53 protein-coding genes and 1 tRNA gene are annotated in these 57,328 nt (G+C 34.1%); 47 read left to right on the top strand and 7 right to left on the bottom strand.

Annotated elements, in window-relative coordinates:
• From VLC96_RS11865 to VLC96_RS11680, 38 genes are all read left to right on the top strand, one after another.
• Positions 1–432 (top strand): response regulator transcription factor (locus VLC96_RS11865; protein WP_325263167.1); only part of this gene is annotated, 432 nt, incomplete at its 5' end.
• A 2-nt stretch (positions 433–434) separates the two neighbouring features.
• On the top strand, positions 435–896 hold the full coding sequence (locus VLC96_RS11860) for a hypothetical protein (protein ID WP_325263165.1): 462 nt from the start codon (positions 435–437) through the stop codon (positions 894–896).
• 54 nt (positions 897–950) lie between these two features.
• On the top strand, positions 951–4,229 hold the full coding sequence (gene dnaG / locus VLC96_RS11855; RefSeq protein ID WP_325263163.1) for a DNA primase: 3,279 nt from the start codon (positions 951–953) through the stop codon (positions 4,227–4,229).
• 2 nt (positions 4,230–4,231) lie between these two features.
• Positions 4,232–4,570, top strand: a complete 339-nt coding sequence (locus VLC96_RS11850; RefSeq protein ID WP_325263161.1) for a hypothetical protein — start codon at positions 4,232–4,234, stop codon at positions 4,568–4,570.
• A gap of 62 nt (positions 4,571–4,632) precedes the next feature.
• Complete coding sequence (locus VLC96_RS11845) at positions 4,633–4,914, top strand: hypothetical protein (protein ID WP_325263159.1); 282 nt, start codon at positions 4,633–4,635, stop codon at positions 4,912–4,914.
• 66 nt (positions 4,915–4,980) lie between these two features.
• Positions 4,981–5,205, top strand: a complete 225-nt coding sequence (locus VLC96_RS11840) for a hypothetical protein (RefSeq protein WP_325263158.1) — start codon at positions 4,981–4,983, stop codon at positions 5,203–5,205.
• A 160-nt stretch (positions 5,206–5,365) separates the two neighbouring features.
• Positions 5,366–6,040, top strand: coding sequence for a hypothetical protein (locus VLC96_RS11835; RefSeq protein WP_325263156.1), 675 nt, complete (start codon positions 5,366–5,368; stop codon positions 6,038–6,040).
• Positions 6,040–6,879 (top strand): hypothetical protein, encoded by an 840-nt coding sequence (locus VLC96_RS11830; RefSeq protein ID WP_325263155.1) that lies wholly within the window; start codon positions 6,040–6,042, stop codon positions 6,877–6,879. The genes VLC96_RS11835 and VLC96_RS11830 overlap by 1 nt, the downstream gene beginning before the upstream one ends.
• Before the next feature lie 28 nt (positions 6,880–6,907).
• A complete protein-coding gene (locus tag VLC96_RS11825; RefSeq protein ID WP_325263153.1) occupies positions 6,908–7,087 on the top strand; it encodes a hypothetical protein in 180 nt (59 codons plus the stop codon).
• A 1,154-nt stretch (positions 7,088–8,241) separates the two neighbouring features.
• A complete protein-coding gene (locus tag VLC96_RS11820) occupies positions 8,242–8,703 on the top strand; it encodes a hypothetical protein (protein WP_325263152.1) in 462 nt (153 codons plus the stop codon).
• Positions 8,704–8,781: 78 nt separating this feature from the next.
• Complete coding sequence (locus VLC96_RS11815) at positions 8,782–9,246, top strand: hypothetical protein (RefSeq protein ID WP_325263151.1); 465 nt, start codon at positions 8,782–8,784, stop codon at positions 9,244–9,246.
• Positions 9,247–9,321: 75 nt separating this feature from the next.
• Positions 9,322–10,641 (top strand): S49 family peptidase, encoded by a 1,320-nt coding sequence (locus VLC96_RS11810; RefSeq protein ID WP_325263149.1) that lies wholly within the window; start codon positions 9,322–9,324, stop codon positions 10,639–10,641.
• A 17-nt stretch (positions 10,642–10,658) separates the two neighbouring features.
• The gene (locus tag VLC96_RS11805) at positions 10,659–11,615 is read left to right on the top strand and encodes a hypothetical protein (RefSeq protein WP_325263148.1); all 957 of its coding nucleotides are present in this window, start codon (positions 10,659–10,661) and stop codon (positions 11,613–11,615) included.
• A gap of 10 nt (positions 11,616–11,625) precedes the next feature.
• Positions 11,626–12,024 carry a hypothetical protein gene (locus tag VLC96_RS11800; RefSeq protein WP_325263147.1) on the top strand — a complete coding sequence of 133 codons (399 nt, stop codon included), beginning with the start codon at positions 11,626–11,628 and terminating at the stop codon, positions 12,022–12,024.
• A 1-nt stretch (position 12,025) separates the two neighbouring features.
• A complete protein-coding gene (locus tag VLC96_RS11795; protein ID WP_325263146.1) occupies positions 12,026–12,589 on the top strand; it encodes a hypothetical protein in 564 nt (187 codons plus the stop codon).
• Positions 12,590–12,667: 78 nt separating this feature from the next.
• The gene (locus VLC96_RS11790) at positions 12,668–12,991 is read left to right on the top strand and encodes a hypothetical protein (protein WP_325263144.1); all 324 of its coding nucleotides are present in this window, start codon (positions 12,668–12,670) and stop codon (positions 12,989–12,991) included.
• Positions 12,992–13,031: 40 nt separating this feature from the next.
• A complete protein-coding gene (locus VLC96_RS11785; protein WP_325263142.1) occupies positions 13,032–13,763 on the top strand; it encodes a hypothetical protein in 732 nt (243 codons plus the stop codon).
• 72 nt (positions 13,764–13,835) lie between these two features.
• Positions 13,836–14,567: a hypothetical protein gene (locus tag VLC96_RS11780; protein ID WP_325263140.1), complete on the top strand. Its 732-nt coding sequence runs from the start codon at positions 13,836–13,838 to the stop codon at positions 14,565–14,567.
• A gap of 10 nt (positions 14,568–14,577) precedes the next feature.
• On the top strand, positions 14,578–15,144 hold the full coding sequence (locus VLC96_RS11775) for a hypothetical protein (protein WP_325263138.1): 567 nt from the start codon (positions 14,578–14,580) through the stop codon (positions 15,142–15,144).
• Entirely contained in the window at positions 15,134–16,630 is a 1,497-nt protein-coding gene (locus tag VLC96_RS11770) for a hypothetical protein (protein WP_325263136.1), read from the top strand. Before VLC96_RS11775 ends, VLC96_RS11770 begins: the two co-directional genes overlap by 11 nt.
• A gap of 234 nt (positions 16,631–16,864) precedes the next feature.
• On the top strand, positions 16,865–17,209 hold the full coding sequence (locus tag VLC96_RS11765) for a hypothetical protein (protein ID WP_325263135.1): 345 nt from the start codon (positions 16,865–16,867) through the stop codon (positions 17,207–17,209).
• On the top strand, positions 17,209–18,576 hold the full coding sequence (locus VLC96_RS11760) for a hypothetical protein (protein ID WP_325263134.1): 1,368 nt from the start codon (positions 17,209–17,211) through the stop codon (positions 18,574–18,576). The genes VLC96_RS11765 and VLC96_RS11760 overlap by 1 nt, the downstream gene beginning before the upstream one ends.
• Entirely contained in the window at positions 18,573–19,538 is a 966-nt protein-coding gene (locus VLC96_RS11755; protein ID WP_325263132.1) for a DUF6712 family protein, read from the top strand. The genes VLC96_RS11760 and VLC96_RS11755 overlap by 4 nt, the downstream gene beginning before the upstream one ends.
• A gap of 43 nt (positions 19,539–19,581) precedes the next feature.
• Entirely contained in the window at positions 19,582–21,948 is a 2,367-nt protein-coding gene (locus VLC96_RS11750) for a hypothetical protein (RefSeq protein WP_325263131.1), read from the top strand.
• 2 nt (positions 21,949–21,950) lie between these two features.
• Positions 21,951–22,367: a hypothetical protein gene (locus VLC96_RS11745; RefSeq protein WP_325263130.1), complete on the top strand. Its 417-nt coding sequence runs from the start codon at positions 21,951–21,953 to the stop codon at positions 22,365–22,367.
• Positions 22,367–22,684 (top strand): hypothetical protein, encoded by a 318-nt coding sequence (locus VLC96_RS11740; protein WP_325263128.1) that lies wholly within the window; start codon positions 22,367–22,369, stop codon positions 22,682–22,684. Before VLC96_RS11745 ends, VLC96_RS11740 begins: the two co-directional genes overlap by 1 nt.
• 46 nt (positions 22,685–22,730) lie before the next feature.
• Entirely contained in the window at positions 22,731–23,276 is a 546-nt protein-coding gene (locus VLC96_RS11735; RefSeq protein WP_325263126.1) for a phage holin family protein, read from the top strand.
• A 1-nt stretch (position 23,277) separates the two neighbouring features.
• The gene (locus tag VLC96_RS11730) at positions 23,278–23,661 is read left to right on the top strand and encodes a DUF5675 family protein (RefSeq protein ID WP_325263124.1); all 384 of its coding nucleotides are present in this window, start codon (positions 23,278–23,280) and stop codon (positions 23,659–23,661) included.
• A 10-nt stretch (positions 23,662–23,671) separates the two neighbouring features.
• Positions 23,672–24,184 (top strand): hypothetical protein, encoded by a 513-nt coding sequence (locus VLC96_RS11725; RefSeq protein ID WP_325263122.1) that lies wholly within the window; start codon positions 23,672–23,674, stop codon positions 24,182–24,184.
• Positions 24,184–24,363 carry a hypothetical protein gene (locus VLC96_RS11720; protein WP_325263120.1) on the top strand — a complete coding sequence of 60 codons (180 nt, stop codon included), beginning with the start codon at positions 24,184–24,186 and terminating at the stop codon, positions 24,361–24,363. The genes VLC96_RS11725 and VLC96_RS11720 overlap by 1 nt, the downstream gene beginning before the upstream one ends.
• On the top strand, positions 24,360–25,097 hold the full coding sequence (locus VLC96_RS11715; RefSeq protein WP_325263118.1) for a hypothetical protein: 738 nt from the start codon (positions 24,360–24,362) through the stop codon (positions 25,095–25,097). The genes VLC96_RS11720 and VLC96_RS11715 overlap by 4 nt, the downstream gene beginning before the upstream one ends.
• Entirely contained in the window at positions 25,094–25,582 is a 489-nt protein-coding gene (locus VLC96_RS11710) for a hypothetical protein (protein WP_325263117.1), read from the top strand. Before VLC96_RS11715 ends, VLC96_RS11710 begins: the two co-directional genes overlap by 4 nt.
• 107 nt (positions 25,583–25,689) lie before the next feature.
• Entirely contained in the window at positions 25,690–26,067 is a 378-nt protein-coding gene (locus VLC96_RS11705) for a hypothetical protein (RefSeq protein ID WP_325263115.1), read from the top strand.
• Positions 26,067–29,105: a phage tail tape measure protein gene (locus VLC96_RS11700; RefSeq protein WP_325263113.1), complete on the top strand. Its 3,039-nt coding sequence runs from the start codon at positions 26,067–26,069 to the stop codon at positions 29,103–29,105. The genes VLC96_RS11705 and VLC96_RS11700 overlap by 1 nt, the downstream gene beginning before the upstream one ends.
• A gap of 46 nt (positions 29,106–29,151) precedes the next feature.
• The gene (locus tag VLC96_RS11695) at positions 29,152–29,601 is read left to right on the top strand and encodes a DUF4236 domain-containing protein (protein WP_325263112.1); all 450 of its coding nucleotides are present in this window, start codon (positions 29,152–29,154) and stop codon (positions 29,599–29,601) included.
• Positions 29,602–29,795: 194 nt separating this feature from the next.
• Positions 29,796–30,914 (top strand): hypothetical protein, encoded by a 1,119-nt coding sequence (locus tag VLC96_RS11690; RefSeq protein ID WP_325263110.1) that lies wholly within the window; start codon positions 29,796–29,798, stop codon positions 30,912–30,914.
• 10 nt (positions 30,915–30,924) lie between these two features.
• On the top strand, positions 30,925–31,473 hold the full coding sequence (locus VLC96_RS11685) for a hypothetical protein (protein ID WP_325263109.1): 549 nt from the start codon (positions 30,925–30,927) through the stop codon (positions 31,471–31,473).
• A gap of 2 nt (positions 31,474–31,475) precedes the next feature.
• Positions 31,476–33,377: a hypothetical protein gene (locus VLC96_RS11680; RefSeq protein ID WP_325263107.1), complete on the top strand. Its 1,902-nt coding sequence runs from the start codon at positions 31,476–31,478 to the stop codon at positions 33,375–33,377.
• Between the two features lie 11 nt (positions 33,378–33,388).
• Here the strand turns inward: VLC96_RS11680 and VLC96_RS11675 are convergent, their stop codons facing one another.
• Both VLC96_RS11675 and VLC96_RS11670 read right to left on the bottom strand, forming a co-directional pair.
• Positions 33,389–34,600, bottom strand: a complete 1,212-nt coding sequence (locus VLC96_RS11675; RefSeq protein ID WP_325263106.1) for a site-specific integrase — start codon at positions 34,598–34,600, stop codon at positions 33,389–33,391.
• Positions 34,601–34,695: 95 nt separating this feature from the next.
• Positions 34,696–34,769, bottom strand: a tRNA-Arg gene (locus tag VLC96_RS11670).
• Positions 34,770–34,882: 113 nt separating this feature from the next.
• Between VLC96_RS11670 and VLC96_RS11665 the strand changes: the two genes are divergently transcribed.
• Positions 34,883–35,395 (top strand): adenine phosphoribosyltransferase, encoded by a 513-nt coding sequence (locus VLC96_RS11665; RefSeq protein ID WP_325263104.1) that lies wholly within the window; start codon positions 34,883–34,885, stop codon positions 35,393–35,395.
• A 98-nt stretch (positions 35,396–35,493) separates the two neighbouring features.
• On the opposite strand, the gene VLC96_RS11660 is transcribed toward VLC96_RS11665, so the two are convergent.
• The 5 genes from VLC96_RS11660 to VLC96_RS11640 form a co-directional block, all read right to left on the bottom strand.
• Positions 35,494–35,631, bottom strand: coding sequence for an SsrA-binding protein (locus VLC96_RS11660; protein ID WP_325263102.1), 138 nt, complete (start codon positions 35,629–35,631; stop codon positions 35,494–35,496).
• Between the two features lie 69 nt (positions 35,632–35,700).
• The gene (locus VLC96_RS11655; protein WP_325263101.1) at positions 35,701–37,581 is read right to left on the bottom strand and encodes a M56 family metallopeptidase; all 1,881 of its coding nucleotides are present in this window, start codon (positions 37,579–37,581) and stop codon (positions 35,701–35,703) included.
• Positions 37,582–37,588: 7 nt separating this feature from the next.
• Entirely contained in the window at positions 37,589–37,945 is a 357-nt protein-coding gene (locus tag VLC96_RS11650; protein ID WP_325263100.1) for a BlaI/MecI/CopY family transcriptional regulator, read from the bottom strand.
• A 26-nt stretch (positions 37,946–37,971) separates the two neighbouring features.
• Complete coding sequence (locus VLC96_RS11645) at positions 37,972–39,600, bottom strand: M56 family metallopeptidase (RefSeq protein ID WP_325263099.1); 1,629 nt, start codon at positions 39,598–39,600, stop codon at positions 37,972–37,974.
• A 6-nt stretch (positions 39,601–39,606) separates the two neighbouring features.
• The gene (locus VLC96_RS11640; protein ID WP_325263098.1) at positions 39,607–39,975 is read right to left on the bottom strand and encodes a BlaI/MecI/CopY family transcriptional regulator; all 369 of its coding nucleotides are present in this window, start codon (positions 39,973–39,975) and stop codon (positions 39,607–39,609) included.
• Between the two features lie 512 nt (positions 39,976–40,487).
• Here VLC96_RS11640 and VLC96_RS11635 point away from each other — a divergent pair.
• From VLC96_RS11635 to VLC96_RS11600, 8 genes are all read left to right on the top strand, one after another.
• Positions 40,488–41,537, top strand: coding sequence for a sulfite exporter TauE/SafE family protein (locus tag VLC96_RS11635; RefSeq protein WP_325263097.1), 1,050 nt, complete (start codon positions 40,488–40,490; stop codon positions 41,535–41,537).
• A gap of 1,312 nt (positions 41,538–42,849) precedes the next feature.
• A complete protein-coding gene (locus VLC96_RS11630) occupies positions 42,850–46,074 on the top strand; it encodes a SusC/RagA family TonB-linked outer membrane protein (RefSeq protein ID WP_325263096.1) in 3,225 nt (1,074 codons plus the stop codon).
• 10 nt (positions 46,075–46,084) lie between these two features.
• Entirely contained in the window at positions 46,085–47,986 is a 1,902-nt protein-coding gene (locus VLC96_RS11625) for a RagB/SusD family nutrient uptake outer membrane protein (protein WP_325263095.1), read from the top strand.
• A 43-nt stretch (positions 47,987–48,029) separates the two neighbouring features.
• The gene (locus VLC96_RS11620) at positions 48,030–51,056 is read left to right on the top strand and encodes a SusC/RagA family TonB-linked outer membrane protein (protein ID WP_325263094.1); all 3,027 of its coding nucleotides are present in this window, start codon (positions 48,030–48,032) and stop codon (positions 51,054–51,056) included.
• Positions 51,057–51,083: 27 nt separating this feature from the next.
• Positions 51,084–52,820 (top strand): RagB/SusD family nutrient uptake outer membrane protein, encoded by a 1,737-nt coding sequence (locus VLC96_RS11615; protein ID WP_325263093.1) that lies wholly within the window; start codon positions 51,084–51,086, stop codon positions 52,818–52,820.
• A gap of 50 nt (positions 52,821–52,870) precedes the next feature.
• Entirely contained in the window at positions 52,871–53,902 is a 1,032-nt protein-coding gene (locus tag VLC96_RS11610; RefSeq protein WP_325263092.1) for a DUF5627 domain-containing protein, read from the top strand.
• A 36-nt stretch (positions 53,903–53,938) separates the two neighbouring features.
• Positions 53,939–55,612, top strand: a complete 1,674-nt coding sequence (locus tag VLC96_RS11605) for an endo-1,4-beta-xylanase (protein WP_325263091.1) — start codon at positions 53,939–53,941, stop codon at positions 55,610–55,612.
• Between the two features lie 463 nt (positions 55,613–56,075).
• On the top strand, positions 56,076–57,328 hold a 1,253-nt coding region (locus VLC96_RS11600), incomplete at its 3' end, for a glycoside hydrolase family 95 protein (protein ID WP_325263090.1).

Raw genomic sequence — 57,328 nt, 5'->3', positions numbered from 1 at the left:
CCGAATAAAAAAGCCCAAATTTTTGAGCAATTTATAAAAGACGAAGTGGCATTTGCAGACTTAAGGCACTTAAGCCCTGAGGAAGCAATCGAACAATATGCTTTTTGCATCTATGGCGCCGCCGACCATATTGCCGATTTTAACGAAAACGGAAAACTTAATAAATCAGATAATTTCATCTGTTCCAATAATTGCAAATGCCTAAAATGGAAGTCTAAAAGTATTTCTATCGATGGCTACCCCTTAACTACCAGAGAAATTCAAATCGTCAACCTCATGGCTTCTGATTTGGCAGATAAACAAATTGCCTACAAGCTCAAAATATCAGAAAGCACATTGAATTCTCATAAACAACATTTATTTGAAAAGGCTTCGGTAAAATCGAAATCAGGATTAATTACCAAAGCTATTAACCAAAAAATTATCCAGTAATCATGAATTTATCAACTTTTACCTATAGTGGACCCGAAGCGGTTGAAATGATCAAAACGACATTTCCAAAAACATGGCAATTCGAAATTGCACAAGGACAACTTTTTATTAAGTCACTAATGAAGGTGTATCAACTTTCGGCACTTGAATCCTTTAATAAATATCTAAAGACAAATGGATCACCAGCCAACGCAATATGCACACTAGCATCGCTGCATTTGATGTTGGAACAAACTAAAAATTCAGTTGAAATACAAAAATTAGAAAAAGAACAATTAATGTATGGGAACCAACGCATTTCACTTGAAGAATCAAAAAATATCTCCTTCGAAGATAAAAAGACACTACGCGCCTATTATTCTTCCAAGCAGAATGAATTACAAAAACGTATTGACAAGCTCATCCTTGAATTTCCCGTTATCGGTTCAGAGACAATTATCGTGCAAACAGGGTTTTTTGATTGACACTTCAAAAATGACAGTTTCACAATATTATAATCTCATTCTTAAATAAATCTAATGTATACCGAAAAATCAATAGACTCTGTTAGAAATGCCGATATCGTACAAATCATAGGTCATTTTTGTGAGCTAAAACGTGCCGGCTCCAAATGGACTTGTGAGTCTCCTTTTAATTCAAGTAAAGATTCCTTTTTTGTTACTCCAAGCCTTAATATGTACAAATGTTTTTCTACAGGAAAAGGTGGGGACGGTATCAGTTTTGTTCAAGCGTATAAAAATGTTTCGTTTGGTGAAGCGATCAAAATAATTGCCGACATCAGCGGTATTCTTTTGGAAGAGGAACAATTGTCTGAAGAAGCTGAAAGAAAAAGAAGCCGTAAACAGGAACTATATGATGTTACAGTTTCAACATGCTTGAAATATGAAATGCAGCTTAAAAACTGTGGAAATGATCATTGGGTAAAAAAAATGATTGTTGATCGAGGCATATCAAATGGCACAATAGAAAAGTTTCGTATTGGATACGCTCCAAAAGATTTCAAATATATCACCAATCCGCTTATTGAGAGAGGGAAGTTAGAACAGGCAGTCGCTGTTGGATTGTCAATTACCAAAGAAGGCAATAGTTTTGACTTTTTTAGAGAAAAACTGATTTTCCCTATTAGGGATGTTCGAGGTAATGTTTTGGGTTTTGGCGGTCGCCGTGCTAATGATGCAGAAGGTCCCAAATACATCAATACTAAGGAAACGGAAATTTATAGTAAAAGCCATGTTCTATATGGTTTGTTTGAAAATAAAGAAAGTATATCAAAATCCAGAGCAGCATTTTTGGTTGAGGGTTATACCGATGTTACCGGGCTTTCGCAACACGGTTGCGAATTGGCTGTAGCCACTGGAGGAACTTCATTAACGCCTGAACAAACAAAATTACTTCATCGTTTTGCTGATCATGTCATAATCATGCGAGACAATGACGGACTGGACGAAAAAGGCAACGAGCAAAAAGGAACTTTAGCAGCACTGAAAGACATTAATATTCTTTTGGCTGAAGGTTTCAAAGTTTCAGTTGTAATTCTTCCCGAAAAAGAAGACCCGGACAGCTACGCTCGAAAAACGGAGCATGTCGAAAAAATGCTTTTTGGCAATGCTGAAGATGCTGTGAATTGGAAAACCATGAAATTAAAAAACAAGGCTTCCAATGACCCAAACGAGCTTTCGAATGCTGTGGCTGAAATTGCTCTGATGTTGTCTCAAATCAAAGACGATATCAAAAGAAACGCTTATCAAAAGCAATGTGCCAAAATTATTAAACAGCCAGAAAAAGTAATAAAAGAAAAAATTGAAAGCTTATATAAAGTTGCCGAAGTCAAAGCAGCACAATCTGAAAGGCAAGAAACCCAGTCAATAGAAACTTTGGGCTTGCCCCCAGGTGCAGACTACAAACAATTTTTAGAAAAAAGCTATGTAACACACGAAAACAATGTGTATTTCCGAGGGAAAAACAGTTTTTACAAAGGTTCAAATTTCAGGATCACACCGCTTTTTCACGTTTATGGAAAGCAGGATAACAAGCGTTTGTGTGAAGTGGTTAATGAAAACGGTATCAAAAGACTGATAGATTTCGATTCTGCTGATTTTAACCAAATGACAAAATTTGAATGCAAGCTGCTGGACGAAGGGAATTTTGTTTTTACTGCTGAAGTTACGGCCAATCAATTTAAAATTTTGAAGAATGATATCCTGGGAAGTTTTATAACTGCTCATGAATTAAAAACATTGGGTTGGCAGCAACAGGAGGGCTTTTTTGCCTACGCAAATTGTGTTTATCATAATGGCATTTCTAAAACGCCAAATGAATATGGGATTATTCAACTGGACACTGGTGTAAAAGTAGACAGTGATTATGTTGAAGATGTGAAGCATTTTTATTCACCTTCTGCTTCAGTTATGTATAGCCATTCGCGAGAAGGTGATGATCCTTATGAGAATGACCGTTATTTGGTTTTCAAGCAGTCTCCAGTTGCGCTTCATGCGTGGATGAAGCAAATGCATAAAGTCTATGGCAAAAAAGCGGTGACTGGGATTGCCTGTACATTTTTTGCTCTTTTCAGGGATTTATTTGTAAAGACACATCAGATATCGCCTATACTGTTTTTAACTGGTGAGAAAGGCTCTGGTAAGTCCAAATTTGCTGAAAGTTTGGCTGCGGTGTTTTCATATAAACAACCTGCTTTTGATTTGAACAGCGGAACAATTTCGGGATTTTCAAGAAGGTTAGGCAGAACGACAAACACGATTACACTTTTGGAGGAATTCAACGATGTTTCTACCGATATCAAAATGAAACAATCGATCAAAGGATCGTATGACAATCGTGGCCGTGAAATTGGTCAAAATACTGGTGACAATAAAACCAAAATGACAAAGGTCAATTGCTTTTTGGTGATTCTTTCGCAGTATTTGTCCAGTTGGGATGACAATTCCATTACAACCCGAAGCGTGATTGAACATGTGATTAAGCCACAAGATAATTTCTCAACTGAAGAAGTGGCCGAATATACTTTGCTAAAATCGTGGGAAGAGGAAGGTTTAACCAGTTTGATTTTGGAAATCATAAAGTATCGTCCAGAAATTGAAGAAGCTTATCACCGTGTGTATGCTGAAATCACTAAAGAATTAAAAAGAGAATTGAAAAATACCGACTATCAGGAAAGGATGTTGCAGAATTACACCGTTTTGCTTACTCCAATGAAAATTTTGTTCGACAAATTCCAGTTTCCTTTTACGTATCAGCAAATGCAGGATCAATTTAAAGAAGCCATAATCGACAGTTCAGACTTGATCATTGAAAGCGAAGGTTTGGCAGAATTCTGGCGTACACTGGAATATTTACGCGATCGTTCACCGTTTCCTTTACTCAAAGAAAACACGCATTTCATCATTGATACGCCTCATACACTGAAATTGCAAACCAAGAAAGGTGAAGCTGATTTTGAATGGAAAAATGAAACTAGACACCAAGTGTTGTATTTGCGATTGAATGCAGTACATCAACTATATCACAAAGAAACATCGACACGTGAAGGCGTTGAAGTGATTGGCGAAAACACTTTGCGAAATTATTTCAAATCCAAAAAATATTTCATTGGTTCTGTGAAATCAGTACGATTTGATGACACTTCGACATCGGCATACATATTTGATTATACCATGATGCATGAAGGAGGGGTTTTGAATCTACTAAGAAGCGCTCCAAATAAAGATGAAGAAAAAGGGGAGGCTGTTTATAATAACGGAAGTTCAGAAGAAGATCCCGATTGGTTAAAAGCAAAATAGTTATGACATCAAAAGCAGTAATCTTGAATTTGAGAGTGGCCAAAGCCTCGGATTTCTCGAATGAACTAGGTGGTAAAAAATACGGCTGCATGTATTTTCAGCAGAACTTTGATGGATCATTCTGCAATCAGCCTTATTTCTTTCATGAAGGAACGAATATGGAAGTTTTTAGGAAATTGTATCAATCCAGACAAATCTGGGTATTAGCAGGCCATTTTGACGAAGTCTCATTTATTGAAAAAACAAAACCTTTAAGAAAATATGAAACAAAAAAATATCATCAAAGCGATAAACGCACTCGCCCGTGCACATGCCACAAACAAAGGATTTACAGGAAGTGAAACTGTAGAAAATCTTGCTAATGAAAAATTAATATTATTAATCCCTTTAATTAAAACAACAAATGAAAAATCTAAATGAAAAAACAGTAAAACCAAAAAGATTCACGGTTTTAGAAAATGGTAAAGAAGTATTAAATACTTCAAAAAGAGAAGAAGCGGATAAAAAAATCAGTCAACTTCAGAAAGAATTGAAATTGTCCATTGTGTTATTGGATAATCAAGAAAAGAGATCTACACGATATAAGAAAACCATTCACCAAAAAAACTATCGGGTAGAAGCTGGAGACTTTGAAATTGATTCAGTATTGCCTCCAGTTGCAGAACCATCCAGTACAGAAGAATAATTATTGACAGCAGAACCCCGAAGTAAAAAAAGTTCTACCGTTTAAACCACAATCAAACAATTAATTATGTCACAAGATACATTTACACTAAGCATTGATAAGGAAATCGTACTTAGTACATCAGATACAACTGAAGCAAGAAAAAAAATTTCAGATTTGAAAAAAGAGCTAACGCCTTATTTTACTTTCAGTAATAATACCGAGAACCTGAATTTTTTGTTTACTAAAAAAGATATTGGAACAGGCTACTGGGTAAATAGAGCTTTCATTCATACTCCTAAACAACTATGAGAAATAAACAATGTAACGTATGCGGGCTTCACAAAGAAGCCTGCTTACACAGCCTACAACTGAAAGAAAAAAGAAGTGACTTGATCATAACCAGAATATTGTGGTTTGCATTTGGTGCTATTTCTTCAGCTATTCCATTATTAATTTATTTCTGGTAATTATGAAAACAAAATACCACTCAATATTATTTTCTACTCCAATGGTTCAGGCTATTTTGGAGGATAGAAAAACACAGACCCGTAGAACCAAAGGATTGGAAGAAATCAATAAAAATTCTGATGATTGGAGACTATTAAATTCATTTGATAAACCAGAAGACGATCAAACTGCATTCTATATCAGAAATAATAATCTGTATGTACAATTTACGAATGGCCACAAAAATTTAGACATTAAATGTCCTTACAATGTAGATGATGTGTTTTGGGTAAGGGAAACATCTCACGATGTACTAGATTCAGAAACTTTAGAATTCTTACGCTATGGATATAAAGCTAATAATGATTATCCCGGAGCAAAATGGCGACCATCGATTTTCATGCCAAAAGAAGCCTGTAGAATATTCCTAAAAATAAAATCTATCAGGATTGAAAGATTGCAGGAAATAAGTGAAGAAGATGCAATTGCAGAGGGAGCTAAAAATCGTTTAAAACACAATGATCTAAAAGTTTTGGAAGGATTAAGAGGTTGGCCAATACCACGTCCTTTTCTAGAGCATCAATTTGGGTTTTTAGCGGTTTGGTGTACAATAAACGGCTGTGATAATTGGATTCAAAGCCCTTTTGTTTGGCTTTACGAGTTTGAACGAATTGAGAAACCTTTAGATTTTTGCTAATGTCAGGAAATCCAACTCTAAAAAATGGTTTTGTTTTAGGATGGTGGTCTGCGGGGATTACTTCTGCAGTTGCTTGTAAAATAGCTTTAGAATTATATCCAAATGTGGAACTGTATTACATTCACATAGATACAGCCAATCCAGATAACGAACGTTTTAAATCCGACTGTGAAAGATGGTATGGAAAAGAAATAAAACCTCTTAAAAGCAAAGTTTTTAAACATCAATTTGAAGTTATTGAAAAAACAGGAGCAGTTAATACACCACAAGGTGCGCCATGTACAGAGAAACTGAAAAAGCAAGTTCGCTTTGATTTTGAAAAAGCTAATGAATTGACGCTTTTTAATGACAGGATTATTTTAAATCAAGTCTGGGGTTTTGAATATGTAAAAAAAGAAATTAATAGAGCGATTCGCCACGGACAACAATACCCAAATACAAAACCTTTATTCCCTTTAATTGAAAAAGGACTTGACAAGAATGAATGCGCAGGTCTTTTAATCAATGCAGGGATTGAATTACCAGAAATGTATAAGCTTGGATATAGCAATAATAATTGTATTGGATGTGTTAAGGGAGGTAAAGGATATTGGAATCGAATTCGAAATGATTTTCCTTTTCATTTTTCCAGAATGGCAATTTTAGAGAGAAAAGTAGGGCACAGTTGTATTAATGGAACTTTTCTGGATGAATTAAATCCTAAAGCGGGACGAATGTCTAAAGAGATTATGCCAAGTTGCGGAATAATTTGCGATATAGATTTTGCTGATATTCCAGATAAGAATTTACAAGAAGTTATTGCTGGGAAAATGTCTATTTATGATGCAATTGCGTCTTGAATTTTATCTAATGAAAAAAACAAAGGTCATGAAAAAGCAAATGAAAGGAAGTCCGCCTCTAAGTGATGAAACCAAAAAAATGATAGTTGACCGTTGGCGGTATTATCCAATGAATACTATTTCGCAGTTAGCACAAGAATTTAATTGTTCAGAAGGGAAAATTCATACTTGTATCAATAACTATTTAGCAACAAAAAGCCTCCACTAAGCGGAGGTTTTTTATACCTATCCATTGCCTAATCCTGAAATGTCTATATATTTGAAACTATAACTTAAAAGCAATAACAAATGAAATTTATTAATGTAATCGATTTGAACGGCGTAACACATTGTATTAATGTAGCTCACATAATCAGGATAGAAGAGTTTCCTGAAGCTAGTGTTATTTACATGCAAGGAGGGTTTGGTCTAAAAACAAAAATGACAATTAAACAGTTAGATCCTTTTTTGCCGAAATAGGATTTTATTTTAACTAATAATTTATCATAACCGCTCCATTCGAGCGGTTTTTTTTAGTTTAGACCTTCCATCCAATCATCATAACATCCTCATGAGGTTTCGATATATGAATCGGATAAGTAATTTTTTTCGATAAACGCATAAGGAGCTTCATTCGGTAGGGCGATAATGGCTCAAAATTTTGGAAAACACATATTGGTTTATTCCATTTGTTATTGATCACGATTGTACATCCTGTTCGTCTATCATGGTCTTTTGTATAGAATTGTAGGCTTTCGATTGTATTTGGTTCCAATTGCTTAAATATGGCTCGCATGATATCGACTTCTTCAGTTGTAAAACACATCGGACGGTAATTTTAAACCCCAAAGGTATAAAATATCGTTCTGTATCTATTATTCTCTCTAATTGGACATATCGGGTTTCAAATTAATAATAGCACCGCAGAAGCGTTCTTAATAATACATACCTAATATCAAAACCGCACCAAAATTTCAGTTTCGACAATCCCCCCGAACCCCCCAATTTGAAAAATTTTGCAAATTTTTGATTTTCTGTAAAAAAGAGAGTAAAAAAGTTCCACAGTTCCACAAAACAAAATTATACTTTATATAATAGATATTATCTATATATAAATCAATGTATTAAGTCTAAATAAGTATTAAATTTTTTTGTGGAATTGTTGTGGAATTTGTGGAACTTTTTTTTTGAGTTCCTACAGATTTAACCATAGTTCCACAAGTTCCGACTATGTTTTTATGGTTAAAGTGTTGATTTACAGCGTTGTGGAACTGTGGAACTTTTTTACAGGTTTTGAGAGGGTTTTTAAAAAAAAAACGACTTTTTTTTCAATTTCTTTGGCTCAGTTTTTGTTTAAATTCGTTGTGCCTCAAATAACACATAATGATTCAAATACGCATACCTGTAAAAAAACATGTAAAAAAATACCTGATTAAAAAATATGGCAATATCCATACCATTTCAAAAAAAACTTTCATCGGTATTCTTCTTCTTGAATTAATAGATAAAGATGCAGACACATCTGATATCGATTTTAAAGGATTTGATACTTATAAAATGGATATCCCAGAAATGTATTTTAATACCAAAGGTTTTAATGTGAGTCGTAAAAAACTGAAATTCTTAGGTGTTTGTTTAGAACGCCTATTTTTTGAAGATTTTCACAGTTTTGTAGATGTAGAATTAGCAAAAGGAAAATCAAATGCCTGGCAAAGTGTAAAATTATTTCTGTTATTGTATGATATCAATGAAAATGAATTGAAACTTGAAAGTATGTACCGTAATTACCAAAGGCATTGTGATGAAAAAATAAAGTTAAAAAAAGCTAACACTGTAGTTTATTAATAGTTAAAAAACCGCGTAATCTTAACAATACTAAGGCGGAAAAATACGACAGTTTTATAAAAATAAATTTTAGGAATTATGAATTTTACTAATGACGAAAAATTACCAGGGTTTGCCGAATTTGAATTGTTCCTTTTAGAAGAAACTTCGAACTGGCCATTTGTAGTGACAGACACAACCTCTAAGGATGTAATTTTTACACCTTATGAAAATGATGTCGAAGCGATCATTGATCCAGATTCAATAATTGCCGATATAAATCCAAAACAATCCTCTGAAGGTGAAATTCAGCAGATAAACATTTCTTTCCGTTTAATTACCCGAAGCGAGGCATTGGAACAATTATTGGAACAATATGCAAATCAGCCATGCGTTGGACGCGGAAAATTGAATAATGATTTCCAAAAATTATATGGTACCAACAAAGAACCTTTGTACATGAATTATGAAATAAATGACGGCTCTAAGGTAGGTGGTGACTCCTACACCGAAGTACGTATAAAAGGCGAAACCCGCAAAAGACCAGTGTATTACACTCCTTAAAATCACTGTCCTATTTTAAAACATTGATATGATGAAAATTTGTATTGTCGATTAAACAATACAGATTTTTTGTCAATGAAAAAAAACACTTATTCCTTATTAAGTTCAAATTGGATGTTTGCTGAAGAAAGCAAATCAATCCTTTTGCCTTATTTGATAAATATCTTAAACGGAATTGAAAACACAATTCCACTTGCTTCAACTACACATTCTTTTATTTCTGATAAAGGCTTAGCTATTGGCACCAATGAGAATCTTTCTCCAAAGAATAAATCAGTTGCCGTATTAAATATCCATCATCCTATTTTTAAGTATGACCAAGTTTGTGGCCCATCTGGAACACAAACCATGATGGCCATGCTTGAGCAATGGAAAGCTGAAGAAAACATAATTGGAGTAGTATTCGATTATAATTCAGGTGGAGGGCAAGGTTCAGGAACTCCTGAAATTGCTGATTATATTTTTAATTATCCAAAACCGACTGTCAGTTATACCAATGACATTTGCGGTTCTGCCGCTTACTATATGTTTGCAGCTTCAAAATATACATTTATCAATAAATACGCTGATTTTATTGGCTGTATTGGTTCAATGTTTTTAAAGGTAAATACAGATGGTATTTTAGAACAACAAGGAGCTTCAATTATTGAGGTTTATTCTGATTTGTCGCCAGAAAAAAACAAACAATCTAGAGCGCTAAAAGAAGGCGATACCAAACCTCTGATTGATAAAATTCTTAATCCGTCGGCTTCTGTATTTCATGCAGACTTAAAAAGATTCAGACCAACAATATCGGAAAATGCATTAAAAGGAGATTTGTTTTCTCCAGAAGATTCCATTCAAGAAGGTTTAGTTGATAAGATTGGAACTTTACAAGATGCTATCAATAAAGTAATTGAATTAGCATCTTCTTCACAACAAAATAATTCAAAATCAAATACTAATAAAAATATGAGCGCAAAAACACTGCTAGTCTTGCAGGCTGTTTTGGGTTTAGATGCTCCATTGGCTTCCACGGAAGAAAATGGAAGCTATTTGAATGCCGAACAGCTGGATACTTTGGAAAATCGTTTGGTTGAATTGGATGCTTCCAATACTGACCTACAAACAAAATTAGATGCTGCTTTGGCTAATACCGAAGTGAATGACCAATTAACGGCTTCTCAAGGAACTGTAACTGCTCTTGAAGCATCGATTAATGAAATGTTGACATCCGCTGGTTTGGATGTTACAGGAACTCTAACCGAAAAAACGGCTGCGCTTTCTACGAAAGTTGCCGAAATGGGCGGTCAAGATGGTGCAAAACCAACGAACGTAAAAGTTGACGTGAATAATTCTGGAACCACATCTAATGTTGTTGACGGGATTGACATTTCTGCTGCAATGAATAATTAACTTAATTTTTTTTAAATATGTCAATAATCGCTACAGATATAGTAACAGCCTTTGGGGCTCGCTATGTAAATGAGGGGCAAAATATGGATAGCTTGAAGGAACAAATCCGTCAGCCTTCAGTTACGCCATCTCATGCGGTACCAATCATTACAGAAAATGATGTGTATCGTTCATCCAATACTGCATTGGGTGAGATTGTCCAAGGTTTCCAAAAAACGTTTACAGCCAAAGGTGATATTACTTTTACTCCAAACGAAATCGTTTTGCGTAACGCGAAAATCGATATTTCCTTATATCCAGACGATGTAAAAGGGAAATGGCTTGGTTTCTTGGCTTCGATAGACAAAGCTGAAAGAGCTGAATGGCCTATCGTTCGTTATTTGTTGGAAAAACATGTTGTTCCTCAAATTCCGCACGATATGGAAACGAAAGCTTATTGGGGAGGTTCTTATGTTGCTCCTACTCCTGGGGTAGCAGGAACTACAGCCGGAACATTGGACGGGTTGAAAAAAATCATTGATGCTGGCTTATTGGCAGGAACAATGAACACAATCGCTTTGACAGCTTTGCCAACTCCAACCACAATGTTTGAATGCATTGAGGAATTTAGCGATGATGTTTTTGCGCACAACCCAGCATTGGAAGGCGTAAAAATGAAATTGTTTATGGAACCAAAGTTTTTGAAAAACTATTTCAGAGACAAACGTAACACTCACGGAAATGACGTGAACTATGTTGCGGGTCAAAAAACAGTTGATTTTTCGGAAAATGTGGAATTGGTTGCTTTGCCATCAATGGCAGGTTCTGGCTACATCTGGGCTACTCCAGCAGACAACTTCGTTCATTTGCGTAAAGTAAACGGAATGAAAGACCCAAAAGTGGAAGAAGCAAAACGTGAGGTTGCTTTGATGCTAGACTGGTACGAAGGTATTGGATTTGATTATAACCAATTGGTTTATGCTTATAAACCGTAATCTTTAGGATATGTCAGAAAAGAAAAAAACAATACCAGTAGTCGAACAGACTGTTGGTGTTAATACAGAAAATACAACTCAAATAGCTTCTGAAACTGCTGTAGTAAATCCAGATGTTATTGCTCCATATGCTTCTGAAACTCCTGTAGTAAATCAGGAAGTTGTTGTGGCTCATACTCACCCTTTGTCCCAAACAGAAAAAAATGAAACAATTTCTCATGAATCGCTTGAAGCGGAATTGATTCCTTCAGGAAGATTTATTGCTGAGAATGGTACTGAATATGAATTTGCAGTGAGCCAATTCACATTCCAAGGCAAAGTGTACACGAAAGAAGAAGCTTTGAGCAATCATGCTGATGTTTTAGAACATTTGGCTTCTGTTAAATCATTCATCTTAAAAAAAGTATAATATGGCAGTAGCATTAGAAGATATCGGAGGCGAAAGCGCTGAACCAGTTTCTGGTTTAGTTGGCAAAGTGTATTATGCTTTGCATTCTGATTTTGAGACAATTAATGATCCTAAAAAACTGGGCGATCCCGTTCCCGCAAATGTGGCGACCACTTTTGCAGAATTGGTTGAGATAGCGACAGCACACGCTTTTAAAACAGGAAAGAAATTTTTCCAAATTGAAACCGTTACTGAAACTGGGTCAATCAAATCTACTCCGATTGGAGAGACTGGACGAATTTTGTATCAAAATGAATTAGCGGTTGAAGTTGCTGGTTCCGATGCGGAAATCCTTGGTTTTTGTCGTTGGATTAAAAACCAAAAATTGATCATTCTTTTTGAGGAATTTGGTAATGGGAATGTTCGCCAATTAGGTTCGTCAAGATTGCCAGCACTGGCAAAAGCCGAACATAATATCGAACCAACCGTTGAAGGGAAAAGTGGTGCGACAATTACTTTTACTGATAAAAATTTCAGCCCTGCCCCAATCTACAAAGAAGATATTCAATTGGTAGCTGAAGCTTAATCTATATTGTTTTTTAGTTTGTAATAAAAGCGTTCTATCAATTAGAACGCTTTTTTTGATGATTTAAATTTTAAAATTATGCTTGATTATTTCGAATCCATAAAAAATTTCATAGCTGAACAATTTACTCCAAGCAATCCGGAAAATGCAAATGTGAAAATGACAACAAATGATTTATTGGAGTTTCTTTTTAGAACATTCCCGGTAAATTGCATTTCAGATTATGAATTGAATGTTATTTTGATGTTGCTGGGTTATGTTAGACATACCTATGTTGTAGAATCTTATACCGAAGTTGGAAAAAAGAAAGATAAAAAAATCGAAGTACGGAAAAGCCTTGAAGTGGGTTGGTGCTTGAAAAGTGCATTTGATTTGCATACTGAGGTATTGGATAAAAAGTAGGAAATTTGATTTTTTTTGTACATTAGTATAAAAAGAACATATGGAAGAATTTTTAAAAATATTTTTATTGTGTGCAAATACTGCACTTGGTTTGTACTTAGCGTTATTCAAAAGTTACTTTCAAGAACGCGGAAAAAATCTTGCTACTAAAGAGGATATCGGAGAAATTACCAAAATTGTTGAGGATGTTAAACACTCATTTACCAAAGAGACAGAGCAATTAAGATCAAGTTTATCGTTATTTAATAATGTATTTGCAGGTTTAGTTGGGGAGGAAAGAAATGCAATAGTTGATTTAAACGAAAAGTATTTTTTGTGGTTACATTGTTTAATGGATTCCAATATGGGGGGAGCAGATATTAAAGTTAATAAAGATTTAGATGAGCATAAAAAAATAATAAACGATTGCTGGACAAATTATATAAATAGTAGAGCCAAATTTGATTTATTTGTGGATGATATAGAATTCAAACTTCAATTGAATGAAATGGAACAAAAAACGATGGAATTATTTACAATGTTAAAAATGAATTACATTCATAGCTTGATTCGAATTAATTTAGAATATACGGAATTGAGGAGAATATTTGATTCAGGCAATATAAGTGAAGCAGAAATTAAGAGAGATTTATTATATGAGAAAAGTTTAGCTTTATCAAATAAATTTGGAGATGATATTACAGAGGCTTATAAAATTATTTTAAAATTAAATTCAGCATTTCATAGAAGCTGCAGGCAACATCTCTACAAGCTTATAGAAAATAAAAAATAAACAAAGCCCGCTAATCCTAGCGGGTTTTTTTATGTCCTATTGTAAAAAATTCACACTTTCCATATTTGTAGTATGGAAATTCTACAAAACTGGTTTAACGATGGTTGTGATTATGCTTCGGGAGTTCTCATTTATAGTCAACTGCCAAAGCACAATCCAACTTTACTGAAAACATTTCAGCGAAAGAACAATTCATTCAATAGCGAAAAGCTAAAATATGAATTGAAGAAGTTTATTGAAAAACATGCCCAAAACGAATTTGTTACTGAGGTTAAAAATTCGATAGCAAAAGTTGTTGTTCCGGGACCAGAAAAAGTTTCTAATACGGAACAAAAAAACGCTGTTTTATTCCATCAGCTACCCGAAGCATTGCGCCCTGTTTTGCTCGAAGCCAATCAATTGTTTAAAGAGAATTGTTTGCTCAAAGTCAATTTGAATGAATTACCGCAACATGCAGAAAAAGCTGCATTAGAAATTCAACTTAAGATTGCCAGCAATTTTCGCAAAAATGAATTGTGTTGGCAAAAGATTGATTTGTTTTTGGAAAAACGAATAATTCCCGAAGCTCCAAAACACGGCTTTGAAGATTTGACACCTGCGGGATTATTGCGCCAACAACAATTGTTGTATGCTTCAATTTCTAAATTGAATGCCAGGCTAAAACAAAACCGTGAACAGTTACCAAAAATTACAGTTTTAGATATTAGAAATAAAATTGAACGTCAGATATCCAAACAGGAAGAAAATCTGTTACAACAAAACGAGAAATTAATCATCATTAGTAATTTGATTGATGGGAAATAAAAAAAGAAATATGCTTGTAAAGCGTGGGGACAGCACGTTTGACAAGATTTTGGCGCACTATATCAATCCTGAGCATTTTCCGCTTAGCGAAACCAACACGGCAATCCTTAATCGGTTGAACGAGGTTTTTGCTTTACGGTTGAATCATTTTTCATCACAGCAAATTGTAAATAAATGGGTTAATGAAAAAGGCATTTCACAAGCTCAGGCTTACATCGATATTCGAAACTCGGAGAAGCTTTTTGGTAATGTTCTAAAATCTGATGTGGACGGTGCGCGGGCGGTTTGGCTTGAACATACTCGTGATTTTCTGAAAAGATGCATTCAAAAAGGCGACCGAGCCAACGAAAGCAAAGCTTTAAAAATGCTTGCTGATTATGGCGGTTTTGCAAACGAAGACAATCCAGAATTCAATCCAGAGAAGTTTGAAAATATGGAAATTCACGTGAATGTGAACAAAGAGGTTCAGGCTAGACTTTTGGAAATGCTTTCGAGTGGTTCCGTAGACTTGAATAACTTAAACGTTACTGATATCGATTTTGAAGAATTAAAAACTGAAGAAGACGATGATCAGTAAAAAAAAGATTGTTGAACTTACCATTCCGCAGTTAACCTGTGTTTTATCGCCTCAGAAAAACAAATATATTGAGATGGGAAGGGGAGGCGGGAAAACGACTATTTTCGGTTACCATATGCGCGAACTGGTTAGGCAAATGCCTAAAGCTTCGTTTGCTCTTACTGGTTCAACTTATTCTCAGATATTGGCAAGAACGTTGCCTTCAGCCATTGAGGGGCTGTCAATGTTTAATTTGCATCAGGATGTTGATTTTGTTGTTGGTAGGTCTGGTAAAAAGCTTGGTTACGAAATGCCGTACCAACCGCCTAATCAATGGAACAATATCATTCACTTTCCGAATGGTTCTATCTTTCAAATGGTATCGTTGGACAATGCCAATTCTGGGCGTGGTCTAAACTCTTATGCCGAATTAGGTGATGAAGCCGCCTTGCTTGACCCTGAAAAGCTTTTTACCAATGTGAAAACCACCAACAGGGCTAAAAAGGAAATATTTAAGGATTGCAGTCTTTTGGGGTCTGAGTTCTATGTTTCTTCAACTCCCATAAATAAAAAAGGAAAGTGGTTTACTGATATGGAAGCAGTTGCCAAAAAGAACCCAACAGAGTATGCGTTTATAAAAGCTTCAGCGCTTTCCAATCCTTATCTGAATCCCGCTTGGTTTAAAAAGATGCGTGACCAGGCTGTCTCCGAAATCCTGTATAATGCCGAAATCCTAAACATTAGACCCAAAGAAATTGTTGATGGCTTTTATGGCAATCTTATCCCAGCCAAACATTACTACACGGATTACAATAATAGTTATCTGGAAACTATTGGAGTTGTGGCCAGATCAGAGCATTTCAATTCTAACCAGGACAATGATGTGCGCACCAATGAACCGCTTATCATGTCGGTTGATTTTGGGGTATTTAACTGTTGTGTAGTGTCTCAGGTACAGGACGATACCTATAGAGTGTTAAAGTCATTCTTTGTCAAGTCTCCTAAGCTATTGGATGATATGTTTATCGAACAAGTTATTCCTTACTACAGACCACACAATGAGAAATTCGTTTACTTATATGGTGGCCATGATGGTAATAATAAGTTACCTAACGATAACCGAACCTACTTCGAACAGATAACCGAGTTGCTTACCAAGCACGGATGGACTGTGTACCAAATGACCAAAGGTGCAGCACCAACACATACAGACAAGTATCTTCTTCTCAATGCTATGCTTAAGGAACATCAGATGCGATTGCCTAAGATACGCATCAATGAGCATAACAACCCAGATCTTATCATTGCACTCGAGCGCACTGAAGCTAAGGAAGCTTTGAAAGGTGGCATCGAGAAGGAAAAGAAAGACGAACGTAATAAGCTGTTCCCCCAACAGCATGCACCCCACCTTACCGATGCCTTCGACATTCCCATCATGACGATGTACAATGATATCTTCAAAGGAAGCAGTCTGCTTCTCTCGGAATCTCGCATTCAATCAATGTAAAACATCCATTTTCATATATCCATATTTTTTGGAAATGGAAAGTGTGAAAATTTATAGGGACAGGCGTGCCAAATCGTCAAAAAATATAAAAAATATTATTTTTTAAAGGTTCAAAATGCTTGTTTTCAAAAGAGTAATGTTTTAAATATTAGAAAAGAGGCATCAAATCAACATGAATATTGCACTAAAAATACTGTCCTATTTTAAAAATGGTCAAAGAATGAATTTTGGACTATGCAAAAGGAAAAAATATCATTAAAAGAAGGTTTGGCCATACTAAACCAAAAAGACGAAAAAGGAACGCTGATTCCTTTCGATTTGACTTATAGAACTTTTAATTCCACATCGAAACGAGGCGGTAAACTAAAAATCTATTCCGGGGCAAGACTTCTTTTAGAGAAAAATCCAAACCGCACCCATCGCGACAGCATTGAAAATATTTTAGTTCCCATCAAAACAACCAAAAACGCAAACCATTTTGAAAACAGAACCCGAAATATTGAATTGTCCGATCGCAGCGTAGTCAAAATTTGCATTGATTTTATCATAAGCATTAACAATAAAGAAATAATCTACTAATGTCAAATAGCCAATTCTTAGGAAATCACATTGCGGTTACAGAATATAATGGTTCGCCAGCAATGGTTTCGTTCAAAAACTCAATTGACCGAATGGATGGTGCGGTAACTGCCGTAAAAGTAGATGTAAAAGACAAACAAGGCGTAATTGCTTCATGGGGCAAAAACAACGACTACCCACAGCAAGTAATCAAAGAAGTAAAGAAAAACGGAACTGCAACTTCTGCATTACGTTTTTTAAGAAAAGCACATTACGGTAACGGATTGGTTTTAATGAGAAATGAGGTAACAGATTCGGGCAAAAAAGACCCAAAAGTTATCCCACTTTCAGAATTGGCAGACATCAACGCTTTCTTCCGAAAATCACAAATGAACCGTTTTTGGAAAGAAACCATTAATGATTTAGAATGGTTTTCGATTGGTTTTCCTGAATATATTCTTTCCAATAACTACGCTACCATTAACCGTGTGAAACGCCAAAAAACCGCATGGTGTCGTTTTGAATTGATGAACGAAGAAAGCGGTTTGATTGAGTACGTTTATATTTCTGAAAAGTTTGGAAAAGGCGGTTCAGTTGATGTTGAAAGCCAATTTGTCGAAAAAATACCTTTAATCGACAGTTATTGGTCTGCCGATGAAGTGCGCGAATATTGCAAAGTAAACAAAATCACAAAGTTCATTCGTCCTATTTTCTATCCTTTACTTGACGAAGCTTACTATCCTGAAAGTGAATGGCACGCCATTTTAAAATCGGGTTGGTTGGATGTGGCCAATTCCGTTCCCGCACTTAAAAAAGCTTTGTTTGCCAACCAAATGACAATTAAGTTTTTAATTGAAGTTGACGAACAATACTACAAAAACATTTATGCTGAAGAATGGGCAAAAATGAAAGTAGAGGAACGCAAAAAAATCCGTCAGGATTTAGTCGATTCAATCAATACCGGCTTAGTAGGAAACGACAAAGCAGGGAAGTCCATTCAGGCAATGATGTACACTGATTCGACAGGAAAGCAAGTCTCAGCTATCAAAATCACTGCAATCGATGACAAACTAAAAGATGGCATCTATTTGCCTGAAGCGGCGGCTGCCAACTCTGAAATACTTGTTGCTACTGGTGTAGATGCCACGCTAATTGGAGGTGCAGGAATACCAGGCGGAGCTTTGGGCGCTGGTTCTGGTTCAGACAAAAGAGAGGCTTTTTTAATTCTTCAGGCACTTTCAAAAACCAACCGCGAAACCACGTTAGAAATTTTCGAATTCATTCAGGATTACAACAAATGGGATAATACTATTATACCAGGATTCGAAAATACTATTCTAACCACTTTGGACAAAAACCCAACAGGAACACAAAAGACTACCGCATGATACTAGATACCACAGCAGATTTAAAAAAATATGTATCACTTGCTCAATCATTCCAGTTCGAAGACTTTGAGCCATACATAACAAAGGCAGTAAATGCTTTTACAAAAAAATACGTTGGGAATCTTCATGTTTTTTTGAAAGATGAATTCAATACTCCAGATATCCATTTTGAACTTAAAAATGAAGCACGCGAACACCTACGCAATGCCATAGCAAATTTTGGCTACTTTATTTATTTACCGTACGCTTCGGTTCAAATGGATAGTTCTGGAATATCTGTTGTCAATAATGACCAACGAAAAAATGCCGAATGGTGGCAAATAAAAGATATCCGTAGAGAGCTTTTGCGCTCCGGTCACGAAGCAATGGACTATTTATTGGAAATTTTGGAGAAAAACCCCGATGTTTTTCCCGATTGGACGGCTGAATTTGGCACAGAAAACAAAAAATTAATGGTTCACAACACGGCCACTTTCAACGAATACTATCATATTTTCAATTCCAGACAAACATTCTTAGCCTTACAGCCATCAATTAGACAGATTGAAGATCAGTATTTAAAAACCATGCTTTGCCCGGAACTAATAGAGCATTTAAAAACAGATGTTTCAGGTGTCACTTTGGAAGTAAAAACGGAAATACAAAAAGCAATTGTGGCTTTCACAGTGGCAAAAGTGGCAAACGTCGGTTTGTTTCTTTTAGATGAAAACGGTTTGCGGGTAAACTTCGAAACGCTTGTAGATGGCAAAAAAGAAAGCACGAGTTATGGCAAAACCGCTGATCAATTATCAAAACTAGTTGAAGAGCAAACAAATAACGGAATCCAATATTTAGGCGTAGCCAAAGAACTTATCGAGATTAATATATCAGAATTTAATCAATGTGAATCTCCGTTAAAAAAAACGGCATCATCCGGTACGGGATATACTCCATATGACACAGCGGGAATATTATCATTGTAGTCGTGTCCTATTTTAAAAATGTATAAAGCAAGAATTTAGCCGTATGAGTATTAAAGCATCAAATAACGTTTTTCCACATGATCCAGACTATAACTGGAAAGAAAAATTGGATCGTGGTGGGTACGATGGCACAGCAAAAGATTTATCCGACAGAATCAAAGAAATTAGTGAGCCTGATGGAATCTTAGTTCGTGGTGAAGTAGTAAAAGTTGGCGATACATTATCAATTGAAGCTAATGCGTTTAAATGCAGAATAAAACAACAAGTATTATTTAATGTAGACGATTTTAATACCACAATAGCACCTGCAACCGATGGATATCGAAGAATTGATATTGGTGTTTTTACCAAGTTTGGAACAATAGTAAAAATACAAGGTCCCGAAGGATTAGACACCGCCCAAAAACCAGATGTCCCAAACGATACAATTGAAATATTTTTTGTTTCTGTTTTTGGGGCAGATATTGCAGAGCCATCAACTCCTGTAGAGGTAAATGCTTTTGTCGAAAAACAAGAATCTTCCGAGTGGGTAACTCTAGGCGGTAATTCTTATATTACTTTTAATGTTCCTGGTTATTCTTCAATTAGATTTACTGGAACAAGAACTCAATTTTCAGGTGTCTATATATTCCCAGAATACAAAGCTTATTCTGGTAAAAAATTAACGATTAAAAATTTCCAAATCACGGATATTATTTTAAAGCACCTTGGAGCTGATGATCCAAACATAAATACAAAATTTTGGTTCCCAACTCAAACAGATTTAGTATTAAAACCAGGTCAAGTTATTGAATTCGCATATTCATTTATTTCGAATAGATTTGAGTTTGTGGGAACCTTTTTTGATAAAACATACTTTTTTTCAAACATACCTGCAAAAGCAACTACTTTAACAGATGCTGATCTAATTTTAGCTGGTGATTCAGAAGATGGATTTAAAACCAAGACAAGAACTTTTGCGCAGTTAATAGCTAATTTGAGATCATATTTTGTTGATTTAACAACTGCTCAAACTATTTCAGGTGGTTTAAAAACATTTTCAAACGGAACATTTGGACTCCGAAACGCTGCTAATACATTCACACTAACTTTTACAAATGCAATTACAGCAGCTAGGTCTGTTACATGGCCTGATAAAAATGGTACAGTTGCAATGACTTCTGATATAGTGGCTCAATTAAATGGAGTTGTGAATTATTTGGTAAAATTTGGTACAGCAACAACAGGAATAGCGAGTAGATTATTTGATAACGGTACATTTTTTGGTATCGGAACTGCAAAAACTCCAACAAAAGATATAACATTAGGAAATCAAGCTAATCGGGAATTTGGAATTGAAGAAAGTAACAATATTACAGATGGGCGTAATTTAAGAGTTGCTGCGGGTAGGACAATTAATTACGTTGAAAATGCAATTTTTAATCTTCAAGGCTCGATACCTGCGGCTTTTTACGGTATGTGTTCAACACCTAGCGGGAACGTTTATGGGGTTAACTTTACGAATAAATTGTTTAAGCAAACTGGTGGTTCAGGAGCATTTGTTGATACTGGAATTATATTGCCCATAAATGCTAAGAATATAACGTGTGACTCAGGTAATAATCTATATATATCAGGACCAAGCACAGATATATATAAACAAACGAACGAAACGGGTTCATTTATCGCGATGGGCCAAACTCCAAGACAATGGAATGGAATGTGTTCGTTAGGAACAAATGTTTATGCTTCTGTTCAAAATGGAGATATATACAAACTCACAGGTGGCACAGGGAATTTCAATGCTTTGGGGCAAACTACTAGGTCTTGGGGTCGCATGGCATCGTCATCAACAAGTGTATATGTTTGTGTTGAAGGTAGTGGAGGTATCTATAAATTAACAAACCAAACGGGTAATTTTAATTTACATACTGCATTGAGTTCAGCCGGTATAACTGTATCGTTAGCTAATGATGTTTTTATACAACAAGGAACAGACATTTATAAACAAACAAATGAAACGGGTTCGTTTGTGGCTACAGGTTCGGTTGTTCCTAGTAACGCTATATGGGGAATGGCTACTCACGCAAATGGTAATATATATGCTGGTGATTGGAATGGTAACTTCTATGTTTTACAAAATAATGGCGCTGGAACAGCGGATTTAAATGGAGGTAATTTAGATTTGGTTACAGGTACAGGAAAAGGTACAGGAAGTAATAAATTACGTTTTTGGATTGGAAAAAAAACAAGTTCAGGAACTAATATGCAAGTTGAAACTTTGGCAGGTTACTTCGATGAAAATGGCTTTTTTGTATATCTAACACCTCCTATTTATGCTAATGATGCCGCTGCTGATGCAGATGCTAACTTACCTTCAGGCGCATTTTATAAAGTAACTGGAAATCGAACTTGTTTTCAAAAACCTTAATTATGATACAAACAAACGCACCAATTCAATATTGGAGAAGAAGCAATGACACGGATGTTGTCAAAATAGAAGTTAGACCTGATGAAGTAACTCCCGAAGGTCAATGGTTTTTGGTTATCGATTGGCTAATGTCAAATACCAAAGATGCTTTTTTCTCAAAAAGAGTCTTTTTGACAAATGAGAAAATAGACCAAACAGAAACTTATATCGAAGCTAATTATGATCTATCAGGATTGACTAGAATTGAGCGAGAAAAGAGAAAACTGCAAATCGCTTTGATGCTCGACACTCAGACTAATTTGCTTTCAGATGGTAAAACTATTTATGAACGTGAGCCAAGTGATTGGGAATATACAGAAGATTATATAGCTCGTCAATTGCAATTAGAACAAGAGAATCAAGAAAATCTCAGTGAATAATGATAGGTTTCATTCTTTTCACAGTAGCCTTAATCCTTATTTTCTTATTGACAATAGTTAATTATTGGTTTGTAGAGAATAAATCAGGTTACTTTCTAAGTACTGCTAGGAACTTGGATGTTTTCGCTAACAGGGAATTTAGAGCATTTTGGAATAAAGTATTAAGAACTGAAAATGGTTACAAGTTCGGGTATGAAGGAGAAACGATTTCTAGTGCATTGGGTAAAAACCTGCAAGCCGGTACGCTAACAAAAACAGGGAAAGCTCTCGTTTGGATTTTAAGCAAAAAACATTGCTTGGATGCGATAAATGAATAAATAATAATAATGCCTCAATTCTATTAATAATTAAATAAATACCTACATGAAAGAAATTATGTCTATAGCGCTTCCCAAATTCACTCTTCTTACAGTTCTTGGTAAGAAACCAATTTTACTAATACCGGTTGTGCCTATAGCGACAGCAACAGCAGTCGTAGTTGATTTTGAAACTATGTTCCAGATTTTAGGATTGTTTTTTATTGCCGATCTAGGAACTGGATTATGGGCATCATACAATCGTTGGAAAAAAAGTGATAGAAAAGACAATTGGTTTTTTGGCAGAGGAAAGGATAAAGAGGGATTTTCAAGCGATAAAGCAAAGCAAATGGGTATTAAAGCTTTAATCTATCTTGTAGTTCCATTGGCATTCATCAAACTTCAAAATGTATTATACCTCAAAAACTGGAAATACGAAAGAATCTCTGATGCCGAATTCCAATTAGGCACACTTTCTATAATACTTTTTTGCTTAATCGAAGGTTTTTCAATTTTCCATGAAAACCTCCCAGAATGCGGTTTCAATTTATGGGAAAGAATAAGAAAAATGATAGGGTTTTATAAAGAAGTAAAAAACGAAATAAATATCTAGCATGAACCTACACTTAAAAAGAATCCAAAAAACAAATAAATCCACTATTGGCGAATTGTCAATCGATGGCAAATTTGAATGTTACACTCTAGAAGATGTTGAGCGACAAGTTAAAATTAAAGGCATTACTGCAATTCCAAAAGGAACTTACAAAGTGGGGATTTCCATGAGCAATCGTTTCAAAAAAGATTTACCAATTCTTTTCAATGTTCCAAATTTTGAGGGCGTTAGAATTCATTCAGGCAACGTGGCCGAAAATACAGAGGGTTGCATTTTGGTAGGAGAAACGAAAGCATTGGATTTCATAGGTAATTCAAGAAAAGCATTCGACAAACTATTTGCTAAAATGAAACTGGCAAAAGAAATCACTTTAACAATAGATTAAAAAACTTATTATGCATTTCAACCTTCAAACAGTTTTTAAAATTCTGATCACAGCTTTGTTATTCTCATTTATTCTTTTGAGTATGACATCATGCGATATTCAGAAAAACGCAATGAAATCAAAATCAGATTCTGAGTATTCTGAAAATATAGAAAATCGCTCATTCCGTAAAGGAGATACTGTTCATTATGTGATTCCAAGTGTGCATTATAAAGACACAACTATTTACAGAACCAACCGTCAGGGAACTACAATCAAAACGGTTTATGATCAAAACGGTAATATGGCTTCAATAGATTGCTTTGCTTCAGCTATTGATGAAATAAGAAAAGAAAACCGCCAGTTTCAGCAATCAATTTTAGATAAAAACAAAACTAAAACTGAAAACTTCAACTCCACATTTATTATATACATCGTGGGAGGGGTAGTATTGATTTTCTTCTTTGCATTGTTTTTACTGTTTTTATACGTCAAAAAAAACACCGCCACCATAACTGAAAGCATTAATAAATTCACATCATAATGAACGAAATAGAACAAAAAATCAGAGCATTAAAAGTTAGAAAAGCTATGTTGTTTTCGAACATCGAAATGCTTTCACAGGTAAACGACTCAGCTTATTTGCAATTCGGTAAACTCGAAGCCGATATCATGAAACTTGAAAAAGATTTGGTACGATTAACCGAAAACAATTTGCAATGAAAGCAATAAAATTACACATCCCCAATTCATGGGATGATATGAGCGAACGACAATTAGGGAAAATTGCCGTTTTGTTCAATAGTGGAAAAACTGATGTGAAATTTTATATCGAACTGTTTTTCATGCTCAATAATATTAAATGGTGGCAATTTTCCAAAAAAGCAAAGCTAAGAATCGGTTTAAGAAATTGTCCTTTGTCTGACTTGCACAAGGCGTACGAATACATTTTTAACGAAAACAACCGCACCGTTTTCCCTACATTCATCAAAACCAATAAAGGGAAGTATTACCCACCACAAAACAGGATTGCAAATCTTACTGCCGATGAATTTGCCGTGGTTGATGATCTGCATATCAAATGGCGCGAAACCAAAAATATCGAATATTTGCAATACATGCTTGCCGTTTTGTATACACCAAAGCAACGTCCCTTGTTTGACAAAAACGAATTGCACGACAAAGCGCTTTTATTTAAAAATGTTCCTCCCAAAACGCTTTTAACTGTAGAATTAGCTTATTTCGGTTGCAAAAACAATTTGGTGAAACGCTTTCCAAAAGCCTTTCCAAAAGCCAAAAAAGGAGATGCAAAACCAAAAAAGAAATACGGCTTTGCAAAAGTAATTTTAGGAATGGCCAAAGGCGATTTGTCAAAATTAGAATTGATTAAAAAAGTAAACATTTACACCTTCTTAGAGCAATTCGAAGAAGATTTAACACCGCCCAAACAATCATGAGACAAGTTACGCACAAACCAATAGTCGAATTTCACAAAGGAATACAGACAGCTCACAAGCAACTTAATGGCTTTTACCGTTTCAATTGGAATGAAATCAACGGAAAGTTCCGTTCAGGAGTTGGTACACCTTCGCTTTTGCTAGAAAGCCATTCTTCAGCATTAAATACTAACTCAAACAATACTACAACCTTCAACGGTAGAGATATTTCATTTCTATTACTGGATTTTACTGGTAAAGCCGATAATTATTCAAAACAGGAAGAAGTTTTGGATAAACTGGAAAATATTGGTTTGGATATAGCTTCCTATTTAAAAAAACTGAATGGAGACAGAAATTCATGGCTTTACGGCAAATTTGTAACTGATTCTTTCAAAATGGAAAAAGTGGGACCTATTTTCGATAATATGTATGGTTGGAATGTGCTTTATACATTGAAAAATCATGAAGATTTAACTTTCGACCCAGATAAGTGGGAGTTCTAAAAAAACTCAATAACATAAACTTAACCAAAATGCCTCTCACTTTGAGAGGTTTTTTTATGTCCTATTCTAAGGCATTCAGCACTTCTATTTTAGCTAAAAAATAAGTTATGGCAGGACAAATTGATTTTGCTCAGAAAGAGAAAGAAATAGCCTCCGTTGCAGTAAAAAAATTGCGTGGCACTGTTCGTCAGGAAATCGCAAACACTTCAAACAAGCGCACCGGGGAAGCCCTAAAAATTGGTAATGCAGGAAGCCGTTTCAAGTTTGGGCGTTTGCAACGAATTACTCTGAAAGCGCCTTACTATACTTTCATGCAGAATTACGGATTTGAAGGCAAAAAATCAAACGGTGTAAATCAACGCTTAAAGGCAACCGATGTCATTGCAAAAGCAATTGATTCATCAGGAATTTTGGATGATCTCGCTGACGAAATATCCGAATTACGATTAGACCAGGTCTCAGCATTAATTCAATTCAAAAAATAATGGCAAGAAAAGAAATCCCTAGAGAATTATCTATTTATATCAATGACAAGCAAGTTGTCAATTCCTTTCGTGGAATTACTTCAGAAATTTCAAAAACCAACAATGAGATAAATAATCTCAATAAAAATTCAGCAACCTACAATGAAGATTTAGCCCGGCTAAAAGGGGAGTTAGGCACTTTGAAATCAAAACAAGCTGAGTTTAAAAATGAGATACATGGGACTAGTGAGGCAATGGACGAAGGTTCTGGGAGCTTTGCCAAATTCCGTGATGGTTTACTTTCAGGTGACTTCAAAAGTGCAAAAGAAGGATTAATGGGCATCAAGGGAGAAATGTCCAATTTGATAAAAACTTCTTGGGAGTTTGCAGCTAATCCAATTGGTGCCACAATAATAGCCTTGGGTGGCATTGTCATGGGAACAAAAGCATTGTTCGATTTCAACAAAGAACTTGAAAAATCGAATGACACATTGCGAGCTTTTGGCGTTTCTGCTGAATCTATGTCGGATGTTCGTTCAGAAATTAAGGCAACTGCAGACACCTTCGATAAAGAATTTGATGAGATCGCTGAAAAAGCAAATTCATTATCAAAATCCTACGGAATATCGATGTCCGAAGCAAACGATATTATAGCAAAAGGACTGGCAAACGGTGGCGCACAAAATGAGGAATTCTTGGATAGCATTGGTGAATATGATGAGTTTTTTGTAAAAGCTGGTTATTCTGCACAGGGATTCATTGATATTCTGAACAAAGGCTATGACATTGGTATTTACTCAGACAAATTGCCTGATGCCTTAAAAGAGTCTGATTTATCACTAAAGGAACAAACAAAAGCCACAAGGGATGCCTTGGAGAATGCTTTTGGAGCTACATTTTCCGATAATCTTTTAGCCAAAGTTGCCAGCGGAACCATAACAACCAAACAAGCATTGGAAGAAATTGCGGTTCAGGCAAAAAAAACGGGTTTGACCCAACAACAACAGGCGCAACTTACAGCAGATGTTTTTAAAGGAGCGGGTGAAGATGCCGGTGGAGCATTAAAAATTTTAGAAGCCGTTGGGCAATCGGCACAAAAGGAAATGTCTGCCAGTACCAAAGCGCAGTTAGATTTATTAGATGCAAACGTGAAATTAAATAAAGCGCAGGCAGAACTTTTTGAAATAAAAGGCTTTGGCGGAATGTGGGATGCTGTAAAAGCTCAAGCTACAAGTGCACTGGCCGATATATTAACTTACGTAGCTGATCTAAAAAATGATATTCAGCCATTAATTGATTTTGTTGGAGTTGTACTGGTAAATGCATGGATTAATTTAAAGAACAGTGTAGTATTGGCTTTTCATTTAATTTCTGCACAGCTAAAAATTTTATCAAATACCATTTCGACAACCTTCAATTTTTTCAAAAAAATATTTACAGGGGATTTTTCAGGTGCGTTTGATGTTCTTATCAATGGCTTCAAAAAAGTTGGTGACATTGTAGGCAATACTTTTGCAAAGATAAAAAACACAATACTTGGAACATTGCAAGATGTTGTGTCCAATATGGCTCCGTTTCTCAAAGCTATTGGAATGAATGTCGATGCCATTCAAAAAAAGCTAGAATCTTGGAAATCCAAAGAAGTAGTGGTAAAAACCAAAACGGATAATCCAAACGCTCCAGATGATTCAGAACCGAAAAACACAAAAGCTTTAGCTGACGAACTTGCCAAACAAAAAGCCTTGCGTGATGCGGCGAGACAAAAAGAAGAAGAAGCAAGACAAAAAGCATTAGCCAAAAAACGAGCTGAAGAAGAAAAAGCAGCTAAAGAGGAACTTGATAGAATACTTGCGTTAGCAAATGCCAAAGCGAATTTAGCTAAAGCGGAACTTAATTTCTTTATTGCTAATAAACGAAGTGAGTTAGATGCTTCAAAGGCATTAACCCCTGAATTAATAGCTGCCGAAACTGCTCGCTTAGATGCAATAAAAGACAAACAATTAACAGCATTAGCAGAAGAAAGATTAAGTAAAGTAGAAAAAGCACAAGCTGATGCAAAATCTGCTGAAGAATTAGCAGCTTTAAAACTTACGATTGATTATGATTATGAAACCCAACGCCAAAACTTAGAAATTGGTTTCCAAACATCTACTGAAGCTTTAAAAAAACAATATGCTGAGGAACAAAAAGTTCTAAAAGCTGAGCAATTAGCTGCTGATAATGAACTTGCACTATCGGAAGCTAATAGTAAGTTTGAAGAAGATAAAATAAAACAAGATCAAGACTACCAAGCGCAATTAACGAGATATAAGAAACTGCTTGATGATAAAAAAATTACTGAAGAAGAATACAACCGTTTCAAAATTGTTGCTAAGAAACAGCAGGATGAAATAGATAGACAAAGAGAGATTGAACAAGTTCAAGGTACACTTGGTGGTCTTAATCAGTTGGCTGGTGCTGTTACCGAAATGTTTGGTCAGTCAAAAGAATTGGCTCTTGTTCAGGCGGGTATTAATGGCGCAATGGCAGTTACTTCTATCCTTGCTCAGTATCCTAAATTTGATGGAGGTTTTGCAATGGCTGCTGCAATAGTAGCGGCTGGAATTTCAACAGCTGCGCAAATTGCAAAAATCACAAAACAAAAAGCGCCTAAAAAACCAAAGTTCTTTTATGGAGGTTTCACAGGTAGTACTCCTCATTATGGCTATGACGAATATGGCCCCATGACAGGAATGGTACACGATGAAGAATATGTAATACCAAAAGCAATGACGCAAAGCCCACGATATGCCAATACTATTGCATGGTTAGAGCAAGAAAGAACAGGTAAAAAAACCAAAAAGTTTGCTGATGGCGGTCCTACTTCTTCAAATGTTGTTCCTGATGCTGTTATGGGTGAAAATGACCTAGAAATGAAATCATTATTGCGTGCTGTTTTATACAGGCTTGAAAATCCAGTATCTCCAAACCTACTTATTGGTTATGATGATGCCAAAGCTATTCAAGATCTTAATGATGAACGTGAAGCTTCGAACCAAAACAGTACGGTTTCAGAATAATTTTTTTGTAGGTTTGTTTTTGTAATCTTAAAACCTACTTACAATTATGAGATTTAGAAAAAGCATTAAAATTTTGCCAGGAATAAAAGTTAATTTATCAAAAACAGGATTAAGCACTACCGTAGGAGCTAAAGGATTAAGTGTTAATGCCGGAAAAAAAGGGACATATTTTAATACTGGAATTCCAGGGACAGGAATTTATAATAGACAGAAGATTTTAGGTAATTCAGGAAGTCAAAGCAATTCAAATAATCAAAGCTTTGCTGGTGATAGTTCGCCAGTTTTTTTCATAAATACTGATAAATCAAAAGTGACTACTGCATTATTGTGTTTTTTCTTCGGATTAATTGGAATTCATAGATTTTATACTGGACATTCTTTAATAGGCGTTTTACAAATATTTACATTTGGAGGATTTGGGTTATGGGTTATAATAGATTTTATTTTGATAATAACTGGAAATTTTAAAGATTCTAATGGTAATTTTTTAGTGTAATATGAGCAACTTTCATAAAAACAGATTACAAGACCCTTACTGGTGGGTAGTTGTTGCAATAGCTGCAGCAATAGTTGTTTTTTTAAATTTATTTGTTATTTAAAATCCCAAAACCTCTCAAAATCTGAGAGGTTTTTTTATGTCCTATTATTCGCGAATAAGCACCGCTAAATTCGTAGAATAATAAATCAATTATGATCACAATAATCAAAGCTCCTGCTTTAAATAGAGTCTTACTCGATGCAAACAATACTGAGGTTATTGTTCAATCGACAAATGGTAGCGGTTATTATTTCAGAGCGTTAATCTATGTCGATGATGTACTTTTTGATGAGCAAGGCTGGTCCCGAAAAGACAGCTACACGGCAAGTAAAGATTTGGTAAAATTATACAACGCCTATTTTGAAACCGTTTGGACAATTTATTCAACAAACGGAATTGTGGAGCAAACTCACCTAAAAAAGAAAATAAAAATTACTATTCAAGAGCGAACACTTGCCGCAGATGCAGTCGTTGCCACAGTAGATTTGCCAATTTTCTATTTTATGTACAACGCAAACCCTGTATATTTTGACGATAGCACAAAAATTCAAATACTGGGAGTAGTTCCTCCAGTACTTCTTATTCCGGATAACGGTAAAATAATAATTCCATTTTACGTAAAAGCAATTGACGAACTGGCTACTGTTGTTTTAAAAGACAATTTTGGTAACATCATTGATACTCAATCCACAGCATCATTCAACGGGAAAAAGGTATTTATCTATTCTTTTGATATGTCACCGGTAACATTGGAAAAAGACACGCTGTATTTCGAAATGAGCATTACGTGTGGTTTGAAACAAGTTGCAAAAATGTATAAACTTATACGTTTCCCTGATTTTAATGTCAAAGAGATTTATTTTAAAAACAATTTTGGCTACTACATTCCCGCTTATTTTGATGGAGAACTTGAGATAGTGGATTCATTGGATATTAGCGATTATCAGGAAGCCGATGGTTCAAAAGTGGTTTATGAAATCAATGAGGAAGCTACTTACACCATAAACACAGGTTCTTTACTACAAGAAGAAAGGGTAATTGTAAATCAGATTGCTAATTCTCTCGATGTTTTATTTAAGGTGAATTCCCAATGGCGAAAAATCCAAACAGCTACCAAAAAATTACTGGAGTACAGAGACAAAAAACACTTATACGCTCAAGATCTCTTTTTCACATTCGTAAAAAACGGAAAAGTAAGCAACTATTACGAAACCGAAATAGGCGCAGATTGGGATGACAACGACTTTTTACCAAATGATTGGTTAACTTAATAATATATTTATGAGTCACGCAGAATTAGAAATATTAATTAATGGTTTAGGTACAGGGGAAAAAAATACAGCTTTAGAAGTTCGCACAATTTTATTTGCATTACTTCAAGGCATACATCAGCCGGGTGATATAAAACCAGTGTATTGTACAGCAGAAGATATTGCCAATGATTATGATGCTACTGGTTTAGGAATTGGGAAAAGAGCTGGTTGGGCGATATGCAATGGATTGAATGACACTCCACCAATTGGAGGAAGGACAATTATTGGTGTTGGTGATGCATATTCAATAGGTGTAATGGGGGGAGAAAAAACACATGTATTGACCTTGGATGAAATGCCACAGCACGAACATTTGAATGGTATTTCAGATGATATTAAAAATGCTTTTGTTTATGGTGGCACAACTTTAGAAATGCCAGGTTCCGCAACAACAGACATAGATACAGGTGGAAGTTCTAAAACTTATCAAGGTAAAACTAGCAAGGCTGGAAACAATAAGGAGCACAATAATATGCAACCCTTTATTGCATTGCTTTACATTCAAAAAAAAGCATAAATATGGGATTAATTAAAATTATTGCTAATAATTATGAATTGGATTATGTGAAAGAATCTTTGTCTATTAAGACAGAAAACAATGCTTTGACCAGAGATTTTAAAGTTTCGGCTACTACTTATCCTTTTTTGATTATTGAAAACAAAAAGACAAAACTAGGTCTTGGCACTCGAGACATGGCCTCTATCAAAAAAAAGAAAATTATTGAGGTAGTTGTTTTTGAAGGTGGAAATAAATACTATGGTGAATTACAGGTATTGTCTTACTTAAATGGTTTCAGAAAATGTAATTTGAAATATTCATCTATCATTTTATCGATTATGAATAAGAAAATATCTGATTTCATGCCTGTTGTTTCTGTTATTCCTGATGAAGTTGACCCAGTGCCATATACGGAGAAAACAGAAACCAATCTTCCAGGTTCAGAATACTGGAAAACGTATCCGCTTCCCTTTTTGGACAAAAAATTTCCAGAAGCAAAATGGCAGTTCCCAACAATGAAATGGATGAATAAGTTTGGTGTGAACCTCGAAGCTGATGATCCTTGGTATTTGTACAATAATAGTATAAATGAATATGATGAGGAAGGTTTAATTGAAAATAAATTTACTATTATATCTGATGTATGTACAGTTGAAAATAGAAATGTAGTATCCCCTCAAATATTCTTACTTGCACCTGCTTTTTATGCTTTACAAAGTCTAGGATTTACTTTAGCTGGCAATTTTGTTAATTCAGAATTTATAAAAAGGTTACTTTTTTACAGCAGCAAAAATAATTTAACGGAAACTCAGCCTGTTAAATCATCAGAAAATATTGTTTTACCCGCATTGGCTCTAGACTCACAGTATAGTGTAGAAGGAGAATTAATGTATAATTTCTATTACACTCACAAATACATTGTAGCTACAGTTGCAGGTAGATATATTTTTGAATATGAATTTGAAGAGCCTGAATACACAAGTGTAGATGGAATGATTGATAGAAAATTTTTCACACTTTTTTTATATAATGAACCAATTCATGTGGTGTTTAATCATTTTCCCGGCGATCCAACAAATACATATAAAGGGAAAGTGATAATTGATGTTTCAGAAGAACAAGTCGGATATAATATTTTTTTAAATTATTATTCCCCAAAAAATGTTTTTCCTGCCTACACTATAAAAAAGACAATAGTATATCCAAAAACGTATTATCAAATGCATCCAACTATTCAACTTGGTAGGTATTTGCCAGATTGGACTTTTGGAACTTATTTGAATGAGATGCAAAATCTTTTTAATTTGGAAATAAACCCCGATGATTTTGCAAAAAAGCTATCTATTAACTTTAACGAGGAAACAATAATAAATACAGCCACCTATGTTGAAAAGAAATCTTTAATGATGACTTCTTATGATCCATCTCCATACAATGCCTTTTTATTAAAGTATGAAAATGACGAAGACGAAGCTCTTTGGATTACAACTGAAACAACAGAATTGTATATTGATCAAACTTCTGACTTTTCACAAAATTTAAGTTCAAAATTCAAATATGTTCCGGTTACATACACCGCGGAATTGTCTGACGACTTAGATTCAAAAAGCGGCACTGGGTTGATGATTTATGATCCAGCAAGTAAACCCTATATTTCAAAGGATTTTCTAGGTCAAACTTTAAAAATGAATGGAAATAAAGGTATTTGTCAAGTATATTGGAAAAAGTGGATAAAATTTCTTTTAAACAGTTCATCAGTTGAGCTTATGGGGCCATATACAGAAACTGAACTTCAAAAAATTTTAAAGCTGAAAAGAATTTTTATTGATCATCAGGAATATATAATTTCATCATTGGAATGTACTGAAGCCAAGCAGGACATTTTTAAAATTAAATTTAATCTTCAAAGTATAACGTTCTAATAAAAAAAGCCTCATAATTGAGGCTTTTTTTCTAGAATGTCGTCCATGTTGTGGATTTGTATATCTGTTATGTTTTCAACTATGTGAACGTAAATCATAGTATCAGTAATTTTGGAGTGGCCTAGTATTTTTTGGAGATGTTCAACTCTTCCTCCACATATTAAAAAATTCGTTGCAAAAGTGTGTCTGGCCACATGAAAAGAAATCTTCTTTCTTATTCCTAAAAGTTTGGCGATATCCTTCAACTCTCTGTTTATGAACTCACCTGTAAAATCATTTTTAAAAATAATCTTTGGATGAAGGTACTTCTTGGCAGATGCATTCATCGGAATACGTTGAAATTTGTTTGTTTTTTGAGCTGTAAAAACAATAGTATTCTCAATGATATTTTCATCAGCCAAGGCTTTTATGTCTGAAAATCGAAGTCCTGTAAAGCAAGAAAACAAAAAGCGATCAAGAATGCTTTTGTAATTATCAGAAATAAATTCAGACTTCCAAAACTCATGAAGTTTTACAATTTCATCAGGAGAAAGATAGGTTCTATTGCCTCGGAACTGTTTGTTTTTAATGTCTTCAAAGCTTATTGGTGTAATAATTCCCCTTCTGTTAGCAATATGAAGGAACTTTTTGAAAGATTTTATTAGTGAAGACACCGTTGAATCTGTGTTTTTAAGTTTCTTTTTGCAGTAAGTCTTCAAGTCCTGAATATAATCCTCATTAATTTCATAGAAAGGCAAAGGGTTTTTAAAATCTTTGGTTTTGTTGAGCATTGTCATTTGTTGTCTGTAAGTGCCGGGTTTAAGGATTTCCTTTTGTCTATTCATTTCATCCTCCCAAAATTTTATAAAGTCAGCTCTAGATGTTGGATTTTCGAATTCTTCCAACAATTTTTGCAATGTAAGTGGAATTCCAGAAAGTCTATAATTAACCTCAATTCGGTTTAAGTCACCTAGCATTTTCTCAATAATAAGATTATAATCCTTGTAGAAAGGATATTTTGTTTTGATGCGTTGTTTTTTTTCATCAAAATCAATTGGCTTGACACAAATATTACAAGGTATCTTTTTCTTTTCCTTATTTAAAAAAATCTGAAGGTATAAAGCACAAGTGCCATCTGCGCGAACGTAATCCTTTTTCATTACAATTTTCGCTGTGAACTTCCCACTAAAATTCATTGGGAAGTTTGTTGGGAAGTGTGGGACATTTTTTTGAATACTCATCATACGTAAGGAAGTTTTGAATTAGCCGTAAATAGCAAAAGGCGAGACACTTAACCGTTTTATCGGTAGTGTCTCGCCTTAGCGTTTTTATCATTTTGTGACCTCGACTGGATTCAAACCAGTAACCTTCTGAGCCGTAATCAGATGCGCTATTCAGTTGCGCCACGAGGCCATTTTGCTAAACTTGTTATTGTTTCAATTGATAACTGATAACCTGTTTGCGGGTGCAAATATAGGAATAAATATGTATCTTGCAAGCATGAATTTACATAAATAATAAAAAAAATGAGTTTGATAAATTATATCCGTGATATTCAGGATTTTCCAAAAAAAGGAATTGTATTTAAAGACATCACACCGTTGTTAATTGATGCAAAAGCGAGGAAAGAATGTCTGGAAATATTGCTGTCATCTATAAAAGATAAAAAAATTGATAAAGTAATTGGAGTTGAAAGTCGTGGTTTTTTCTTCGGAATGCTTTTGGCTGAGGAATTGAATGCGGGATTTATTCCAGTTCGTAAACCTAATAAATTGCCTTTTGAGAGGATTTCTGCTTCATATGATTTAGAATACGGTACTGACGCACTAGAAATTCATATCGATGCTATACAAAAAGGAGATAGAGTTTTGATTCATGATGATGTTTTGGCAACAGGAGGAACTGCAAAAGCGGTTTGCGAATTGGTGGAACAATTGGGTGGTGTGATTGTTCAGTGTAATTTTATAATGGAAATAGGTTTCCTCAATGGAAGAGAAAAAATTGCTGGGAACGAAATTTTTGCTGCTATTTCTTATTAGATAGGTATCAAATAAAAGAGTTTCAGATTACATATCCTGACAGCAGACTTTGATTTCAGTTACTATTTCGAAGATTTTTTGAGACTGCTATCCTCAACTTAAAGTGCTCTTTTTGTTACATAATAGCGATATCCAATAATTGCCAATTGCCATTTTTTGGCTTTGGTAATATCTAATCCTTGTTTAGTAAAACTTGGAAGAATAAGTTTGTTGATTTTGGCTAAAATTTTAAACATAGATTTTTTTTCAAATATATAAAAAAGACGATCATAATGAATGACCGTCTTTTGTGTTTGATTGCGGAATTATTTTTTATTTTCTTTTACTATTTTAGAAACGTATTCCTGCATTTCTTTGTCATATGCTTTCATTTTTTCATCGAAAGCTTCCATTTCTTTATTGAATGGCTCCATTTGTTTGTCAAATTCTTCCATTTGTTTATCGAAAGCTTCCATTTGAGGTTCTAATTTTTTCATTTTGGCATCAAATTCTTCCATTTTTTGTTCAAACTCTTTCCATGCTTTTTTATCTCCATTAATTGGGTCTCCTTTTGGAGTCTTTGGAGCTATTGGTAATTGAGGATAATTTGGAGTTTTCATTTTAAATTCTGGAGCTTTTGGTGGAGTAGGAGGTGCAGGAAAGTCCTTGGTATCTACGTTATATGTTCCGTTGTTGGTTACAATGCGAATTGTCTTTCCATCCTTGTTGACATTCACGGATACGATTTTGTCTGGATTTATTTGCGCTGATTCATTGTGATTAACTCTTGTGTCATTGCTACGAAGGGTATTACCATTAACCGTATTTTGATTAGTAGTTATTCGGATTTCCTTTTTGTCATTATTGGAGTTAACATCCATACGAACAATATCTTCCGGTGCTATTTTTTCCATTTGAGCTTTATCGGCTTTTTTATCGTCAATAAAGATTTGTGTGTCTTCAGAAATATGGGAATTAGTCAAAGGTGCTGTATTTGTTATTGTAAATTTGTCACTTGATTCATTTTCTTCAACAAATTTGAATACTAATTTTCCATTTTCATCTTTGGAAATTACAATCGCAAACGCATTTATTGGTTCGCTGCTTTTTATGGTTCTGTTTTCGGCAATCTCTTTTCCTTTTTTAATTTCAATAGCTATGGCTGTAAGCTCATCATTTGTGTTTCTTTTTATTTTAGAAAAATGAACTGTGACACCATGATTTTTACTGATTGTTTCCGCTTTTTCTTTTAATTCGTCTTCTGTAGTATTTTTGTCAATTTTATAAATTTCAACATTATCAGAAGCTGATTTTGAAAGTTCTATACTATTACTTTGATTTTTTTCCTTAGCAATTACTTCCATTTGAAATAAAAATACAAAGCCAATTAATACCGGAATTACCAAAGCGTATTTCCAGGAATTCCATTTTTTTGATTGATTTTTGTTTAACATAACGATTCGTTTTTTGATTAATGATTGATAAAAATGATTGGTAAGCACGACACAATTTTCATGTGTTGTTATTTTTAAAAGTGTAAGTTGGTACGCTTTTTTGTCGGATATTTTTTTGGCAGCTTCACTGTCTGCTATGAATTCAAGGTTTTGCAAAACCGCATTTTTGTACAACCAAATAAATGGATTGAACCAAAAAAGAATGCAAAAAATGCGAGTGATCAAAACATCAACGGTATGATATTGTTCACTGTGAACTTTTTCGTGCTCCAAAATGCTTTCCATTTCTGACTCGCTATACAGTGATGAATTGTAAACGATAGTGTTGAAATAGGAAAAAGGCGCAATGTTTTCAGTGGTGTCAATGAATTTAAAATCAGCCTGATGTTGTGTGTTTTTACCTTTTAATACTGAATTTAAACTGTAAAAATCGATAATAAATTTTATCATCAATATTAAAAGCCCAATACTGTAAATGGCTAACATGACATAATTCCAATTGATTTCAAAAGATTCCTCTTGTATTGGAGTAACTGGAACTTTAGACCAATCGAAATTATTTGGTGTTGGTTCAACCCAAACTATCGTAGTAAAAACTATCCAAGGCAAAATTACGGATGTCAACAGTCCCGCTAGAAGAAACCAACGATTTGCTGTAAAGAAGGTTTCTTTTCGCAATAGAAAATAATAAGCGATAAAAAATAGTGCTATCAATCCGCTTGATTTTGCTATAAAAAGGAATAGTGTTTCCATGGTGTAGTTATTTTTGTTCAATCATGTGTAGAATTTCTCGAAGCTCCTGGGCAGTAATTTTTTCTTCTTTAGCAAAAAAAGAGACCATGTTTTTATACGAACTATTGAAATAATTATCGATAGCATTAGTCATAAAACCTTTTCTATATTCTTCAATGCTTACAATTGGGAAATATTGGTGTGTATTTCCAAATGCATTATGAGACACATATCCTTTTTCTTCCAGATTTCGAATAATGGTAGATAAGGTGTTATAATGCGGCTGATCTTCTGTAATTTCGGCCATGACTTCTTTGACGAAAGCTTTTTTGAGCTTCCATAAAATATGCATGATTTCTTCTTCTTTGTTGGTTAACTTTTGCATAATTTAGGTATAATAATTTTATTTTTTTATTTGGAGCTGTTTAAATTTTCTTCTGACTCTTTAACATCTTTTTCTTGTGGTAATTTTAATCCATTTTTAAATTCAGCCTGTTTAGTAACAACTTCAATCACACTATTTCCGCCCGTATTTCCATATTTGAATAAAGCTTGTGTGCTATTATATACTGTGATACTTTTAATATAAAATGGATCAATGTCATCAGCACGCATGTTTCTTGGTGCTATCTTTCCATCAATAACTAAGATTGGATTTGTGCTTGCACTTGAATTTGTCTGAATGTTAGTATTGACATTTACAGTAGTGTTGATATCAGTATTAATAGCGATATCACTTTTTGAATGAGTATTAATATTATCGTTAACATTTGTATTAATATTAGAATTTAAAACTTTTTTCTCTTCAACCTTTACATCCTGACAAACTGTTGAGTCATTACTCTTATTGTTTGTAAATAAATTAATTTTTTTAGAGCCATTTTGCTCTGTAATGATAATAATTCCACAATCTTTGATCGCATTCTCACCATCGATCTGAATTGTTTGCGCTTCTTGAGTTCCTTTTTGAACGGCTACTTTGATGTTAGTTAATTGGTCTTTAGAATTTCGTTTTACATTTGAAATAACAATAGCAACGTCGTGTTTTAATTTTAGTCTTTCAGCGATTTGTTTAAGTTCTATATCAGTGGTGGATTTTTGAATTTTATAAATATCCATTGATTTTACTTTGTCAACTTTGCCAACAGTTTCCTTTATAATTAATGGTTTTTCTTTTGCGATAACTTCTATTTGAAATAAAAGCACAAAAGCAATGAGAGCCGGAAATACCAAAAGATACTTCCACGAATTCTTCCTTTTTGATTGATTTTTGTTTAACATAACGATTCGTTTTTTGATTAATGATTGATAAAAATGATTGGTTATTGCGATACAGTTTTCGTGTGTCGTTATTTTTAAAAGCGTGTATTGATACACTTTTTTGTCCGAAAGTTTTTTGGCTGCTTCATTATCAGCGATAAATTCTAAGTTTTGAATAATCGCTTTTTTATAAAGCCAGATAATCGGGTTAAACCAAAAAAGGATGCAAAAAACGCGGGAAATAATTACATCAGCAGTGTGATTTTGTTCGCTGTGCACTTTTTCATGCTCAATGATATTCTCTAATTCTACAGTATTATACAGTGATGCGTTGTATACGATATAATTGAAATATGAAAAAGGAGCAATATTTTCGGTAGTATCAATAAATTTAAAATCAGCCTGTTGTTTGATTTTTTTTGTTCTCAAAACCAAATTTAAACTATAAAAATCCATCGCGAATTTTATCAGAAATACTAAAAATCCGATGCTATAAATTGCCAGAACTATATAATTCCAATTGATTTCAAAAGATTCTTTCTCAAGGATTGGAGGAATAAAATTGTGTCGAAAATTCAAATCAGGCATTGGAGTAGGGTTGATCCAAACAATTTTCGTATAGAACAAAAAAGGTAATATTGCTGATGTAAACAACCCTGCTAATAAAAACCATCTGTTACCGGTAAAGAAAGTTTCTTTGTGTAAAAGCAGATAATACGCAACATAGAACAAAGCTATTAGACCACTTGATTTTGCAATATAAACGAAAATTGTCTCCATAATCGACTAATTTTTTTCTGTTTGATTTTCAATCATCACTAATATTTCACGCAATTCTGAAGCAGTAATTTTTTCTTCTTTGGCAAAAAAGGATACCATGTTTTTATATGAACTATTGAAATAATTATCAATAGCATTAGTCATAAAACCTTTTCTGTATTCTTCAATGCTTACAATAGGAAAATATTGGTGTGTATTTCCAAATGCATTATGTGACACATATCCTTTTTCTTCCAGATTTCGAATAATGGTAGATAAGGTGTTATAATGCGGCTGTTCTTCTGTAATTTCGGCCATGACTTCTTTGACGAAAGCTTTTTTGAGCTTCCATAAAATATGCATGATTTCTTCTTCTTTATTGGTTAACTTTTGCATTTTGTTTCTTTTTTAAAAGATTTTGTTTTAATACATAACAAACTTACAACTATATTTTTAGTTTGCAAACTAAAAATATAGTTATTTAACTAATTTTTTAGTTTTTAGCTGATTTTATTGATGTTCCCAACGTAGTATTAAATTATTTTGCTCATTCTCAATCATTAATGTTTTAGAAAAGGCTATCATCTTTTCGAGGTTTGGTAAAAATAATTTCTTTGGGAAGTAAATTTTCAACTTCAATGGCACAATAATTGTTTAGAAGTTTTTGCAAAAAAAAATATTACCCTTAGCGACATGTGTTTTCAAATGATATTACATGAAGCTTGAAAAAAATAGATCATTTAATAACTAATAAATTATTACTGTAGGGCAAAAGTTTACTTTTCTATAACCATTGTAGGTTAATTTTTTTAAAGATAAATAGGATACTAACCGTTTTGATTAAATATGTTTGGTATTCATTTTATCGAATAATAAAGAAGCTGCCTACGAAAAACAGTGATAAATAAATGATAACGACATTAATAGTAATATTTTCGGTTAGTTTTTTAGCATTTTCAATAAGCGTAATTTGTGGTGGTGGTGCCGGATTAATGCTTATTCCAGTTCTCGGTCTCATGCTTCCTGTTAGTCAAGTTCCAGCAGCTTTATCCATTGGAACATTTACAAGTTCGACTTCACGGCTTGTTGCTTTTAGAAAAAACATATGTTGGCATATCGTAAAATATTTTGTTCCTGCCGCTTTACCTGCCGTTTGGTTTGGAGCTTGGTTATTAAAATATGTAAATCCAGTTTATCTGGAAGTTGTAATGGGGCTTTTTCTCGTGAGCAACCTAACTTCTTTATTCCAAAAATCAAAACAAATCAATGCTACACATAAATCTTCCAATTTTGTATTGGGTCTCATTGGTTTTTCGGCTGGATTTATATCTGGTTTGACTGGAGCGGTTGGGCTACTTTTCAATCGATTCTATTTACGCTACGGACTTACCAAAGAAGAAATCATTGCTACCAGAGCTGCCAATGAAATTATCTTGCATTTGGTAAAAATAGTTTTGTATTTTATATTCGGTTTAATTACAATAAAAGTCGTTTCTATTGGTGTAGTTGTTGCTATATCGGCTGTACTTTCTACTTGGGCAATGAAATGGATTTTGCCAAAATTGAGTGAAGTTGCTTTTAGAAAAATTGGTTATGGAGCAATGGTAGTGTCGGGTTTTGCAATGTTAGCTCAATCGGGTTCACATTTATTGATTCCTGAAAATCTAAATAGTATTGCCAATCCGATGCCAAAGGAAATGGCTTCCAAACTGATATGGAATAGATGGAATCACGGAAATTTTGCAATGGAATTTGGTTATGATGATGATAGTGGCTTAGAAATTGAACAAACGATTCCGATTGCTGAGCTTTCCAGTGAACAAAAAAGATTAGTGCTTAGTAATGCAAAAGGAACAGACAAACTTATTATTGAAATCGTATATTCTCTGGGCATGCATTCTTATGAAGCCTATTATTTTAAGGATAATATATTAACTAAGAAATTAGATTTTAATTAGTTTCTGGTAGATAAAAAGTTGATTGACTAAATTAAGTTGAACCTCTCCTAAAGCGATTTGGAAGAGGTTTTTTTATATGATATTCCACATATTACTGCTTGAAATATAGTTGTTATATATTTAAATTTTTTTCTTCGTAAATGTCTAAATGTGAGTTTATCGCCGATTTGACATTTGTAAACAACATTTTTTAATGAGAAATGTTTAATTTAATGAACTACGTTTCTTTTTATGATTTCTTTAATACTTTTCTACAATCGCTCTTAATTTATTAATAAAAAAATCACGAATTACTTAAATTTTGGTTTATTTTTAAATAAACACTCTTAAAATTATATTATACATATTAAAAAGTGTCTTTTATTTTGAATAATTTTAAAAATAATTGAACAACCGATTGTTTATATTAAATGTATTATATACATTTGTTTTATAAATGTAAATTACACATTTGTTAGTATTTAATGTTAAGGCTTTTATTTCCCATTTTAATAAAAGTTAAGTTCTTTTCGATTAAATTTTGTTAGTAGTATGTTTTAAGATGAAAGGGTCGTACTCCATAGCGGCCCTTTTTAAAAAAGGGGAATGCAACAAGATTAATAATAAAGGTGTTAATAATCAGAATTTTAAAATAAATGTTTGCTTTTTAATAATTAAGAAAGAATTTTTTTGGTTATCCAAAAGCAGAAAAAAATAAACTATTATCCTTCATTTGAGTTTATAGTTTTTTATAATGTGAAGAATCATTAGCGTAATAATATCGGAACCCTAATCAAGTTTAGATATTAATTTTTTTTCATCTTATAGAGCAATATTTTGCCATTTTTAAACAATCGGTTGTTTTAAAATGTCTATTGAAAAGCAAAATAGTGTGTTTAGAAACTAAATAAACAAAAGTGAAGATCGTTGGATGTTCGGCTAATTCGGATGACAACAAAACGCAGAATTATTAAACTAACCAAAACCAACCTTTAAAACCCAAAAAAGCCTATGGATTAAATAAACCATCTCCAATAAATTTTTTACCAGAAATTATAATTCATTTGGGAATAATTATAAGCCTATTTTTTTCGGTTTATGTTTGCCCAACACTTCTCTAATGGGTAAAAAATAAGATTATTTTTTTATCGACGACTCCATATAATGCATTCCGTTTTTAAAACTGAAAAGTATGCTTGTGCTTTTTAGTGTTTAATTCCACCGAAAATTTCGACTGTGAATATAAAAGTTTTCAGTCTTAATCAAGGTGTCTAGTGCAAATGGAAAGTTATAAGAGTATAAGTTAATGTTCTAATTTGTAATAAATTAAAAAATGTCAAAATATTATAAAAAAATAAAATTAATTAAAATTCCACACAAAAGTCAGTTCCTGGTACTGGGAGTTTTGTTTCAGTTTTTGTTTACTGGGGAGTTATTAGCTGCTGAAAAAAGCTATTCAACGGCTTCAGAAAATTTAGCCATTCAAGTCAAACAAGATATTGTAATATCAGGGAAAGTAACATCATCAGTAGATCATACAGGGATTCCGGGTGTTACTATTACAGTAAAAGGTCAAGAAAAAAATATCAATACCACTACAGATTCTGATGGTAGATATGTTATCAAAGTTCCCTCTTCGGATGTGATTTTGGTCTTTAAAAGTATTGGTTTTGTATCAGCAGAAAGAAATATTGAAATGAGCCGTGAAATTAATGTTGAAATGAAACAGGACCAAACTAATCTTGGTGAGGTAGTAGTAGTTGGATATGGAAAACAGAAAAAAGCGAGTTTAGTAGCCGCAATTGCTCAGGTTTCCGGAAAAACTCTTGAACGTGCAGGAGGTGTTCAAAGTATTGGTGCCGCATTGACAGGTAATGTGCCGGGTTTGATAACTTCGGCCAGTTCAGGTATGCCTGGAGAAGAAGATCCTCAGCTTTTTATACGTGGTGCTAGTACTTGGAATAATGCTCAACCGCTTATTATGGTTGATGGAGTAGAGCGACCAATGAATAGCGTTGAGATTACTTCTGTTGAATCTATTTCGGTATTGAAAGATGCTTCGGCTACAGCGGTTTATGGAGTTCGTGGTGCAAATGGTGTTATCCTTATTACTACAAAAAGAGGTCAATCAGGCAAAGCTTTGATAAGAACTACTTTTAATACAACAATGAAAACCCTTTCAAAATTGCCATCAAAACTGGATTCTTATGATGGTTTGTTGGTAAAAAACAGGGTTATAGAGAATGAATTAGCATTGAGTCCATCAAGTTGGAACGACTATATTCCACAAGCGATTATTGACAAATACAGATATCCAACGAGTGTAGAAGAATCTGAACGCTATCCAAATGTAGATTGGCAGGATGCTTTGTTCAATGATTATGCAATGTCTTATAATGCCAGCTTGAATGTCAGTGGTGGAACCAGATCTGTAAAATATTTTGCAAGCGCTGATTTTTTGAGAGAAGGTGATATGTTCAAAAAATACGATAACAACAGAGGATATGATCCCGGCTACGGTTTCAATCGATTGAATGTTAGAAGTAATTTAGATTATCAAATTACGCCAAGCACGGTATTCAAAGTTGGTCTTGCTGGTTCGCGTGGAGTAAAAAAGAGTCCTTGGGGTGCATCAGGAGGAGAATACACCATGTGGGATGCAGCTTATTCTACTGCTCCTGATGTTTTTCTACCTAATTATGCTGATGGTTCTTGGGGTTATTATGCTCCAAACGAAGGAAAAGCATCAAACTCAGTAAGAAATCTTGCTATAAGCGGAATTCAATTTGTGACAACTACCAGAATCAATACGGATTTTACACTTGAGCAAAGTTTAGACAAAGTATTAAAAGGTCTTAGTTTTAAAGGGTTGGTTGCTCTTGATAACAGTTTTGTAGAAGGAGATAGAGGAATAAGTGATTTATATAATGATGTACAGGAAAAATACATTGACCCAGCAACAGGTACGGTTCTATTTAAAAAAACGTATGATTCTAATAATAGATTCGATTTCCAAGAAGGCGTAAAATGGACAACTACAGGAGGTTCGGTAAGAGATTATGCAACTTTCCGTAAACTTTTTTATCAATTGCAATTGAATTATCAAACTAAAATTGCAGAAAATCATCATGTTACTGCCTTAGGACTTTTTAGTAGAGATCAATACGCGACAGGAAGTGAAATTCCGCATTACAGAGAAGACTGGGTTTTCCGTACTACATATAATTATGCCGATAAATATTTTATAGAATATAACGGTGCATATAATGGATCTGAAAAATTTAACGAAGATAATCGTTTCGCGTTTTTCTCATCAGGAGGTTTAAGCTGGATTGTTTCCAAAGAAAACTTTATGAAAAGTACCTCATCTTTCCTTGATTTATTGAAACTTAGAGCTACTTACGGTGAAATTGGTGATGATAACATCAATGGTAGATTTCTTTATCAATCACAATGGGCGTATGGGGGTAATTCAATTTTAGGGACCACAGGTGAATCAGCTGCTGCCAGTCCTTATACTTGGTACAAACAAGCTACTGTTGGTAATGAAGATGTACATTGGGAAAAGGCAAAGAAAAGTGATATAGGTGTTGATTTTGGTTTCTTCAAAGGATTGGTTTCAGGAACATTTGATTATTATCAGGAAGATCGTACAGATATTTTATTAAATGGTGGTAGTAGAGCAATTCCTTCTTATTACGGAGCTGTAGCGCCAGTTGCTAATTTAGGTGAAGTTCAAAATAAAGGTTACGAAGTAGAATTAAAGTTCAATTACACATTTGGAAATGGATTGAATTTATGGTGGACAACTAATTTTACTCACGCAAAAAATAAAATCTTAAGTGCAGATAATCCTGAACTATTACCAGATTATCAAAAAAGTGAAGGATTTGCAATTGGTCAGGCTCATTCATATGTAAGCCAAGGGTATTATAATACTTGGGATGAATTATATGCTAGTACCATTCATAGTACAAATGATGCCACAAAACTTCCTGGCAACTATAATATCCTGGATTACAATGCCGATGGAATCATTGATTCTAAAGATAATATTCCTTATGGATATACAGGAACACCACAAAATACATACAACAACACTGTTGGGCTTAATTGGAAAGGTTTTAGTGCTTTCGTACAGTTTTATGGTGTAAATAATGTAACCAGACAGGTTGTTCTTACCAGTTTATCGGGACAAAACCACGTAGTATATGACCAAGGATCATATTGGTCACAAGACAACACCAATGCAGATCAGCCAATGCCACGCTGGCTGGCTACGGCAAGTGAATATAACAATGGAAGTAGATACATGTATGACGGCTCCTACCTTCGTCTAAAAAACGCTGAGATTGCTTACACTTTCGACGGAAAAACAAATTGGATAAAATCATCAGGGCTTCAAAGCATACGATTTTATCTAAATGGAAATAATTTGTTTTTATGGTCTAATATGCCTGATGATAGAGAAGCGAATTATGCAGGAACTGGCTGGGCATCACAAGGAGCTTATCCAACTGTAAAAAGATTCAATTTGGGAGCAAACATTATATTCTAAAATTTTAATTATGAAGAATTATATCAAAATAATATTCAAGTACAGCTTAGTTTTTGGCTTACTTATAGTTTCAGGATCTTGTAATGATTATCTTGAAAAATCTCCTGATTCAGATATTGCGCCTGAAGAGGCTTTCAAAAATTTTGAAAATTTTCAAGGTTTCACTGAAGAATTGTATCAATGTATTCCAGATTTCACAAATGGTTATTGGACAAATTCATGGAATTGGGGAGAAGATGAAATTCAATCTACAGCCCGTGATTTTCACTTTATATGTAAAATTGATAAAGGCGATTTTTGGGGTTGGCAATCTGAATATGATGGTTGGCAGGCAGGTTGGATGAATCGTAGAGATGTGACTACAAAAGATCCTACAGGTAATGAACGCTTTAAAAAAGATTTATGGACATTGGGCTGGGCAGGAATCCGTAAGGCAAATATTGGTTTGGCCAATATTGATAAAATGACCGAATATACTCAAGAAGAAAAAGACTTAATCAAAGGACAATTATTGTTTTTTAGAGGGTGGTTTCACTTTGAGTTTATGCAATATTTTGGAGGTCTTCCTTATATAGATCAGATTCTTCCAAGCGATCAGCCACTAAGATTACCAAGACTTAGTTATCAGGAATGTGCCGATAAAGCAGCAGCCGATTTTAGAGCAGCAGCTGATTTGCTGCCTGTTAATTGGGATAATACCACTATTGGTAAAAGAACATTAGGTAAGAATGAACTTCGCATCAATAAAATAATGGCTTTGGGCTATTTAGGTAAAAATTATTTATGGGCTGGAAGTCCGCTTATGAATAAAGTTTCTACTGGAAATGCCACTTATAACGCAGAATATTGCAAAAAAGCAGCTTCGGCTTTTGCAGAATTATTGAGCATTACAGAAAGCGGAACTTCTCAATATAAATTAATGCCTTTTGCAAAATACAGCGAAAACTTTTATACCACAGGAAGTAACTGGAAAATGCCTGGTGGAACCGAAGCTATTTTCAGAGGCCCATATTGGGGAGCAAACGGCTCGAACTGGGGTACTTCTAAACAATATCAACCGGCACCTCAAATATGTGATGGTGATGTAAAGTTCCTCCCTACTGCTAATTATGTTGATAATTATGGAATGGCAAATGGAAAGCCTATTAAAGATATCACTCAAGCTGATCCAGATTCTGGATATGATCCAAGATATCCTTGGAAAGGTCGTGATCCTCGTTTTTATAATGATATTGTTTTTGATGGTGTAAAATGTGTTACTGGTTCAATGCCAGCTGCTGAAGAAGCAAACCGTTATGCAAACCTTTATACTAACGGAAGCTACCGAAATATAAGTACAGGAAGTAGAACTGGTTATTTACTGTATAAGTTCATCCCAAGAAGTGCAAATAAATTTGATGATGGATTTGGATACGGCAATAACTTGAATATTCATCTTCCTTGGATGCGCTTATCTGATATTTATCTTATGTATGCTGAGGCAGCTGCCCAAGGTTATAATTCTCCTTCAGGAAAAGATCCAAAATATTCAGGAACTGCTGTAGACGCAATAAATGTAATTCGTGATAGAGCAGGAGTAGGGCATGTAGCAACAGAATTCTTAGGCTCGGTAGATTCTTTTATGAATGAAGTTAGACGTGAACGTGCTGTAGAATTGAGTTTTGAAGGACATCGCTTTAATGATTTACGTCGTTGGTTGTTATTGACACAAAGTCCATATACGATTAAAAAATCTGTAGAATTTGACCGTGCAGCTCCATTTGATGCTACCAAACCAAACGAAAATAGAGTAATAAATATTCGAGAGGAAGTTATTTTGGTGAGAAACTTTAGCGATAAGCATTACTGGCTACCGTTAAAAAATGCAGATGTAAATATGTATTTAGAATTTTCACAAAATCCTGGATGGTAATCAAATGATTATTTTAAAAAATTAAAAATAAAACTATAGAATAATGAGATATATACAACTTAAAATAGTGGTATGTTTTGTACTATTTACTCTCTTACCTGCCAAGATTATTGCTCAGATTAATCAGAAATTAAATATATCTGGAGTTGTTATTGGAGCAGAAGGGAAACCACTTGAAAATGCAACTATTATTAGTAAAAAAGATAATATCACAATCCAAACTGATTTAAATGGGAGTTATGCAATTGATGTTACTGCAAATTCTGAAATAGAAATTAGCGCTGCGGGTTATAAAACGCTGGTATTAAAAGCAACACCTGCAATAAATGATATTAGTTTAACAAAAGTGGATTCAAATTTAGTTCAGATTGCTTTCAAAAAACAAGAAAGTAAAGATTTAATGGGAGGAATTTCTTTTGTAAATCTGCCTGAAATTCTGGAAAAAAACTATACAACTTACAGTTTGGATGGAGTTCGTGCTTTGATAGGGGGTTTTACTGGTGGTAGTATTTGGGGAATGAGTGGTTACTTAGTTTTGGTAGATGGAGCTCCTCGTGATATTAGTACCGTATTATCTACAGAAGTAGAACAAATAAGTTTTCTAAAAGGCGTTTCAGCTGCTGCACTTTACGGAAGCCGCGCTGCCAAAGGTGTAATTTATGTTACAACTAAAAAAGGGAAAATTCAAAAACAACAGATCGCTACTAGATTTGACAATGGTGTGTTTATTCCAAAGAGTCTTCCTAAATATTTAGGCTCAGCGGAGTATATGCATTATTACAATCAAGCTCGCGCCAATGATGGTTTGGATCCATTATATTCGGATGAAACGATTTATAATTATGCCTCTGGTAATAATCCATTCCGCTATGCTGATGTTAATTATTATGCACCAAAATATGTTAAGGAGTTTTATTTTAATTATGATGCCAATATTGAAATAACGGGAGGAAATAAAACAGCAAAATATTATACTGTAGTTAATTTTTCATCTCAACAAGACCCTTTGCAAGATTATGGAGAGGCAGCGAAAAATAATAACAACAGATTTAATGTAAGAGGGAATGTAGATTTAAGAATTAATGATCGAATTTCTGCAACAATTGGAGCAAACGCTATTTATAATAATTCCAGAAGTGTAAATACAGACTATTGGAGTAGTGCTGCCACTTTGCGACCTTATTTATTTAGTCCATTAGTACCAATTAGCATGATAGAACCTTCTGATGATGCGTCAATGGCACTTGTAAAAAACAGCAATTATATTGTTGATGATAAATATTTATTAGGAGGAACACAGCTTAATCCTACCAATCCTTTTGCTGCTATATATGCGGGAGGACACAACACTTTTACCAGTCGTCAATTTCAGTTCAATACAGGAATTAATGCTGAGTTAGGAGATGTTATTGATGGTTTGTCATTTCATACTGATTTTGCAGTTGATTATGCTACTTCATATAGTCAGGCTTATAATAATAGCTATGCAACTTATGAGGCTTCGTGGAATAATTATGCAGGTATCGATCAGATTACTTCTTTAACAAAGTATGGTAAAGATTCAAAAACGGGTATCGAGAATATTACAGGAAGTGCGTATGCACAAACTGTTGCTTTTTCAGCTCAGTTTAATTATGTGAAAAAAATAAATGAGCAAAATAATTTGTCGGCAATGCTTATCGGTTCTGGTTTTCAACAAGCGAATTCCGGTGTTTACCATAAAGTAAGTAATGCAAATTTAGGCTTAAATGTCTCGTATAATTTTAATCAAAAATACTTTGCAGATTTCAATGGCGCCTATGTGCATTCTGCCAAATTTGCTGAAGGAAATAGAGAAGGTTTTTCTCCAACAATGTCTTTAGGCTGGAAATTATCTGAAGAAAATTTCATGAAAAATCTGACTGCTATTGATAATTTAAAATTAACAGTATCAGGAGGAATCTTAAACACAGATTTGGATGTTGCTAATTATTATTTATACGAAAGTATTTATAATCAAACAGATGGTGCTTGGTTCAGCTGGAGAGACGGTGCTCTTAACAGAAGTACAGACGCAAGAAGAGGTGAAAATTTAGATTTAGGTTTTGCAAAAAGAAACGAGGTAAGTATTGGACTAGAGGGTGCTTTCTTTAAAAACTTCATAACCTTAAACACGAACTTTTTCGTTAGTGAAATTAAAGACAATGTAATTCAGGCTTCGAGTTTATATCCAAATTACTTTGTTACAGGTTTTCCAAATACTAATTTTTTACCATACATCAATTATAATGATGATAAACGTGTTGGTTTTGACTTTGATTTGAGATTCAATAAAAAAGTGGGAACTGTTGATTTAGCACTTGGATTTACAGGAACTTATCTTGATACCGAAGCGACAAAAAGAGCCGAACTATACGATGATAGTTACCAAAACAGACAAGGCAGACCGTTGGATGCAATTTGGGGACTTAAAAGTAATGGCTTCTTTATGAATCAGGCTGATATTACAAACTCACCTTCTCAAACATTCGGGCAAGTTAAACCTGGAGATATCAAATATATAGATCAAAATGGTGATGGAATTATCAATAGCAAAGATGAGGTTTATTTAGGTAAAGCGGGTTGGTATGGAGCTCCATTTACATATGGAATTAATTTTACGGCAAAATGGAATAATTTCACATTCTTCACAATTTTCACAGGACAAACTGGTGCTTCTGCAATGAAAAACAGTTCTTATTTCTGGATGGATGGTGAAGATAAATATTCCATAAACGTACGTGATGCTTGGACAGAAGAGACTAAAGAAACGGCAATTTATCCAAGATTAACAACATCAAATAGTGATAATAATTTCCGCTCATCAGATTTTTGGATCTATAGCACTAATAGAGTTGATCTTTCCAAAGTGCAGCTTACTTATGATTTTCCTAAAAAAATGCTTCAAAAAACTTTCTTTAACGAGCTCAGTGTTTACGCACTTGGATCGAATCTGCTGACTATATCTGAAAACAGAGATGTTATGGAATTAAATATTGGAAGTGCCCCGTATACCAGATATTATAATCTAGGTGTTAAAGCATTATTTTAAAATTTAAAAACAATTAATTTAATTATTATGAAAGTAAAAATATTCATTCTTATATCAGTTCTGTTTGCTTTCTTTAGCTGTGATGACCTTATTGATCCGGCAATAGAAAACAATAGAGGACTTGAAGATATGTATGCCGAAGCCGAATACGCACAAGGAATTCTACTGAATGCTTATACAAGATTGCCTGGAAATAGTTGGTCATTTAATGATGTAGCAACAGATGATGCTGTAACTAATGATATCACAAACGGTTATCTAAAAGTAGCGACAGGTCAATGGGCTTCCAATTTTAACCCATTAGATCAATGGTTAAATTCAAGAGCTGCTATTCAGTATTTGAATATATTTCTTTCTGAAGCGGATAAAGTACAATGGGCAAAAGACGAAAACGTAAGTCAACTGTTTAAAAACCGTTTGAAAGGTGAAGCTTATGGATTAAGAGCTTTGTATATGTATTATTTGTTGCAAGCTCATGCCGGTACAGCTACCAATGATCAATTACTTGGAGTGCCCGTATTATTGGAGCCGGAAACAGCAAATTCCAATTTTAATGTAGCACGTTCTTCTTTTGAAGATTGTATGAAACAATTATATAGTGATGTAAAAAAAGCCACAGAATTGTTACCATTGGATTTTGAAGACGCTACAACATTGCCTCCAGGATACGATAATTTAAGTGATTACAATCGTGTTTTTGGTCAATATGCAAGACAAAGAATGTCATCTAGAATTGCTCAGTTTGTTAGAGCACAAGCGGCTTTACTTGCTGCTAGTCCAGCTTTTAGTGCAGGAAATACAACTACTTGGGAAGATGCCGCTAAATATTCAGGTGAATTATTGAATTTGAATGGTGGTCTTGCTGGGATAGCGCCTAATGGTTTAAACTGGTTTAGCGATGTAACAGAGTTAAGTGGTTTGGGAGCTGGAAAAAATCCTCCCGAAATTGTTTGGAGAGGCGATATTGGGGATAGTAATAATTTAGAAGCTGACAATTTTCCTCCAACACTTTTTGGAAGAGGGCGTGTCAATCCAACTCAAAATTTAGTGGATTCATTTCCAATGGCAAATGGGTATCCAATAAGTTCTTCGTCAAGTAATTTTAATCCTGCCAGTCCATATGACAACCGTGATCCACGTTTGAAAAAATTCATTTTGGTAAATGGTTCAACAGCCGGAGTAAGCAATACTGTAATTAATACTGCCAGTGATGGAACTACAAATGATGCCTTGAACAAAGTTGGAACATCCACTCGTACTGGTTATTATATGAAAAAATTATTGCGTCAGGATGTGAATTTAAATCCAACTGCAATTAATAGTCAAAGACATTATAAACCACGTATGAGATATACAGAATTGTATCTTATTTATGCGGAAGCTGCAAATGAAGCTTGGGGACCTACAGCTACCGGATCTATTGGTTTTTCTGCTTACGATGTTATAAAAGCTATACGAAAAAGAGCTGGAATAATTCAGCCAGATCCTTACTTGGAATCGATCAAAGCTTACAAAACAGAAATGCGCAATCTAATTAGAAACGAAAGACGTTTGGAGTTATGTTTTGAAGGATTTAGATTCTGGGATTTACGCAGATGGAATGCTGATTTGAATACGCCAGCTAACGGAGACAAAATTCAGGGAGGTGTTCATCAGACTATTACTGTTGAAAACAGACTTTACAAAGACTATATGAAATTTGGACCAATTCCATATTCAGAGACTCTTAAGTTTAATGCTTTGTTGCAAAATAAGGGATGGTAGAAATTAAAGTTCTATTAAATGTATAAGGAAATTTAAATAATTAAAGAAAAATGAAAAACAAAATATTTTTAATGCTAACAGCTGTCTTTGTTGCTCTTACTTCATGTACAAATCAAGAGGCAGAGTTTGACAATTTCGATAAACAGTCTGTTTATTTTGCTTATCAATTCCCAGTCAGAACCATAACCTTGGGCGAAGATATATTTGATACTACTTTAGACAATCAGCATAAATGCAAAATAATGGGAACATTAGGAGGTGTTTATAATAATGATAAAGATGTAACTATTGATATTGCTGTTGCTAATTCATTGCCAGCTGGTTTCTTGTTCAATGCCGGCGGAGATCAAATAGTTGCAATGCCAAGCAATTATTATACACTTTCCAGTAACCAGATTGTTATCCCAAAAGGACAAATTACAGGTGGTATTGAAGTGCAATTATCAGATGCTTTTTTTGCCGATCCTCTTTCGATAAAAAAGACTTATGTTATTCCTATCGAAATGAAAAAAGTAGTGAATGCCGATACAATTTTGTCTGGAAAAGCTTTGGTATCTAACCCATTAAAGCCTTTGAGTACTGATTGGAGTGTTGCCCCAAAAGACTATGTTTTATATGCTGTAAAGTATGTCAATCAATATGATGGCAATTATTTAAGAAGAGGTAAAGATGTCATTGAAGGAAACAATGGAAATACAGCTCTAAATAAAACAGTTGTCAGACATAGTAAGTATGTTGAAGGTGATCAGGTTTCCAAAATCAATACGAAATCATTAAACACTATTGATTTCCCCGTGGTGGTCAAAGATGCTTATGGGGTAAATATCAATTTTAATCTATTGCTAACATTTGACAGTGAAAATAAATGCACAATCACTGCAAACGGCACATCGTTTACAGCAAATGGAACAGGAAAATTTGTAAAAAAAGGCGAGAAAAATAGCTGGGGAAGTAAGGATCGGGACGCTTTATATCTTGATTACAAAGTGAATTTTCAGGATTTTAATGTAACTACAAAAGATACATTGGTTTTACGCGACAGAGGTGTAAGCGCAAGTGTTTTTAGTCCAGTTCTGAAATAATTTAAAATTTTATTAAAAATTAAAAATTTAAAGAAGATGAATAAATTTTATAAAATATTGGTATTGTCTTCAGTGCTGTTGATGGTTGTATCCTGTACAAATGATAATACTCTCAGTTACGATTATGAAAAACCTGCTACCATTGCCAATCAGGAGCAAATTAATGCCTATGGCGATTTAAAAGCTTATGTAAACAGAAGTGCCAACCCTAATTTCAAATTAGGAGCCGGTATTTCATTATCTGATTATGTTTCCAAAGGAATAGTTTACAGACTTGTCAATAAGAATTTTGACGAAATCACACTCGGCTACGAAATGAAGCATGGTGCAATAGTTCAAGCCGATGGGAGTCTAGCTCTTGACAATGTAAATAAATTGTTGGCTACAGCAAATGCGGCAAATATTTCGGTTTTTGGACATACACTTTGCTGGCATGCCAATCAAAATGCCACTTATCTGAATAAACTGATTGCTCCGGATGTTTTATCTACAACTGGTCCAGGCTGGGATTTGATAACAGAAAATAATTTTGAGACAGATAACAGCTCAAATTATCAGGTTAATTCAAATGTAGTTGCTAGTTATACCGCAATTGGTCAAGGTGCAAACGGAACAGGAAGAGCACTTAAATTAACAAATGCAATTGTCCGTGCTAATGATTGGGAAGCACAACTTTACATAAAGTTTGCCCCAGGTGTGCAATTGGGTGAAAAATACAGACTTACTATGAATGTACGTGCTGATGCCACAGCTAGTTCTCCTACACAGGCACAACTAAATGTAGGTGGGTATAAACATTGGGATTTTTTTGGAGCTGTTCCTTATACAACTACATGGACAACTTATGTTAAGGAGATTACTGTTTCTCAAGAAATGATCACTTGTAATGTAATTGCTTTTAATCTTGGAAAATTTGCTACTAGTTTCTATTATGATAACATCAAATTAGAAAAGTATAATGCCACTGGAAGTGTTCAAACTAAAGATAAAACACCAGCAGAGAAAAATACTATTTTGACAGCAGCACTTGATAAATGGATAACTGGTATGGTCAAAAATTGTGCTCCTTCTGTAAAGGCATGGGATGTTGTAAACGAGCCAATGGATGATGGAAAACCTTATGAATTAAAAACTGGTATAGGTAAAATAAATAAGGCTGCAGATGAATTTTACTGGCAGGATTATTTAGGAAAAGATTATGCTGTAGAAGCTTTTAGGCTTGCCAGACAAAGCGGAAATGCAACAGACAAATTATTCATAAATGACTATAATTTAGAATACAATATCGACAAATGTAAAGGTCTTATTCAATATGTAAATTACATTGAATCTAAAGGGCAAAAGGTAGACGGTATAGGTACTCAGATGCATATTAGCTTAAATACAGATAAAGACAAAATAGCTACTATGTTTCAATTGCTTGCAGCTACTGGCAAACTGATAAAAGTTTCAGAATTGGATGTTGCTGCTGGTCTAAAACCAACAGAGAGTGATCTTCAGAAACAAGCCGAATTGTACAAGTATGTTGTAGATATGTATATGAAATATATTCCGGCAAATCAACGATATGGAATTACTGCTTGGGGATTAACCGACAGCAAAGCAGATGCTTCCTGGTTAGCCGGTCAGCATCAAGGTTTGTGGGATGTTAATTTTAATCGTAAGCCTTCTTATGCCAGCTTTGCAGAAGGCCTAAAAGCAGGAATGTAGTACGCAGAGTTTTAGTTAAAAACAAGTTTAAATTAAAATTTTGGTTGATTAACATTGAAGTGTAGTTTTTACAAACACTTTTAGTGGTTTTTTGAACTTGTTTTGGTTAGAAGCCGAGAGTCGATTCTCTCGGTTTTTAACTTAATGATGTTTATCGAATGCAAACTAATTTGTTGTACCTTTTTTAATATTTGAAAAGAATTATTAAAACATATCTAACTACTATTGCCAATTTTATTATGAATGCGGAAATCCCTTTTTGATTACCAATATTGTTTTAATTTATAAAAGAATATTAAATTTAAAAAATTAAGTGTTTTTTTTTATTTTATATAAAATAAATCAAAAACAACCGATTGTAGCAATGTGTTTATGTGTTATATTTGTGTTGAAATATTAAATGTAATATCAACACTTTTTATTTTAATTCTAGATTGGTTCTCTTTTAACCTCCGAAGTACACATGAAATATTATCTATCAGCCATTCTGTTTTTAATTGCAATTTCCTCTTTTAGTCAGGGAGAAAAAAATGATTTAAAACTTTGGTACAACAAACCCTCAGGAACAGTATGGGAAAATGCGTTGCCAATTGGTAATGGTTTTCAGGCTGCCATGGTTTATGGAAATGTAGAAAAAGAAATTTTTCAATTAAATGAAGGAACTGTCTGGAGTGGAAGCCCTAATCGAAATGATAATCCCAATGCTAAAAATGCTTTAGACGAAATAAGAAAACTGCTTTTTGCAGGCGAATATAAAAAATCCGAAAAACTAATAAACGAAAATATAATTACAAAGAAATCTCATGGACAAATTTTTCAGCCTGTAGGCAATTTAGAATTGAGTTTTTCTGACCATCAAAATTATACAGATTATTACCGTGAACTCGATATTGAAAAAGCAATTGCAAAAACAATTTATAAAGTAAATGGAGTCACTTACACCCGTGAAGCGTTTACGTCTTTTCCTGATAGGGTTTTGGTCATAAAACTTTCTGCAGATAAACCTCAACAATTATCTTTTACGGCCAATTTTACGTCAGAACATAACAAACAAAAAATTACCGTCAGTAATAATGAACTTTCACTTTGGGGCAATACCAGCGATCACGAAGGAGTAGAAGGTAAAGTGAAATTTAATGCGTTGGCAAAATTCAAAATTAATGGAGGAAAAGTCAATGCTATCAATAATTCGATACAAATTGACAAAGCAAATTCAGTCGTTATTTATGTTTCAATAGCTTCAAATTTCATCAATTACAAAGACATAAGTGCTGATGAAAATAAGCGTGCAAAAGATTTTCTAGATAAAGCATTCGGTAAAAATTTTGATAAAATGAAAACAGCACATATTGCTGCTTATCAAAAATATTTCAACAGGGTAAAACTGGATTTGGGTGCAACAGCTGCTGCTAAATTACCCACAGATGAAAGGCTGGCAAATTTTAGAAATGTATCAGATCCATCTTTTGTTACTTTATATTACCAGTACGGCAGGTATTTATTAATTTCTTCGTCACAGCCTGGAGGACAAGCCGCAAATCTTCAAGGAATTTGGAACCACAGCATGAAAGCAGCTTGGGATAGCAAATACACAATCAATATTAATACAGAAATGAATTATTGGCCAGCTGAGAAAACGAATTTATCAGAAATGCATCAGCCGCTCTTAAAAATGATTCAAGAATTGGCCGAAACTGGAAAAGAAACAGCAAAAGT

Source organism: Flavobacterium sp. (assembly GCF_035456085.1).
GTDB lineage: Bacteria > Bacteroidota > Bacteroidia > Flavobacteriales > Flavobacteriaceae > Flavobacterium.
This window is presented reverse-complemented; position numbering and strand designations above follow the sequence as displayed.

Bases quoted from the DNA above. Each gene is read 5' to 3' on its own strand.
- VLC96_RS11860 (WP_325263165.1), top strand. From the start codon at position 435: ATGAATTTATCAACTTTTACCTATAGTGGACCCGAAGCGGTTGAAATG.
- dnaG (WP_325263163.1), top strand. From the start codon at position 951: ATGTATACCGAAAAATCAATAGACTCTGTTAGAAATGCCGATATCGTA.
- VLC96_RS11850 (WP_325263161.1), top strand. From the start codon at position 4,232: ATGACATCAAAAGCAGTAATCTTGAATTTGAGAGTGGCCAAAGCCTCG.
- VLC96_RS11845 (WP_325263159.1), top strand. From the start codon at position 4,633: ATGAAAAATCTAAATGAAAAAACAGTAAAACCAAAAAGATTCACGGTT.
- VLC96_RS11840 (WP_325263158.1), top strand. From the start codon at position 4,981: ATGTCACAAGATACATTTACACTAAGCATTGATAAGGAAATCGTACTT.
- VLC96_RS11835 (WP_325263156.1), top strand. From the start codon at position 5,366: ATGAAAACAAAATACCACTCAATATTATTTTCTACTCCAATGGTTCAG.
- VLC96_RS11830 (WP_325263155.1), top strand. From the start codon at position 6,040: ATGTCAGGAAATCCAACTCTAAAAAATGGTTTTGTTTTAGGATGGTGG.
- VLC96_RS11825 (WP_325263153.1), top strand. From the start codon at position 6,908: ATGAAAAAGCAAATGAAAGGAAGTCCGCCTCTAAGTGATGAAACCAAA.
- VLC96_RS11820 (WP_325263152.1), top strand. From the start codon at position 8,242: ATGATTCAAATACGCATACCTGTAAAAAAACATGTAAAAAAATACCTG.
- VLC96_RS11815 (WP_325263151.1), top strand. From the start codon at position 8,782: ATGAATTTTACTAATGACGAAAAATTACCAGGGTTTGCCGAATTTGAA.
- VLC96_RS11810 (WP_325263149.1), top strand. From the start codon at position 9,322: ATGAAAAAAAACACTTATTCCTTATTAAGTTCAAATTGGATGTTTGCT.
- VLC96_RS11805 (WP_325263148.1), top strand. From the start codon at position 10,659: ATGTCAATAATCGCTACAGATATAGTAACAGCCTTTGGGGCTCGCTAT.
- VLC96_RS11800 (WP_325263147.1), top strand. From the start codon at position 11,626: ATGTCAGAAAAGAAAAAAACAATACCAGTAGTCGAACAGACTGTTGGT.
- VLC96_RS11795 (WP_325263146.1), top strand. From the start codon at position 12,026: ATGGCAGTAGCATTAGAAGATATCGGAGGCGAAAGCGCTGAACCAGTT.
- VLC96_RS11790 (WP_325263144.1), top strand. From the start codon at position 12,668: ATGCTTGATTATTTCGAATCCATAAAAAATTTCATAGCTGAACAATTT.
- VLC96_RS11785 (WP_325263142.1), top strand. From the start codon at position 13,032: ATGGAAGAATTTTTAAAAATATTTTTATTGTGTGCAAATACTGCACTT.
- VLC96_RS11780 (WP_325263140.1), top strand. From the start codon at position 13,836: ATGGAAATTCTACAAAACTGGTTTAACGATGGTTGTGATTATGCTTCG.
- VLC96_RS11775 (WP_325263138.1), top strand. From the start codon at position 14,578: ATGCTTGTAAAGCGTGGGGACAGCACGTTTGACAAGATTTTGGCGCAC.
- VLC96_RS11770 (WP_325263136.1), top strand. From the start codon at position 15,134: ATGATCAGTAAAAAAAAGATTGTTGAACTTACCATTCCGCAGTTAACC.
- VLC96_RS11765 (WP_325263135.1), top strand. From the start codon at position 16,865: ATGCAAAAGGAAAAAATATCATTAAAAGAAGGTTTGGCCATACTAAAC.
- VLC96_RS11760 (WP_325263134.1), top strand. From the start codon at position 17,209: ATGTCAAATAGCCAATTCTTAGGAAATCACATTGCGGTTACAGAATAT.
- VLC96_RS11755 (WP_325263132.1), top strand. From the start codon at position 18,573: ATGATACTAGATACCACAGCAGATTTAAAAAAATATGTATCACTTGCT.
- VLC96_RS11750 (WP_325263131.1), top strand. From the start codon at position 19,582: ATGAGTATTAAAGCATCAAATAACGTTTTTCCACATGATCCAGACTAT.
- VLC96_RS11745 (WP_325263130.1), top strand. From the start codon at position 21,951: ATGATACAAACAAACGCACCAATTCAATATTGGAGAAGAAGCAATGAC.
- VLC96_RS11740 (WP_325263128.1), top strand. From the start codon at position 22,367: ATGATAGGTTTCATTCTTTTCACAGTAGCCTTAATCCTTATTTTCTTA.
- VLC96_RS11735 (WP_325263126.1), top strand. From the start codon at position 22,731: ATGAAAGAAATTATGTCTATAGCGCTTCCCAAATTCACTCTTCTTACA.
- VLC96_RS11730 (WP_325263124.1), top strand. From the start codon at position 23,278: ATGAACCTACACTTAAAAAGAATCCAAAAAACAAATAAATCCACTATT.
- VLC96_RS11725 (WP_325263122.1), top strand. From the start codon at position 23,672: ATGCATTTCAACCTTCAAACAGTTTTTAAAATTCTGATCACAGCTTTG.
- VLC96_RS11720 (WP_325263120.1), top strand. From the start codon at position 24,184: ATGAACGAAATAGAACAAAAAATCAGAGCATTAAAAGTTAGAAAAGCT.
- VLC96_RS11715 (WP_325263118.1), top strand. From the start codon at position 24,360: ATGAAAGCAATAAAATTACACATCCCCAATTCATGGGATGATATGAGC.
- VLC96_RS11710 (WP_325263117.1), top strand. From the start codon at position 25,094: ATGAGACAAGTTACGCACAAACCAATAGTCGAATTTCACAAAGGAATA.
- VLC96_RS11705 (WP_325263115.1), top strand. From the start codon at position 25,690: ATGGCAGGACAAATTGATTTTGCTCAGAAAGAGAAAGAAATAGCCTCC.
- VLC96_RS11700 (WP_325263113.1), top strand. From the start codon at position 26,067: ATGGCAAGAAAAGAAATCCCTAGAGAATTATCTATTTATATCAATGAC.
- VLC96_RS11695 (WP_325263112.1), top strand. From the start codon at position 29,152: ATGAGATTTAGAAAAAGCATTAAAATTTTGCCAGGAATAAAAGTTAAT.
- VLC96_RS11690 (WP_325263110.1), top strand. From the start codon at position 29,796: ATGATCACAATAATCAAAGCTCCTGCTTTAAATAGAGTCTTACTCGAT.
- VLC96_RS11685 (WP_325263109.1), top strand. From the start codon at position 30,925: ATGAGTCACGCAGAATTAGAAATATTAATTAATGGTTTAGGTACAGGG.
- VLC96_RS11680 (WP_325263107.1), top strand. From the start codon at position 31,476: ATGGGATTAATTAAAATTATTGCTAATAATTATGAATTGGATTATGTG.
- VLC96_RS11675 (WP_325263106.1), bottom strand. From the start codon at position 34,600: ATGATGAGTATTCAAAAAAATGTCCCACACTTCCCAACAAACTTCCCA.
- VLC96_RS11665 (WP_325263104.1), top strand. From the start codon at position 34,883: ATGAGTTTGATAAATTATATCCGTGATATTCAGGATTTTCCAAAAAAA.
- VLC96_RS11660 (WP_325263102.1), bottom strand. From the start codon at position 35,631: ATGTTTAAAATTTTAGCCAAAATCAACAAACTTATTCTTCCAAGTTTT.
- VLC96_RS11655 (WP_325263101.1), bottom strand. From the start codon at position 37,581: ATGGAAACACTATTCCTTTTTATAGCAAAATCAAGCGGATTGATAGCA.
- VLC96_RS11650 (WP_325263100.1), bottom strand. From the start codon at position 37,945: ATGCAAAAGTTAACCAACAAAGAAGAAGAAATCATGCATATTTTATGG.
- VLC96_RS11645 (WP_325263099.1), bottom strand. From the start codon at position 39,600: ATGGAGACAATTTTCGTTTATATTGCAAAATCAAGTGGTCTAATAGCT.
- VLC96_RS11640 (WP_325263098.1), bottom strand. From the start codon at position 39,975: ATGCAAAAGTTAACCAATAAAGAAGAAGAAATCATGCATATTTTATGG.
- VLC96_RS11635 (WP_325263097.1), top strand. From the start codon at position 40,488: ATGATAACGACATTAATAGTAATATTTTCGGTTAGTTTTTTAGCATTT.
- VLC96_RS11630 (WP_325263096.1), top strand. From the start codon at position 42,850: ATGTCAAAATATTATAAAAAAATAAAATTAATTAAAATTCCACACAAA.
- VLC96_RS11625 (WP_325263095.1), top strand. From the start codon at position 46,085: ATGAAGAATTATATCAAAATAATATTCAAGTACAGCTTAGTTTTTGGC.
- VLC96_RS11620 (WP_325263094.1), top strand. From the start codon at position 48,030: ATGAGATATATACAACTTAAAATAGTGGTATGTTTTGTACTATTTACT.
- VLC96_RS11615 (WP_325263093.1), top strand. From the start codon at position 51,084: ATGAAAGTAAAAATATTCATTCTTATATCAGTTCTGTTTGCTTTCTTT.
- VLC96_RS11610 (WP_325263092.1), top strand. From the start codon at position 52,871: ATGAAAAACAAAATATTTTTAATGCTAACAGCTGTCTTTGTTGCTCTT.
- VLC96_RS11605 (WP_325263091.1), top strand. From the start codon at position 53,939: ATGAATAAATTTTATAAAATATTGGTATTGTCTTCAGTGCTGTTGATG.